Origin of the sequence: Pseudoalteromonas sp. TAE79, from assembly GCF_000498015.1 — a bacterium.
Classification (GTDB): domain Bacteria; phylum Pseudomonadota; class Gammaproteobacteria; order Enterobacterales; family Alteromonadaceae; genus Pseudoalteromonas.
Genome location: NZ_AUTL01000100.1, coordinates 1 through 40771, shown reverse-complemented (window position 1 = coordinate 40771; position 40771 = coordinate 1). Strand labels below are relative to the sequence as shown.

Here is a 40771-nt window from a genome sequence, read left to right as displayed (position 1 = left end):
CCGCCGGTGCCTAAATTTGTGCCACTGCCACCAGCAAGTTGGCGCAGTTCATCGTTTATATGTGTTACCTCGCCAATGAGGGTGGCATCGGCGTTTGTGCGCGGATCGCTGGTAAATAAGCCTTCTTGATCGGTAAGTAGCAATAGTTTATTAGCATTAGCCAAAATAGCGACAAGCGCCGATAAATTATCGTTGTCGCCTACTTTTATTTCACTGGTAGCTACTGCGTCATTTTCGTTAATGATGGGTACAACGTCGTAATTTAATAACGCATTGAGTGTATCGCGGGCATTAAGGTAGCGCTCTCTGTCGTCTACATCAGCGCGAGTAAGCAGCATTTGTCCTACATTTATCCCATATAAACCAAACAAGCTCTGCCAAATATGAATAAGTTGACCTTGTCCAATTGCAGCAAGCATTTGTTTATCAATTAAGCTTCTGCCACAGGGTTTTAATAGCTGTTCACGCCCAGCAGCTACCGCGCCGCTCGATACTAAAATAACGTGATGCCCCAGCTTTTTAAGCTCGCAGCATTGGCGTACTAATTCAACCATGTGCGCTTTATCTAGTTTATCGGTGCCGCCAGTAAGTACGCTTGTACCAAGCTTTACAACTATTACCTGTTCCCTTTGCATGTGCTTTTTACTAATCATTAATTAAAGATGAATTAATTTATACCAGCTCGGTATTTTTGAACAAGTTAAAAATATTCATGCTAGGATCTGATTTTATTAAATTATATAAATTACTCTCTATGCCTGCCAGTTTGTGTTTAATTATTGCCACCTTTTTATGGGGCAGCTCTTTTATAGCGCTTAAATATGCCATTGCCATTTACGACCCTGCCTTGGTAATATTTTTACGCATGCTCACCACGTTAGTTTTATCGCTTTGCTTATGGCGCTACGTTATTCGCTTTGAGTATTTAAAAGGTGATTGGAAGTATTTAGTGGGTATGTCGCTTGCTGAGCCTTGCTTGTACTTTTTATTTGAAGGCCATGCAATGGAATATACATCAGCCTCGCAGGCGGGTGTTATTGTGTCGTGCTTGCCTATAATTATTGCGCTGCTTGCCTTTTTATTACTTAAAGAATACATAAGCAAAGCCATTGTTGTTGGCTTTACGCTGTGTATTGGCGGCAGTATTTTACTTACGCTTCTTTCACCCAATTCTGAGCAAGCACCTAATCCGTTACTAGGTAACTTTTTAGAGCTGATGGCTATGGTGTGCGCTGCATTTTATACCGTAAGTATTAAACACTTAGCTAATCGCTACTCCCCCCTTACTTTAATTGCACTTCAAGGTATTAGCGGCAGCTTGTTTTTTGCACCGTTTTTGTTTTTTATCGACCTACCAAGCGAAAACCAACACGACTTAACCGCACTTATGAGTATTTTATACTTAGGTTCGTGTGTAACCCTTGGCGGCTACGGCATGTACAATTATGCTATTAGCAAAGTATCGGTATTAACCGCGGCTGCGTACTCTAATTTAATTCCTATTTTTACACTTATTTTGTCAGCCATTATTTTGGGCGAAGTGCTCAACGTGTGGCAATGGCTGAGCATATTTGTGGTATTTATTGGTGTAATGGTAAGCCAGCGCCATCAAGAACTTGTAGTTGATATACCTCTTAGTGAATCGGGTGAAGATATTTGCGCAGATACAAGCAATCTCAAATCAGTACCTGAGGCAAGCGAATCAAAAGGATAACAGGTCAGCAAGTACAATCCAGGTGTTTGTAAAAAGTCATGTTGAGATTGATGAATAACCTCAATCCCTGTTACTTTATAATTTTGTATCACCCCACTTTGCAGTTGCAAAGTAAACGCCTCTCCCACTTTTGCGTTTTGTAAAAATGCAAAGTGGGTGTCGTTATGCCCTGCTATTAGCGCGCCTTTTTCGTTTCCAAATTCTTTTCCGCCAAGCTCCCCTGCGGGTAAAAACTGGCTANCCAGCCAATACACTTAATGTTTTATTATGACTTGGCCAATCAAGCTTTGCAGTAACGTAGCTGTCGGCGTAATACCACGGCTTTACTTTAGTGCCGGGTGATTTAAGCGCCTCTTGCCATGCTTGTTCAATTAATACTTGAGCAAGCCACGCTTTTGCCTGCATATAAGCACCGTGGCCAAATAATCCAAGCCCAGCTATTAGTAAGCCCGCGCTTAGCCACTTTTTCATTTACGTGCCCTGCTTAATTTAAATGATTGGTTTATTTTAAGAGCGCCATAGCCGAGTAATAAAATACATCCTAGCAATATATGTAACCTGCTTTGCCCATCGGTTTGCGGTAAACGCATTGCCATACCTTGTGGTACTGCATTAGTAGCTTGCGCCGTTTGCTTTGCCACTTCTTTTATTTGAGTTTGTTCAATCGCTATAAAAGCAGTAAACGGGCTAAGTAATTGATGAGTAAGCGCAAGCCCCTGTACTTCATCTTTAACGGTACTTTGCTCGTTGTATAAAAGTAATGACTTAATTTTTTGGCGTGCCCACAGTTTTGCTATACCTTTTGCATCTGAGCTATTTTGTGTACTTAATCTAATACTTAAGGGCCCTTGTGCAGTTTGCCCAGCAAGTACCACTCTTTTAACATTATTAAGTTTTATAGCGACCATGATAGGCTCGCCAAAATATAAATCAGGTAGTGGTGACGGCCAAAAATCTAAGCTGTTACCGCTTTCATCGCTTAGCGCCAAATTAGTAATCGCTGGATGTGCAAGCTTGTCAAACAATTGCTGCATTTTAGGTTGCACCTCGCTTGTGCTGCCTATAAACGTAAATGAGCCTTTGCCTATATCTGCCGCTCGGCGCATAAAAAAGCTGTTAGGTGCGCTGCCAATACCCACTGTAAATAAACGGCTATCACCTAATTTACTTTGAATGTTTTTAAACAATGCGTCTTCATTACTTACGCTGCCATCGGTTAAAAATACAACTTGGCGTACAAAACCATCAAACTGGCTGCCATCAAGTACGGCATTAAGCGCACCTTGTATTTCTGTGCCGCCGTCGGCTTCTAGGCTATAAATAAATCGCTCTGCACGGCGTAAATTAAAGTCGCTGGCTATAAGTGGTTTATCGCTCATTGGAGTCACTATGTTATCAAAACCAATAATATTAAAACTGTCGTCGCTATCAAGTAATGACAGCGCATAAAACAAGGCTTTTTTAGCTTGCTCCATAGATTGCCCGTGCATAGAGCCTGACGTATCAACTACAAATACCATTTCGCGAGGTAATCGCTGAGTTTGTGTAAAGTGATCCCCTGGTGGCATTAGCATAGCAAGCCCGTATCGGTCACCATTTTCAAACTGCTGAGTAAAAAATGCGGCTTGAGCTTGCTCTTTTTGCAATGGTTTAAACTCCAGTACAAAGTCGCGATTAACTGCATTTTTCTCATTTAACGCTATTTTATATTGCCCAAACGCGGTGTTTTGCACATTAACATTATGAAATTTAGAATTGATATCCACCAGCTCTAAGCCCACGTCTATATCAATGTTTAAGCTAAATTGGCTACTTGGTGTGTTATCAGTTTGAGTACTATTTTGAGTGATGTTTTGAGTGCTGTAAACAGGGCTCAACCATCCCGTTGGGAGCGGATTAACATGCGTTTGGTTTTGAGTATTAACTTCAACTTCACCACTAATCGCGTGATAACGCGGTGTAATGGTAGTAGGAAACCTAATAGCAAATGTGCCGCTGCTGTAATCAATTATTTCTTGGTACTCAAGATCAATAATTACTTGCTCACCAGGGCCAATGTTTGCCACATTCGTAATAAACATATTGGCGCGTTGCTGGCGTACGAGGGCCGCTTGCTTACCTGCTTTTTTAGCCTCCTCGTATTTTTTTTCAGCTTCCACTTTTTTATCAATTTGGCCTTTAATGACTCGCTCACCTATACGCATCGTCATGGCATGTACGGCGCTTTCATCTGGCAGTGGAAAAACATAGCGCGCATTAACCGCAAACGGGTTTTCGTTTTGATAGGTCTGCGTTACTACAACATGATTAATCAGGCCGGTTAAGGTCATATTAGCGTCGCTTTTTAATATTATTGCTGGCCCTGCTGGCGCACCATTGCTATCAAAAAGCTCTAACTTGGGTGATTGCGCATGGCTTTTAAAGCTCGCTAACAGCACAATCACTATGAATATAAAAATGCTTACTTTAGTAAGCATTTTGGTTGGTTTACTCAATTTAAACATAAATCACTCCATCGAACGCTTAGCTTTACTTAGATTCAGTTAGTTTTAGTTACTCGCCGTTTGGCCATTTACACTATTCATTGAGCGAGTGGTAAGCGTTACGCGTCTATCAAAAAAGTTGTCTTCCACCGTGTTGCTGTTAGCCAACGTTTGCTGCTCGCCAAATGCCTGCGTGCTTAAGCGCTTATGGCTCACACCGTGTTTTATTAAATAGCTTTGCACGGCATTTACACGCGCTTTAGAAAGTAAAAGATTTGCTTGCTCATCGCCGCGCTGATCGGCAAAGCCACTTAAATCAAGTGCGAGTTGTGGTTGGTTGTTTAACAAGGTAATGAGTTGATCTAACTGCAGCGCAAAATGCGGGGCAATAACACTTGAACCTGTTTTAAATTGTACTGTCATCGCCAATAAGTTATTAATTTGAACTTGAGTTAACTGCTCATTTTGATTGGCAAGCACTTCTACCTGTTGCTCTAACATATTGTTGTGGTTAAGCACGTGTTGGTAATCGCTGGTTTTTTCTTTCATAACCGTAATGGCACGCTCTTGCTCTGCAATTTTGTTATCAGCTACTTTTGAATCACCTATTAAGCCACCGGCAAATGCCCCAATAAACGCACCAATTGGCCCGCCCACTACGCCGCCAATAATAGCGCCTGCACCTAGCCCAATAGCCGTTTCTTTATGGGCTTCTTTTGATGGCGAGTTAGATGTTGAGGCAATTGCTGGAGTACAAAAACTAGCAACCAGTGTTAATGCAATTAATGTCTTCTTCATGATTTGATCCTTAAACTTACTTTTTAATTTGTGACGTTTTGTTTTGATGGCTGTATTAAAACAAGCTCAAGTGGCAATAAAGGGGATCAAAAATGGCAAACTGCTGAGCAATTGTGGCAAAAAAATGGCAATTGCCTTTTTAAGCGTACTTAGCTTAAAAACTTCGATATAGTGCACAGCAGAGCCGATAGGATAATGATTAAGATGAAAAAAATAGCCATCGTTGAAGATGAACCCGCAATCCGCGAAAACTACATAGAAATGCTGAGCGCACAGGGCTACCAAGTAAGTGGCTTTGCCGATCGCGCTTGCGCAGAAGCTGAATTTAAAAATGCCCTGCCCGATTTAGCCATTGTTGATATTGGCCTAGGCCATGAAATAGATGGTGGTTTTTTACTGTGCCAAACATTGCGATCGCTTTCTAAAACACTGCCTATTATTTTTTTAACCGCCCGCGATAGCGAAATAGATACCGTATGCGGCCTGCGCATGGGCGCCGACGACTACCTAACAAAAGACATAAGCTTGGCTCACTTGGCTGCACGTATTGGTGCGCTGTTTCGCCGAATGGAAGCACTTGAGCAACCCGCTGATGCAAACGCACTCATAACACGCGGGCAATTAACGCTCGACACACAACGTATGCAGGTATTTTGGCAACAACAATTAGTTGACTTAACCGTAACCGAATTTTGGATGCTGCATTCACTCGCCCAGCGACCAGGCCATGTTAAAAGCCGTAACGAATTAATGAGCGATGCTAAAATTTATGTAGACGACAGCACCATTACTTCACACGTAAAACGTATCCGTAAAAAGTTTATAGCACTCGACAGCGCCTTTGATTGCATAGATACCGTGTATGGCATGGGCTATCGGTGGGAACAACACTAATGCTACGATTTGGTCTGCGCAGTAAATTTATATTACTTTCATGTTTTTTGTTTTTGCTGCCGTGGCTTGGCTACGAGTACGTATGGGAAATGGAAAAGTTTTTACGCCAAGGCCAAGAAAAAACCCTCGTAGGCACTACTCGCGCACTTGCTACTGCACTACATGAGCGCCCCGCATTATTTGACGAGCAAACCAACTTTTTAGACCAAGTAGTAAAAGGCCGCGATTTATACGCTTATAATCTTAAAAATCCTATTCAGCTCGACGGTAAACTTAACGATTGGGACAGCTATCAACCGCTATTTTGGCATTACGATAAGCGCTACTTACAAAAAACAGATAACAAACATCAAGCCAGTGACTTATCGTTTGATCATATGGTGGGAAAATTTGATAACTACTTATACGCCGTATTTAAAGTCACCGACAATACCCTTATTTATCGCGCTAAAAATAGCTTAAGTATTACCAATAACGATTATTTACAAATTGGCTTAAAAACACCTGACGGCCAATTTAATACCTATATAATTGCGCCACGCCAAGATGGCTGGGTTAATGCGTTTGATGCAAATACCAAAGCCCCTTTTACAAAAATTCAGGGCTATTTTGAAAGTACCGAATCAGGTTATAACGTAGAGCTGCGCTTTCCAATTAGCATGCTGGGCAACAAACTTGGCTTTGCTATTGTTGACGTTGATAATAAAGAGGCATTATTAGAGCCTAAAATAATGTCGACCTCAAACTTAAATAACCCAAACGATTTGGGCTCGGTATTAGTCCCTTCTCCAGAAATTAGCCGTATTTTAAAAGGTATGGGCCACAGTGGTAGCCGCATTTGGGTGGTCGATAACCATCATCGCGTACTTGCGCAGTCGGGTACTATTCAAAATGCAGATGGCGTTTGGGCTGATGGACTTGCTAACCAAGCACCTGAAACTTGGTGGCAGCGCTTTGAGCAAAATTACTTACACCCAATTTACTATAAAATTTTAACGCGTCCCGAAAATGAGTTTTTAGATACTCTGCACGATGTAGCTTCTATGCAGGGCACACATTTAGCGAAAGCATTAAAAGGACAACCAGCATCGTCTTGGCGCTTAACCCCCGACAGCAAAGCCGTTATTTTATCGGCCGCTTATCCTATTTGGATCCAAGACCAAGTAATTGGCGCGGTAATAGCAGAGGAAACCACAAACGGCGTACGTACGCTGCGTAACAAATCACTCGAAAAACTGTTTAACGTTATTTTAGCTGTGATGCTAATTGGTACTGTGACTTTATTCTTTTTTGCCTCACGTATATCGAACCGAATTAGGCGGCTGCGCGATACAGCTGAACAAGCAATTGATGCGCAAGGGCGTGTTACTGGCAGTATTAATTACAGCGACGCTAACGATGAAATTGGCGACCTGTCTCGTAGTTTTTCAAACATTGTGAGCCGACTTGGTGGCTATACCGATTACTTAGAGAATATGTCGTCGCGGTTATCCCACGAACTGCGCACGCCGGTTGCCGTAGTGCGCTCATCACTCGAAAACTTACAAAGCTTGCCACAAAACGAGCTGAGTCAAAAATACCTCGATCGCGCCAGCGAAGGCGTTGAACGCTTAGGTAAAATAATAACCACCATGAGTGAAGCAACTCGCCTTGAGCAAAGTATTCAAAGCAACGAGCCTGAGCCTTTTGATTTACAAAAAGTAATAAATGGTTGCATGCAAGGCTATCAGCTTACTTACCCAAACCAGTTATTTACGCTTGATGTATGCCAAAACAAATTACCTATGCAAGGTGCACCGGAGTTTATAGCTCAGCTGCTTGATAAACTTATTAATAACGCGCTGGAGTTTAGTGAGGCCAATACGGCTATTAATGTAAGCCTTAAGCAGAGCGAAAATAAAGCAACATTAACAGTGAGTAACACAGGCCCCGCGTTACCCGAAGGATTAACTGAACATATTTTTGACTCTATGGTGTCGGTACGTAGCCAGCAAATGCAGCAACAGCCACATTTGGGGTTAGGTCTTTATATTGTAAGGCTGGTGTGCGACTACCATAAAGGCAGTGTAACAGCGCAAAACAACGAGCAAGGTAATGGTGTCGTGTTTACCGTAACACTGCCGTTAGCTAATGGTTAGGGCTGTATTTATACCGTTATATTTGTAGCCACAGCATTATATGTAAATAGTAAGTACGTAATAAATTCAGCTGTATATTTTTAGTTAAAAAGAGTTACTTTAATTTACCTTAACTCCATATAAATTAACAAACAAATTCCCCTCATCCCTTAAAACCCGCCGGTTACAATTTAGTACAACTTCAAATGTAACTATTCACTTTTAATTCAGTCGAATGACCATACCCTACATCATATTAAAGTATTAAATTGAAGGAATACTCATGAAACCATCACTAGAGCGTGAAGAACTAGACTTTATTTTTGACTTATACAGGCCCTCTAAAAAACCTGAGCCTGAAAATGTAAAACCAAAAAGTACAAACTACAAAGAGCTAAGAAAGCACGACGCGACCAAAAACCAAGGCGTATCGCACTACTTAGTCTAATTTTATTACGCTTGGGACTTCTCATGTTCTAAAAATGCTTTAATGCAGTTTATTTCTGCAAGTTTTACTTCTTCGCCTATTTCAGGGCCTTTTTTGCCATTTTTAAGTGCATTTTGCACTACCAGCTTCTTATCCATTTTTTGCAGTTCAGTATGAATTGCTCGCAGCTTAGCTGATTGCGGGTATGGCTTATCAACAAGTGTTTCACCACGCCCTTGTGCATCGCATTGGCATGCTTGGGTAAACGCTATAAAACGTTCTGGGTGCACCAACGCATTTAAGTTAGTCACTATTAGCTTGTGAATGGTTTGCGGCCTTAACTGATCAATCGTGTGGCAAAGGGTGTGATTATCACTGGTGAGTACGCCAATATCGCGAAAACGGTTAGGCACTTTTAAGCGCTCACAAAACGCCTCAATAACTGCAACACCTTCGCGTTCGTGCCCACGTAGGTTTCCATATTTTTTAAAACTAAGCGCTTTTCCAAAATCATGGGTTAGTGCAGCAAAACGTGTTTCTAAATTAAAATTTAAATCGGCTGCACGCCTAAGTACCAGCATAGTATGTACAAATACATCTCCTTCAGGATGATGGTTTGCCGGTTGCGGTACATTAACCATGCGCTCAAGTTCTGGAAAAATACCTAAGCCTTGCAGTGCTTCAAAATAAAGCTCAGGGTACTTTTCACCCAGTGCTTTTTCAGTTTCAAGCCACACGCGCTCAGGTACTAAATGATTTAGCTCACCTTTATTTTTAAGCTCGCGCATTAATGCATACGTACTTGGGTGAATACGCCAATCGCTGCCATAACGCGCTAAAAAACGGGCAATACGCAGCACTCGAACAGGGTCTTCTACAAATGCCTCAGTGGTGTGGCGCAGTGTTTTATTTTGTAAGTCAGCTTGGCCATTAAACGGGTCAATAATATTACCGCGTTCATCAAGCGCCATTGAATTTATGGTTAAATCGCGTCTTGCTAAATCTTCTTCGAGCGTTACCGTTGGGCTGGCATCAACCACAAAGCCAGTATAGCCTTTGCCGCTTTTACGCTCTGTGCGCCCAAGTGCATATTCTTCTTTTGTTTTTGGGTGTAAGTAAACCGGAAAGTCACTACCTATTGGCACAAAACCAAGCGATTCCATCGTTTTTGGTGTTTCCCCAATCACTACATAGTCGTTATCTTTTGATTTTATATTTAGCAGTTTGTCGCGCACTGCACCGCCAACGAGGTAAACTTGTTTTAAGTTACTTTTCACTTTATTCCCAATAACACTTGCCCAATTGTTTGACGCTAATCATATCATTAATTAAAAAATTCTGCGGTATTTGCCAAGCTTAAGTAAGCTCATTACAATGGCGCATTATTTTTAGCTATAGCCTCATAATTAATGAAAAACCATTCATCAAAAAAAGAACTCATGTTACTACCCATTTTATTAGTGGTTATTTTGATGTGTGTGGCGGGTCACTTTTTATTACAAGCAAATTTTCAAGACAGTAATGTGGTTGAATACATGTTGGCAGCACTGCCATTTGCTATGTTTGGGTTGGTTATTGTGGCGTTTAAAATGGCGGCTAAAAGCGAAAAAGATGAGCAAAACGAGCAGGATTCTTAATCCTGCTTTATCTTTTTAGAGCGCTCTATTTATTTAAAGTACGTGGTACCCAAACCAATCTGGTTTAATTGCTTGAGCTTGCCCACTAGGCGTGAGCTTAATGTTTAGCTGGCTGTCGAGTAAATCAATGGCAAAGCAATCGTCCACATCATGTAAATCATCTTTATGAATATGACTAAGCCCTGCGAGCAAATCGTTTTTAGCGCGCTCTTTAGCTTCATGGCTACTGCTTGCAACATACAGCGCAAAGTCATGTTGCTCAGCCATGGAATCACTTCTGTAAGCGCCTAAATTTACAAAATAGAGTTGTTTATTTTGCTCCACATAGCTATCAACAACTTCTACTTTAAAGCCATCAATATGATTAATTGCCATGTAGCTATCCATGTGAACACTACTTCTGTCGCCTACCCATTGGCTTTTTAACTTTGAGTAGGTTTGCTCTATATTCTCCCCTACTACAAAGCGAATATCGTGCATTTCAATGTGGCAACCTTGAATCCGGCCACCTAAATACACCATAAATAACTGCATGCTTTTCCTTAACCTAAATTATCAACATCAATATTATGCTTTTTAATCAACTTATAAAAATCTGAGCGATTGCGCTTGGCAAGCTTAGCGCCTTCAGCTACGTTACCACCTGCCATTTTTAAAGTGTTAATTACATAGTCGCGCTCAAACTCTTTTTTAGCGTCGTTTAGTGATAATGGTTCTACGTTTGTTTCGTTACTATTTAGCGCAGCTAACACCAAGTGCTCTGAAATAACATCGCTTGGCGTTAATGCTACAACCTGCTCTACTACGTTTTGTAATTGGCGGATATTACCTGGCCAGTCGTAACGTACAAGCGCATGCATAGCATCGCTTGCAAAGTGTTTTTCAGTTTGGTTCATGCGCTTAGCAATGCTTGCACTAAAGTGCTGTGCTAATAAGCTTATATCTTCGCGGCGCTCACACAGTGGCGGTAATTTTAAATTAACTACGTTTAAGCGATAGTATAAATCTTCTCTAAATTGCTGGTTTAAAATAGCTTCAGGAAGATTTTTATGTGTTGCCGACACTATGCGTACATCAATTGCTATCTCTTCTTGAAAACCTACTGGGCGAATTGTTTTTTCTTGTAATACGCGCAGTAACTTAACCTGTAAGTTAAGCGGCATATCGCCAATTTCGTCTAAAAATAACGTGCCACCCTGTGCTTGTTGAAACAAACCTTGGTGATCTTTAATTGCACCCGTAAACGAGCCTTTTTTATGACCAAATAATTCGGACTCTAAAAGCTCCCCTGGTACAGCACCGCAGTTAATTGCAACAAAAGGGCCACCGCTTACATGGCTATGCTGATGAATCGCCTGTGCGAGTAATTCTTTACCAGTACCACTAGCCCCCGAAATAAGTACATTAACTTGCGTTGGCCCAAGTAGTTTTACTTGCTCTAACAAGTGCAGCATTGCACCACTGCGCGTAACTATATTACTTTTAGGTGCAGCTTCATCGGCGTTAACACCATGAATTTCTATCGCTTTTGCAAGGCTGTCAAATAGCTCATCTTTATCCACTGGTTTAGTTATGAATGCAAAAATGCCCTGCTTAGTTGCCTCTACTGCATCAGGAATTGAGCCGTGCGCTGTCATCATAATGACAGGTAATGCAGGGTAGCGGCTTTGCAACTGACGATGCAGCGCCATGCCATCCATTTCATCCATACGCAAGTCGGTTATTACGGCGTCAAACACTTGGCTTTTAAGTATTTGTAGTGCGGTTAAGCCGCTTTCACAGGTCGTTACTTCGTACCCTTTTGATTCGATACGAATAGCGAGCAGTTTTAATAAGCTAGCGTCGTCGTCAACGAGTAATACTTTTGCACCTTGCACTTTAGTTGCTGCCATAGTTACTGCTCCTTAGTTTCTTCTCGTAGTAAAAGCTGCTGCTCAATTGTTGCTAACGATGAGAGGGTTTCTTGCATTTTATTGTTAAGTGCTTGTTGCTCTTTTTTAGCATTTATTTGCATAGTCACTTGTTGCTTTTGAAGCCATAAATATTGCTTTATATCATCTGGCCAAAAGTAAGCAAGATCGAGTTTTAGCAACTTAGTCATTACTGTATTTGGATCATCATTTATGTTTAAGCACATAAATTTAAAAAAGCGTTTAAGATCGTTTTCGCCTGTAAAAATATCTTTTTTTGGCACCAATTTAAATCCGCCACACTGATTAGCGTGCCATGCAATAACTTGCTCTGCTGGAGGGTAGCTAGGTTCTATTTTTGGTCTGGGTTTTGGGCTTGGTTTGCTGTTTTTGTCGTTTTTTATTTTAGTATCGACCACAGGTGCTGGTGTAATTGACACACGCTCTTCTTGCCCATTATTAATTTCACAACCAGATATAACCATGCTGCTACTGAGCACACATAAAATAGCGATTAAACGCAAGCGCATGTTAATTAACTCCTAGATTTTTTGTTATGGGAATTTTAATTGAAAACCGGCAACCATGTGGCTCATTATGTTCAACAGTAAGTGTACCTCTTAGCTGTTCAACAGACTCTTTTACAATAGTTAAGCCCAGCCCACTGCCTTGCAGCGTAACATTTTTACTGTGTTTACCTTGATAAAATGCGCTGAAAATTTGAGTTTTTTCTTGCTCTTTAATACCGCACCCTCTATCGAGCACAGCGATACAAAGTTGATTTTGCTCAAGCGCTAAATTAATAGTAACGCTTTGCTTATCTTCTGAAAATTTTAAGCCATTTGAGATAAGCTGAATTAAAATCATCTCAATAAGCTCACTAGGTAAAGCAAGCGGTTTATTTGGTAAGTCATTTTTCCATTGCAGAGCCTGCTCACGCGCACTTAAGCGATGCTCAAAATGGCTATTTATTTTATTAATAAGGAGGCTAAATTCAACTTCGCTTAGACTGTCTTTACTGGTACGAATCGCATTATAACTCAATAAACTGTCAATCATTGTACGAAGGCGCACCATAGATTGGCTAATAAGCTCAAGTACCGCTTTTTGCTCACCTGTAATTGGGCCTACTATTTCATCAGTTAGTAAGTCAGTACCTTCGACCATTGAAGCTAACGGCGTTTTTAGCTCATGGGTGACATGGCGTAAAAAAGTATCTTTTTGCTGCTCAAGCATATGTAGTTGCTCTTGCACCCACTGAAGCTTCTCTCCTAGCTCAACTAGCTCGGCTGAACCTTTAACTGATATTTTTTGCTGCCAATGTCCCTGTCCTAACTTATCAATAACCGTGGTTAACCCTTTTAGTCGCCCACTTATGCGCCATAAAAAACCACCACCTACAATTAAAGTAAGTGGAATAAGTGCCACCAGCCAGTTTATAAATGAGGCTTGCAAGCTTGTCAGCTCATTTTGGTTATTGGTAATTTGCGCTTCGTTTTTATCACGTAACCATAAAGTAAGTTCAGCAATTAAATCGCTCACTGGCACAAATAGCTCAGCTTGTTGTTGTTTTTGCTCAACGAGTTTTACATGCGCGGTTTGTAAGGTGGTATATAAGCGTTGCCATTGGTTGATATACTCTTTATTCGTGTTTACAAATTTGAGTTCATCAATGCTTTGTATGGATGATTGCCATTTATCGACAATAAGCTTATCTAGCGATTCACTTTTTAATACCCAGTTTTGCCTAGTGGCGCGTTCAAGACTGTTGAGTTCTTGCTTTAAAGTGTTAAACGATTTAGTAACTTGGTAGTTGTTACTCACAATACTTTGAGTAACCGCTAATTGCTTATTAAGCGAATTTAAAAATACGATCACCACTATAGAAAGCGGAAGTAGCGAAAGCAGCATACTCATTGCAAATTGCCCAATTAAATTAGGCCGCCAGTTAAGCATTGCTTGGTATTTTTTAGCTATGGTTGCTGGCATTTCGTTTAGTCCTTTTAAGTTAAGCGCTCTATTATTAAGTGCTTACCTTATACACTAGCTGAACCAGCAATTATATTTAATACGATTAACAGCCAGCACTATAAAACAATGTGTCGCCAAATAGAGACAACGTAAACCATTGATTTTTTAAACCCTACCTTTAATCTCACTGCATAATGTTGCAAAAGGCGCACAAAAATTACAATAAACCCAGTAAAAAATTCTCACTCCCCTCAAGTTAAAACGCTAAGCATTTGAAAATTAATAACAATTATTATTGGCATCATTTTTGTAATGCTGTTACTAACTTTAATCAATAAGGAAATAATTATGAACAAACGCATTTTAGTAATTTCATCATTACTGGCTTTAGGCTTTTTAGGCGCTAATGCACACGCAATGGACGTTCACGCGACTTTTAACGAACTTGATAAAGACAGTAACGGCACATTAAGTGAAGCCGAAGCAGGTGAAGATGCTGTGTTACACGAGAATTTTTCTCAAATTGATACTAATCAAGATGGGCAATTGTCGCTAGATGAATTCAAAAAATTTATTCAATAAACTCATTTAATAAGGAACGTGATTATGAAACAACTTATAGCCGCTTTTTCATTAATGTTTTTAGCAATTAGTGCCACTGTAATTGCATCGCCAACAAATGTGCGTTTTGCCCACTTAGATAAAGACATGGACGGACAAATATCAATTGCAGAAGCAAAGGAAGACAAGGAAGTAATGAGACAATTTGCCGACTTAGATGAAGACGGTGATGAAAAAATCTCAAAAAAAGAATTTGAAAGCTTTAAACCTTAATCAGTAATTACTGATTAAGGTTTACTTAAGCTTGTTACAGGTAAACTGAGCTTAAAAGCATTTGCCATAATCCCTGAGGGAGTGTGTAAAAGGATTTAATGTTGGGAGTTAAATTACGGCAAGTGCTTTTTCCTTTTCACTTTATTTTAGCCACAAACTTTAAATACATCTTTTGGAAGGAACACCATGAAGATACTTCCCCTTATTGTAAGCATCTTAATGCTATTAAGCTTTGATGCCGCTGCACTTGATGTAAAGCAACGCTTTGATCACCTCGATAGCGACAAAAGTGGCTATTTAACGCATGACGAACTTGATCCCCAACCACAACTATTAAACACATTTGTAAAATGGGACAAAAACCAAGATAACCAAATTTCGTTAATCGAATTTAAAAATTACCTTACCAATAACCTCTACTGAGTATTTTTCATGAAAAAAACAAGCTATATAGCGCTTTTTGCGTTTAGTATTTTTAGCACATTAGGCTTTGCTGCAAGCAACAATGTTGCAGAGCAATTTGAAAAACTTGATAGAAACCAGGATGGTTTTTTAACACGTTCAGAAACCGCTGTAGACCCCGCTTTGTGGTCTCGGTTTTCAAGCTACGATCAAGACAAAGACGGCAAGCTAACGCTAAGTGAATACAGTTTATACGCTAGTAAATAAACCCTTTCAAAAGCTAGATATTTTATGTTCTAGCTTTACTGCTTTTTTCTTCATCATAATTTGTCTCACATATTGGTATTATAAAGTTGGGTTTGCTAGTGTTAACGCACTAACAATAAAAAATAATGCCTTATGTCGCTCAAAAAAATAATCAAACCACTCATACTAGCCAGCCTTTGCGCTAGTTCTAGTTACACTCTCGCACAAACAAAAGTAATTTATAACGCCAATGGTTATACCCCTTTATACAAAGGTGAAGTACAGCAGTTTTCTACCCTCGTTATTAAAAATGGCAAGGTAGTAAAACTAGGTAGCGAAACACTTAAAGATAGCTACCCAGATGCTAAGCTAATTGACGCGCACGGTAATACCTTATTACCTGGCTTAATTGATGCTCATGGGCACGTTATTGGCCTAGGAGATAATTTATCGCAACTTGACGTACGCGGCGCAAAATCGGTTGATGAAGTAACAAATAAACTAAAAGTATTTGCCGATAATAAACAAGGTTGGATTATAGGGCGAGGTTGGAACCAAGAGCTTTGGGCTGATACACGCTTTCCTACAGCTAAAGATTTAGACAAAATAGTTAGCGATCGACCTGTGGTTCTTTCGCGGGTTGACAGCCACGCCATTTTGGTTAATTCAAAAGCGCTCGAACTTGCTGGTATTACAGCCAAAACAAAAGCGCCTGAAGGCGGTGAAATAATTAAAGACGAATTTGGTAATCCTACAGGTATTTTTGTAGATAAAGCAGAATCGCTAATTACCCAGCATATGCCAGCCCCCTCAAAACAAGATATAAGTGACTCACTTGATGCAGCAGGTAAGCATTTATTAAGTTTAGGCATTACCTCTACTCACGATGCAGGTATTGATAAAACCACATGGGAGGTTTACAAAGAGCGCGGCGACCTTGGTAATTTACCATTACGTATTGTGGCAATGCTAAGTGGTGCAAGTCCTGATTTAGGCACAATGTTAAAGGCAGGCCGATACCACGACAAAAATGACTTTATGGAAATTCGCAGTGTTAAAGTTTACGCCGATGGCGCACTTGGCTCTCGCGGAGCCGCTCTGATTGAAGAATACGCAGACAGACCTGGTCACCATGGTTTAATGCTTGAAACACAAGAAAAACTCGAAGCGCTCTTTACACAAAGCTTTAAAAGCGGCTTTAGCGCAAATACCCACGCAATTGGCGATAAAGCAAATAAAGTAGTACTTGATGCTTATCAAAATGTGTTTAAAAAAACGGGCGGTATATTACTACGTAACCGAATAGAGCACGCACAAATTGTAACGCCTGAGGATATCCCTCGCTTTAAAGCGTTAAAAATAATCCCTTCAATGCAGCCAGTACATGCCACTTCTGATATGCATATGGCAGAGCAACGCTTAACTGAAAAACAATTAAGCGGTGCCTATGCTTGGCAAACATTTTTAAAGCAAGGATCGGTGGTTGCAGCAGGCTCTGATTACCCTGTAGAGCTTGCAAATCCATTTGATGGTTTGTATTCAGCCATTACACGCATGGATCATAACAAACTACCTGAAAACGGCTGGCGCGCAAGTGAAGTACTAAGCCGCGAAGATGCATTACGTGCATTTACTCTCGGTGGCGCTTATTCAGCCCATCAAGAATTTAAGGTGGGTAGTTTAGAAAAAGGTAAATGGGCAGACTTTATTTTACTTGATAAAGACTACTTTAAAGTACCTGTTGACGAGATATACAAGACGAACGTACTACAAACCTGGGTTGCAGGTAAACTTCGCTATAAAAAAGAAGAGATTAAAAAAACACCATAATCAAAAATAAACAAAGTAATTATTAAATTTAGTTAAAGTAATCAAAAAGTGTGTCGATAAAGAGGGGTATTTATAAAATTCCCTTATGTTTCAGGAAGAAAACATGTTATCAAAAAAGATATCTCTTACTTTATCGGCACTTTTTACACTATCACTATCCGCTTGTTCTACTCACCCTGTTTATAATGGACATGCACCACATAACAATATTGGCTATAATAACGCCCATAATCGCTATGCTGAGAATAATCAGCCTCGCGTGAGTAACTGGCAATTTCCTGAAAATAATTACCGCCCAATTAACAGCAGTAAGTTACTAAGTAATTATACAGAGCAATTAGCAATGAAGCTGATTGAAAATATGAATTACATAAATAGTAGTACGCCTATCGCTATCACTTCGTTTGTAAATTTAGACGATAACCTGCAAACCACTAATATTTTTGGTAATCATTTAGCTGAAAGCTTTATTACTGAATTACAAGAGTTTGGTTTGTCTGTTGTTGATTACAAACATACAGGTACAGTGCACGTGACGCCTTTGGGTGATTTTTCGTTTAGCCGAAATGGTAAAGACATTAAAGGCTATCCACATATTGAATACACTTTAACTGGCACACTTACGTACACTAATCGTGGCGTTATTGTTAATGCACGTATTATTGGTGCTAAATCTAAAGTAGTGGTGTCATCAGCTAAAGGCTTTATACCAAGCTTTGTAGTTGAATCGCTATACCCAACTCGTAGAACCGATGGGATAGTACTAGACGCTATCCAATAAAAACAAAAAGGGTTAACGCAAGTTAACCCTTTTTGTTTGTGTAATAAAAAATGTTTAGCTAAACATGTTTTTCACATCAGTTAGCATATCGTTGTATTCATCACTTGTGAATAATTGCATAGATGGTATTACACCTTTATCTATATATGTTTGCAGCGCTGCCGATTTATCAGAAACTTGTAACGTCCCCTCTAAAATAGCGCCTACTCGAATAAAGTCGACGTAACTAACTTTATCAGGTTTGTAACTTGGATCTGCCCAGCTTAGAGCTACATCAACAAACTCTTTAGGAAACTCCCACGCTTGCATGATGGATGAGCCAATTTTTCCACTCAGTTTTTGAATTGCGTGAGCTAAAAAGCTTGGATTAGCAAACACTTCAGGGTGGCGCTCAGCTTCAGTTAAAATTGGTAATACACCAATATTATAAACAAGTGCTGCTAATGTAATTGAATCACGATTTAATGAAGTGTGTTTATTGTTTTTTAAGTAAAACTCCATGAGTGTTATTGAATGGCTAGCAACGGTTAATGTTTTTTGCCAAGCCTTACCCATGTAGCCTTTAATCAGCTCATTGTTTGATACAAATAATTGCTCCATCGCCATAGCCGTTGCAATATTTTTAATTTGGCGCAACCCAATGCGAGTCACCGCTTGTTGTAAATTAGATACTTTTACAGAGCGTCCCATAATTGCACTATTAGCTACTTTTATCATACGAGCTGAAAGCGCTGGATCTTGTGAGATTACATCTGACATTTGCATTAAATTAACATCAGGGTTATCTGCAGCTTGGCGAACCTTAATCGCTACTTCAGGTAGCGTTGGTAAAACCAACGTATCGTTATTTATTCTATCGACTAGAATCGTTAATAAAGCGTTTTCTGTAGACATAAAGCTGCCGTCCTTTTGTGTTCAGCCTGTAAAGTAACTGCGAACTCAGGCAGTTAATTTTTGTATTAGTAATATAATTAGTATTGTCTAACTTACCGATAAAGTTAAGAAAATTATAGAAGTTTATTTTATTTATAATGTTTTACCGCTCATGCTTGCCTTACAACGCCAAATACTTGCTATTTACCATTTAGTTTTGCTTTAATGCACTCACAATAAGGAAGCGTTTGTACGTATTTAGCCTTTTAACTAAAACAGTACAATTATTAAACTTACTTTTTAACAGGCAATATAATGATCTTAAATAAAATTAGCCAAGCAATTATGCTCTCTGGTGTTGTTTTTCTTAGTGCATGTTCTGAACAAGCACCGTCTTCTACCGACAACACAGCCGTAGAGCTTGCTCAAAAAAGCAGTGCACAATCAGGTCCTAAGCTTATTAATGCAGATAAACAACGTTTAGATATTTACACCGACTTTAGCTTGAAAAGTGATTTATCACACTTGAGCGACAACCAAAGAGCGATGGTTGGAAAGCTTATTGATGCCTCAAAAATAATGGACGAATTATTTTGGAAGCAATCTTTTGGTGAGAATAAAGATGCTTTTTTAACAAAGTTAGGTGACGAAAAAGTACGTAAATTTGCCGATATTAACTACGGTCCATGGGATCGTTTAAATGGCGATGAAGCGTTTTTATCTAGCTATAAAGAAAAGCCTCTTGGCGCACAGTTTTACCCTGCAGATATAACCAAAGAAGAGTTAAACAACGCAGACGTTGAAGACAAAACAGGGCTTTACTCTGTAATTAAGCGTGATGAGCAAGGTAAGCTTTATAGCGTGCCATATTCAAAAGAGTATGCTGCTGAGCTTGCACAAGCCGCTGACCTTTTACGCGAAGCAAGTAAACTTGCTGATGATAAAGAGTTTGCTAATTACCTAAACCTGCGTGCTGACGCTCTACAAAAAGATGACTTCCAAGTTTCTGACTTTGCTTGGATGGACATGAAAAACAACCCCGTAGATGTGGTTATTGGCCCAATTGAAACTTATGAAGACCAATTATTTGGTTACCGTGCTGCTTATGAATCTTACGTACTTATTAAAGATTTAAAATGGAGCGAACGTTTAGCTAAATTTGCAGCATTTTTACCTGAACTTCAAAAAGACTTACCTGTTGATGCCAAGTACAAACAAGAAGTACCAGGCTCTGACGCCGATCTAAATGCCTATGATGTTGTTTACTACGCAGGGCATTCAAACGCTGGCAGCAAAACAATTGCAATTAACTTACCAAACGATGAGCAAGTACAGTTAGAAAAAGGCACACGTCGTCTGCAACTTAAAAATGCGATGCGCGCTAAGTTTGATAAAATTTTAGTGCCAATTTCAGAGCAGTTAATTGTACCTGAGCAGCGTAAACACATTACTTTTGATGCCTTTTTTGCCAATACGATGTTCCATGAAGTCGCTCACGGTTTAGGTATTAAAAATACAATCACTGGTAAAGGAACTGTTCGTCAATCATTACAAGAGCACGCGAGTGCACTTGAAGAAGGTAAAGCCGATATTTTAGGTTTGTACATGGTTGAGCAATTGCTTAAAAAAGGCGAAATTACTGAAGGTACGCTTGAAGATTACTACACGACGTTTATGGCTGGCATATTCCGCTCAGTACGTTTTGGTGCATCAAGTGCGCATGGTCAAGCGAATATGATCCGCTTTAACTTTTTTGCACAAGAAGGCGCGTTTTCTAAAAATGAAGCGGGCTTATATAGTATAAACATGGAAAAAATGAGCACTGCTATTGCAGACCTATCTCGCTTAATTTTAACCTTACAAGGTGATGGCGATTACGAAAAAGTAGATCAACTAATCGCAACGCATGGCGATATTAAAGAAGAACTAGCTAAAGACTTAGAAAAACTAAGTAAAGCAAATATCCCTGTAGATGTAACGTTTAAACAAGGTAAAGAAGTACTAGGTTTAAAATAACCTAGCACGGTGATAATTTAAGGGCGCTGTAGTTTATAATTGCAGCGCTTTTTTATTATTTATCGTTTACCACTTCACGCACTACAGGCTCTAGACTTTTCATACCCCAGCGTTTTCCTTTATCAAGCGCGGCCTCTAAATCAAGACCCTGCACATGTGCAGAAATTGCAATCAACGCTCCAACTCGATTGCTACTTGCACAATGCACTAAAATCGATTCTCCCTCAAACTCATTAAGTAAGTTTGTTAAATTACGCGCATTTTCAACAGTAACATCCTTCGCACCTGCAATAGGTAATGCGTGATAGCTCATCCCTAAAGATCGCACAAACTCACCTTCATCCCACGTTTGTTCACTGAAAGCGCGCAGGTTTATGACATGCTTTACACCCGCTTGTGATAATAACTTGATCTGCTCAGCATTGGGCTGTGCGCCCGAGTAAACATGATTACTATGTTCAACTAAATTTTCTATATCTGTCTTTTTAATAATTTCAGTGTTAACTGCCCGCTCAGCTGCAACAGCAAAGTGCCCACCTGATAATGCGACAATAAATAAACCCGTACAAAGTTGATTGATTAGTTTCATTTTATTCCTTATTGATTAGAGTCTGTTGACCTTCAGTATTAAAATTTTTTCTACCTAAGGCAGCGTATATTTGGCATTTATACTACGTTATCGCCTATTTATGCGAAGCAGACGCACAATATAAGCATAAACTCGGCCTTACCTAAAAACTAAACAGGCTACTAAAAATTTAACCCCGAAAGATAAATAAACCCGAATAGCTATTAAAAATGGGTTTTTAATTTTACTATTTGCTCATCACTATAAGGGACTGCAGGAAATTTACCCCAAATTGGCGCAGGCCAAGCAGCATCACTCGTAAAGCGCGCAATATGATGAATATGTAATTGTGGTACCATATTACCTAAAGCCGCTACGTTTAACTTATCCGGACTAAACACATCCATTAATAACTTACTTAACTTGGCTGACTCTTTTAAATAAACTATTTGATCATCCTCAGATAAATCAATTATTTCTCTTAAGTTAACCTGCCTTGGCACTAATACAAACCACGGATACTGACTATCGTTTAATAAAAGTACTTTACACAGCGGCCAATCGGCAAGTTCTATACAGTCGCGTTTAAGCTCTGGTGCAAGTTCAAATTTAAGGTTCGTCATTGTTATGTCCTACTTTGTCTTTAATAATCGCCACTTTATAGCATTTAGTTGCAGTTGCACACGCTTGGCTTTACCATCAAAGCAATATTTATAATAAGCTAAGGCAACCTTGTGCTAAAAAAAATAAAACACCTCTCACTAGCCCTACCATTAATGGTTGGCGCTATTAGTGTTCAAGCAAAACCTTTATCGTTGGAGCGTATTTTTGACGATCCGAGCCTTTCAGGTAAATCACCTGTACAACTTAAATTTTCGCCTGACGGCAGCCGTGTAACTTATTTACAAGGTAAAAGCGATGACTACAACCGCTACGATTTATGGGAATATAATTTAAAAGATAACACCAATCGTGTGCTAGTTGATTCGGCAAAATTATTTTCAGGCCCAGAAAACCTATCAGATGAAGAAAAAGCCCGCCGCGAACGCCAACGTATTTTTGGTAAAGGCATACTTGAGTACAAATGGTCGAAAGACGGTAAAGCACTTTTATTCCCACTTAACGGCGACCTTTACTATTACGATTTAGCCTCAGGTAAAAGTAAAAAGCTAACCAATACTGAAACATTTGAAACCGATGCACGCTTTTCACCTAAAGGTAATTATGTATCATTCATTCGTGAACAAAATCTTTATGCTTTAGAGCTTGATTCAGGAAAAGAAATTCAGCTTAGTAAAGATGGCGGTGGCGTAATTAAAAATGGTATGGCTGAGTTTGTTGCTCAAGAAGAGATGAGCCGCATGACGGGTTACTGGTGGTCAGGTGATGAAACTAAAATTGCTTATACCCGCGTTGACGAAACTCCAGTAAAAGAAGCTATCCGTAACGAAATTTACGCTGATGAAGTTAAATTATTTAACCAACGCTACCCGTTTACAGGTACCGACAATGTTAAAATTCAACTCGGTGTGGTTAAACTAAACGACCAAAAAGTAGATTGGATTGATTTAGGTAAAAATGAAGACATTTATATCGCGCGTGCTAAGTGGCTAAAAGACGGCAATACACTTTCTTACCAATGGCAAAATCGCTCGCAACATAAATTAGAGCTTCGTTTTTATAACAGCGAAACTAAAGTCCAAAAAGTAGCATTAACCGAAGACAGCGAAACGTGGATTAACTTACATTTTGATCTTGAGTTTTTAAAAGACAAAAAACATTTTGTATGGGCATCTGAGCGCGACGGTTTTAAACACTTATATCTGTATCGCACAAACGGTCAACTTGTACGTCAAATCACCTCTGGTGATTGGGCTGTTGATAGCTTAAAAGGTATTGATGAGAAAAAAGGCATTGTTTACTTTGCCGGTCGAAAAGATACACCGCTTGAAAGCCATTTATACAGCGCGCCTTTATTTAAAAAAGGCGATGCCAAACGTATCACCGAAAAAGGTCAGTACCATAATGTTGTGCTAGCAAAAGACAGCAAAACCTTTATCGATAATAGCTCGTCTGATAATAAACCAAACTCAGCAGCGCTTCGTAAAGTAAACGGCGAATTTATTACATGGCTTGAAGAAAATAAGCTTGATAGTAACCATCCGCTTACTCCTTATTTAAGCGACTTAACAAAACCAGAATACGGCATAATTAAAGCCGAAGATGGCCAAGTTATGCATTACCGTTTATTTAAGCCTAGCAACATTACTGATGGCAAAAAGCACCCTGTTATTGTTAACGTATACGGCGGCCCGCATGCTCAACGAGTGACGAATAGCTGGCGCAGTAAAAACTTGTACTTTCAGTACATGGCACAACAAGGTTACGTCATTTTTCAACTAGATAACCGTGGTTCGTACAACCGTGGTAAAAAGTTTGAAGATGCTATTTATAAAAACCTAGGCGTGGTTGAAGTTGCCGATCAAATTAAAGGCGTAGAGTTTTTACGTACACTTGATTACGTAGACCCACAACGCATCGGTGTTTATGGCCACAGCTACGGCGGNCAAGCCGGCGTATCGGGTGCTCCTGTAACCGATTGGGCTCTATACGATACGCATTACACAGAACGTTATTTAGGTCACCCTGATACGAATGCTAAAGGGTATGAAGACAGCGCAGTATTTCCATATGCTGATGGCTTAAAAGGCCCATTAATGATTTATCATGGAATGGCTGATGACAACGTGTTGTTTACGCATTCAACTAAATTATTTAAGCAACTACAAGATAACGAAAAACAGTTTGAAATGATGACCTACCCAGGCTCTAAGCACAGCCTACGTGGTAAACAGGTGCAAACACACTTACATCAAACAATTACAAACTTTTTTAATCGTCATTTTGATGTTAAATAATTAAACTATTTTAAAAATAGACAAAGGCTGATTGATAAATCAGCCTTTTTTTTGCATTATTACTCGTCGGACCTAGATTAAACTTTCTTTTTAGCTACGCTTATCCTATGCGCTAAAGCGCACACTTTTTGAGGATAAATGTATGCCTAGTCTACGTAGTTTCAGTATATTCCAACGTTTCTCGCTACTTATAGCAATTGTGGTGTTTGGGCTTATAGCGCTTAGTATAGCCAGCTTAACTCACCAATATAGCTCTCTTAAAAACGAGCAGTACCTTAAAACACAAAATGTAGTAGAAACTGCGTACAGTATAATCGAGCACTTTTATGACCTTGAGCAAAATAATACTCTCACTCAACAACAAGCTCAATCGCAAGCACTTAATGCAATAGGAGCTCTGCGCTACGACAAAACCAATTACTTTTGGATTAACAATTACCAGCCAAAAATGGTTATGCATCCTATAAAACCTGCGCTTGAAGGAAAAGATTTAACCAATAATAAAGACCCTGACGGCAAAGCACTGTTTGTTGATATGGTTAATATAGTTAAACGCTCTGGCGAGGGATTTATTCCTTATAAATGGCCAAAACCAGGTAAAGAAAAACCGGTTGAAAAAATCGCATTTGTTAAAGGTTTTAATCAATGGCAATGGATTATTGGCTCAGGTGTTTATCTTGATTCAATTGACGAAGCATTTAGCGAGCAACGAAACCTTATAGTCGTCAGTGCAACAATTATGATTATTGCTGTTATTTTACTTAGTTACTTTATAGGCAAAAGCATTTTAATACCTACTCGTTTAGCAGCCGATATGATGAAAGACATTTCACAAGGCGAAGGCGATTTAACTCGTACATTAAATGAATCCGGTAACGATGAAATATCTGAACTATCACACTCATTTAATTTATTTGTTTTAAAAATGCGAGAGTCTCTTGTTCATGTATCACAAAGTGCAAACGACGTAAGCGAACATGCGCATACAGTTGATGATTCAAGTAGAACAAGCCACTCGTTTATTGAGCTTCAAAACGACAGCTCAACCCAAGTTGCAGCTGCCATGGAGCAAATGACTCACCAAATACATGATGTAAGCCGTAACGCCGAAGCCGCAGAGCAAGCAGCTAAGGATGCAGCACAAAACGCATCAACGGGTAAAAATGTAGTTGCGCAAACAATTACAGCAATAGAAACACTCTCAAGCAACATAGAAACAGTCAGCCGCGTAACAGAAGATTTAGCCAACGAGAGCCATAATATAGGCTCTGTACTTGATGTAATAAGAAGCATATCGGAGCAAACAAACTTACTGGCATTAAATGCTGCCATTGAGGCTGCTCGCGCAGGAGAGCATGGCCGAGGATTTGCTGTTGTTGCAGATGAAGTAAGAACACTGGCCAGTCGTACAGGGCAAAGTACCGACGAAATTCAAACCATGATCACTAAACTTCAAGAAGGTGCAAAAGCAGCAGTAGAAGCAGTTAAATCAAGCCAAGCACTTTCAGTTTCTACCGTAGATCAGGCGTCATCAGCCAATACTTCACTTAATGAAATAGAACGACTTGTTTCAATTATTACCGAAATGAACAGCCAAATCGCACGCGCCACAGAGCAGCAAACTCAAGCTGCCGACGAGGTTAATTTGCGTATTAATGAGCTATCTCAATCAACTGAGCAATCATTAAATAATACTAAACAGCTTACCGATGCCAGTGATAATCTTAAACAAAGTAGCCAAGAGCTTTCGAGCGTAGTTAATCGTTTTAAATTAGATTAATCGATACCGTTCTCATAAAATGCAAAAAGCCCTGAATTAACAGGGCTTTTTTATTGCATGTAAGTTTTTAGCTTACAAACAGTAACGTGCAAACAAGCTCGTTACTGATGCAGCCGTTGGCTTGCCATGCTGCCAATCACCGCCTTCAACACCGCTTCCTGCAATGTCCATATGCACATAAGGCAAAGGTTGCGCAGAGTCGTTACCGTGCTTATCAAGCCCACCAACAATAGCCATAAACGCCATAGGGAACTGATGTCCACGAGCAGTAACTGCAGATGCCGCATTATTACTAGAGAGTACATCGTCAGCTAGCGTGCGTGGTTTAATAAAGTCGTAATCTTCACGGCGAGAACGCGATACTTCTGCGCCATCGGCCCACAAATCTCCAAGGTCAGCTATTTGACGTGAAACACCTGCGCTACGAGCTGGACCGTTTTCAACATACGCACCGTAAGGACCCATTGCACGTGCCGCGTGACCCGTTAATGTAGCAACAGTAAACAACGTTGGGTTTATTTCGCCTTTAGCTAAATCTTTCATTTCGCTAAGCAGGTCGCCCATTGCTAAGCGCCCTTCTGCATCGGTATTACCAATGCGTACACGGATACCTTCGCGGCTAGTAATAATTTCATCTGGCACAAAACAATCCGAGCCAATAGAGTTACGAACAACAGCCAAGTACGATACTACTTTAACGCCTTTAGGCTGATAATCCGCAACAGCTTTCATAAAGCCCGCAACAGAAGCTGCGCCACCTTTATCACGGCTCATGCCTGCCATATGGCCACCTACTTTTAAATCGGCGCCGCCTGTATCGTATACAAGACCCTTACCTACAAACATAAGTGTACGAGTAATTTCGCCCTCTGGTACATATTCAAGCTTAACAACACGTGGGTGATGGCGCTCAACTGCATACGATGCACGAGCAACAGTGCTTAGCATTGGGTAGTTTTTATCAATAGCTGCAATATCATCAATTACGTCAACTGCAATGTTTGAGCCTTTAAATAAATCAACGCAGTAATCAGCAAAACGTGGTGGAGCCATACGCTCAGGTTCGGTGCCACATAAGTCACGCGCGGCATATTGGCCCGCAGCAATTGCATTAACTGCTTTAATTGTTTGCTCGCTTGCGCCAACTAAACCAATTTGAGTAATAGGTTCAATACTTTCACCGTGATATTCACGCGCTTCTAATGGCTGCCATNCATAAGGCTTGGCAAGCGCCTAAATAAGCAACTTCTAAAGCATGCTGATAACGGCTATCGCCATTTAAATTTGGTAAAAATAATGCAGGGTTAACACTACCCGACGCTTTTGCTTCGTTAATTGCTAATTTAGCAGCATCAAAATAACGGCGTACATCGTCGTAATCTCTATTTATCGGACCCGTTGGCGCAAGTACAACGCGTTTGTTTTCAATCACTAATAAAGTAACTTGTTTACCAATACGAGAATCAACTTTTGCTTGGTCTAAAATAGCATTACGTAATGAGTTATTTGGTAATAGAGAAAAGTCATCACTAATAATAATAAGCGCATCATGAGATGTGCATTCAAGGCTTGCACTAACCGCTTGAGGGTATGCCATAAATAAAGTCCTGTTAGAAAACATAAGCCCCTATTATCGTCGATTTAAATATTGAAGACCAGCAAGGTGAGATCAGCTAATTATACAAGTTGCCAATAAATGGCAACTTGGGGTTACAGGCTTTACAGCTTAATCGAGAATACTCAGTTGAAAGTTTTGCTCTGGCTCGCTTTTAATGCCAACGCCTATGCCAAGTAATCTTACAGGTTGTTGTAGCCCTCGTTGATAGGCCTTAGTAAGGAGTTGAATAAATATTTCTGTGTTTAGCTCGTGGTATGCCTGATCGGCTGAGGTCACTACAAAATTTGCAAACTTCACTTTAACACTCAGCTTATTAATACGGTTTTGTAATTGCTGTTTATTAAGTCTTAAAACTAATTCGTCTAACAATTTTGGCAGCTCATCTAAGCACTCTTGCAAACTTGTTTTGTTGTATTCGTAGGTATGCTCAACACTCAGCGACTTTCTGATGCGATCTGTTGATACTTTACCAACATATTCACCTGCACATTTTTGATAAAGCGACACACCAAAGTTACCCACATGTTGCTGCATCCAGTTAACGCCTTTTTCGCGTACATCCTTGCCGGTATATAAGCCTTTTAAATTTAGCTTTTCGAGCGTTACTTTACCCACCCCCGGGATTTTCCCCAGCGGTAATTGCGCTAAAAAGTCATCGATCTCATGAGGCAAAACGACAAATTGACCATTCGGTTTTTTTTCGTCGCTGGCTATTTTGGCAATAAATTTAATCGGTGCAATGCCTGCTGATGCAGTGAGCCCGGTGGCATTGTAAATATCGGCTCTTATTTGCTGTGCAATAAGTGTGGCACTGCCTTTACAAGCGGTGCTGTCTGTTACATCTAGGTAGGCTTCGTCTAAAGAAAGAGGTTCAACTAAATCTGTGTAGCGGCTAAATACTTCACGTATTTGATTTGAAGCTTCTTTGTATACAGCCATGCGCCCAGGGACAATAACTAAATCGGGGCATAATTGTTTAGCATGATAGTTCGACATAGCCGATCGCACGCCATATTCTCTAGCTATATAGTTAGCGGTTGAGAGCACGCCTCGTCGGCTATTGCCTCCAATAGCAAGCGGTACACATGCAAGTTTTGGATTATCTCGCATTTCTACTGCTGCATAAAAGCAATCCATGTCTATGTGAATAAACTTCTTCATCACCACAACAACAACTGGTTATTTATACAGTTATTATTATATAATCAAATGTGATAAGCAAGCCTAGGGCCTGTTTATCTTTCGAGGTTAAATTTGCAGCAGTATGTTTGGTATTTAGGCAAGGCAGAGCCTATGTAGTGTGGTTATTCCCCATAAATAGGCGATAACGTAGCACAAATGCCAAACATACGCTGCCCGAAGGGTTCTGCCTAGGGGCAATTTACTCTTTGTTGCTCGGTTTTTACTTAGCCCACTAGGTCACAAACCTCGCGCCGCGATTAAATAGCCCTTAGATTGAACAAATTTTAATCCTGAAAGGTCAACAGGCCCTAGTTAGCGATTAAAAAAAGCGCTTATTACCTTCTTGCTCTTTATAACCGCGCAACCAAAACACAACCTCGAAAAAAAACCCCGCTAACATCAAAATAATAGCGCCTGATTCGTTACCCATTGCGTAACAGGTAAAAGAGGCTATAAAAACCAAACAAGCTAAGGACCAGTTAATTATGTTCTGCATATTTCTACCTCTGTGTGTTTTTGTGTTTGTCTGTGCAATTTAACTGTAGACCTAAAATTAAATAGGTACAATCATCTTATAAAAAAACTTGCCATTAATTACCTTGAGCTCGTAACCCCATGTTGATAATCTAAGTACTTTAAAATTAAGGGCCAATAAATAATGCAAACGTTTAAAGATCAGCACCCTATCCATACTGACATCACCGTAGCGTGGGCTGATATGGATGCACTACAACACGTAAATAATGTAGTGTATTTACGTTACTTTGAAATAGCCCGAATCGACTTCTTAAATAAAATAAATCTGTTCGATACAATAAGCCCTAATGGCGTGGGCCCGGTAATAAGCGAAAATAACATTCGTTATAAACGCCCAGTTACATTCCCAGATACGCTTACAGTCGGTGTTACTATTTCTGATATAAAAACAGACCGATTTGTTATGAATTACACCGTATTTAGTCACGCACAAAACGCTATAACAACAACAGGCACTTCAAAAGTGGTTATGTTTGATTTTGAAACAGGCCAAAAAGCCCTCATTGCAGAGCCTCTTTTATCGGCGTTAGTTAGCTACTCTCAAGACGAGCAATAAGGAATTCTCATGCAATACAGCCCACTTGGCAGCAGTGGTATTAAAGTTTCAAGAGTATGTTTAGGCAGTATGACTTGGGGTAAACAAAATACTCAAAGCGATGCTGATGAACAAATAGCCTACGCGCTAGAGCAAGGCGTAAACTTTATTGATACAGCCGAAATGTATGCAGTACCGCCCTCTCCAGAGACATATGGAAAAACTGAGGAAATTATTGGCGATTGGCTATCGCGTAATCAGCAAAAGCGCAGCGATGTGGTACTTGCTACAAAAATTGCAGGCAATGGATTATCGTGGGTACGTGATGGTGGCAATATTACGCGCCAAACGGTAATAGAAGCCGTAGACGATTCACTTAAGCGCCTTAAAACCGACTACATTGATTTATATCAGCTGCATTGGCCAAACCGCTCTACCCCGCACTTTGGCAGACAATGGCCCGGCACTCTTAAATTTACCGACGTAAATACACAAGAGCAGCAAGCTAGTATGCTTGATATTCTAGAGGGCCTTAATGAATGTGTTAAAGCAGGTAAAATTAAGCACTGCGGTTTATCTGACGATACGCCATGGGGTATAAGCCAGTTTTTAAGTTTGGCCAAAGAGCATAACTTACCGCGTATGGTATCTATTCAAAATGAGTTTAGTTTAGCGCACGCTAAAGACTGGCCGTATTTAATAGAACAATGTGTACACGAAGATATTGCCTACTTACCGTGGTCGCCCTTAGCAGCCGGTTTATTAACGGGTAAATACCTAAACGGTGCTCGCCCAGAAGGATCTCGTTGGACCTTCATGCAGCGCAACGGTATTTTTAGAGATACACCCAATGCAGAGCAAGCCACTAAGCAGTATGTTGAGCTGGCTCATGCAAACAATATTACTCCAGCACAACTAGCACTCGCATGGTGTAACCAAGTAGATGGCGTAACCTCTTCAATTATTGGTGCAACAAGCATAGCCCAATTAAAAGAAGATATTGATGCATTTAACATCACGTTAAGCGACGAAATTCTTAGTGAGATTAACACTATATTTAAAAACTATCCTATGCCTTATTAAGCATGTACCAGTTAAAAGCAGCCTTGAACAAGGCTGCTTTTAACTAAAATATTTGACCCTACTACAACCAACACTATACTTTAATTAAGTTTTCTTAATTCAACGAACACTTATCAATGCTGAGAAACGGATACTATGCATTTTGTCTATTAATTGTATTTAACGCGCATGCTGTTGAACAAAAATTACAGCCTCTAGAAGAAATTATTTGGCTGCAAAGTTACACGCCCCCTTTTCATATAGCTAAAAGCGAAAGTGCACCACAAGGCGGTATTTGCGACAACCTAACCGAGCAACTCATTAGAACAATAACAGGTGTAAAACATACCCGCTTAATTGTCCCTCAGCAGCGTATAAATAAATATTTAAGTGAAGGAAAAAACGTATGCTTCCCGTGTGTTATTTATAAAAAACATAATAACCAACTACTTAACTACTCAAATCCAACAACGGTATATCCCCCATTTTCAATTATCACGACTAAAGAGCTAAAGCCCAAATTAGAAGAAAAGCACGGCTCGCCTATTCACCTTATTAATTTATTAACCGACCCGCAATACGTATACGGGCAAGCTGCTGCACGTAAATTTACAACTAAAATTAATACAATTATTGAAAACACAAAACGAGATAAAGAGTCGTCGTTAAGTTGGAGTAGCGAAAATGAAAGTCAGGCTGTTATAGCACGCTTGAGTCACGGCTTTTTAGACTACTCAATTGATTACCCGTTTATGGCCGATTACTTTAATAAACAAGGAGAATATACGAATATAGAGAGTGTACCAATTGCAGAAAATGACATTCAATTTATACGAGGAGCAATAGGTTGTGCGGCTAACGCACCTAATAATTTTGCACAGCAAGCGCTTAAAAAAATTAACCGCGCGCTAAAAAATAATGTACTACAATCGCCTGAGTATCAACAAAGTCAGCATAATTGGCTTAAAACTACCTTTGCCGACTTTGATAAACACTACCAACAGCAAGTTATTAATTTTTACTTACTTGCCACTGATGCTCAAGCAAGCACTGATCATTAGCATAAAGTGCCACAGCAAAAATACTTTTAGGTGTTACCTCGCCTACGCCCGACGGTGTGCCTGTCATTACTACATCACCATCTTCTAAGCTCATAAATTCACTAATTTCTTGTAAAATTGAGTCCGGATTATGCAGCATAAAATGAGTATCGCCTCGCTGAATTACTTCATTATTAATTTTAAGTTCAAAAGTAAAGTGCTTCATTGTCTCTGTTAGCGCTACAAAATCAGTTAAAATAACAGAGCCGTCGAACGCTTTTGCGCGCTCCCATGGAAGTCCTTTATTTTTTAATTTACTTTGCACAGTACGCTTAGTTAAATCAAGGCCGAGTCCAACCCCTACAAATTTTTTATTTTTAACTACAAAACATAGCTCGGTTTCATAATGCAGCGTATCGCCGTTATGAGCCGCAAATAACGTATTAGTAATTGCACTATTTGGTTTGTTAAATAATACCATTTTGTCTGGCGTTTCGTTATTTAGCTCTGCAATGTGTGCGGTATAGTTACGGCCAACACACACTACTTTTGATGGTGTTAATTCTTCAGATACTAACTTTATTGAATGCATATAAATAATGTCTCAGTTATTGGACCTGTTGACCTTTCAGGATTAAAATTTGTTCAATCTAGGGGCTATTTAATCGCGGCGCGAGATTTGTAACCTAGTGGCTCGGTAACTGCTCCTGCGTTATTCTACTGACTTACATCCCTGTAAGAATAAGTAAAAACCGAGCAAAGCTTCCGCGTCCTGCTCACGCCCCTTACCTAAATCCATGTAGGCAACAAAGAGTATATAGCCCCTGGGCAGAACCCTTCGGGCAGCGCGTGTTTGGCATTTGTGCTACGTTATCGCCTATTTATGGGTAATAACCACACTACACAGGCTCTGCCTTGCCTAAATACCAAACATACTGGCAAATTTAACCTCGAAAGATAAACAGGCCCTAGCTAATAAGCGTTTCAAGTAAGCTCAAATTAATAGGTTTAAGTAAAACTCGGTCAATATTTAAATCTTTTATTTCTTTAGGATCTGGCTCTGCGCCACTTACAATCACCAAGCGTAGCTCTGGATATCGCTCATTAACTTGCTGGCCTAAATCAATGCCACGCCCATCAGGTAAATGCATGTCTAACAATACCTTATTAAATTGCTGGTCGTGATTAAGTATTTGCAAACATTGTGCGCAGCTAGACGCAATGACGGTTTCAACGCCTAGACTTTCTAAAAGTAGCTGCGTAATTTGCGCTGCATCGTGATCGTCTTCAACAAGTAAAAAGCGCTGCTTTTTCTCGGTTAAGCCCTTACTACAATTTATATCTTTAGCTTGCGGTGCATGCTCTGGCGCTACCAAATAATCTTGCAAACATTGATATAAAGCCGCGCTATCAACAGGTTTTGGTATTACATCGTTAAAGCCAAGTGCAGCAAGCTCCTCATGTATGCCTTTCATAGTAGCGGCAGTGAGCGCGATTATTGGGCCTTTGTAACCCATTTTTCTAAGCTCTATGGTAGCTTCCTTGCCGCCCATTACAGGCATATGAATATCAATAAAAATAATATCGTAAGGCGCTTTATACGCATCTGCAATACGCACTTTTTCAAGTGCTTGCTGCCCATGTTCGGCGTAATCTACGCGCGCACCACAGGTACTGATCATATGCCCTACTAACATGCGTAAATCACGTAAATCATCAACTACTAATACTCGCCCATGCACTTTGCATGGGGCCGATTTACTTTGTAGTTGTGGAACGCTGCTAAAATTAAGTACTTGTCGTTCTACTTCGCTAATATCACCTGGATACACCGAAATCGTAAATGTAGCACCCTTGCCAATTTCAGAGTGCAAACTAATATTACCGTGCATACGCGCTAACAACTCAGCACATATTGCCAAGCCAAGGCCTGCACCACCTACAGAGCGTGATTCCACATCGGCTATCTGCTCAAATGGCTTAAATATTAGTTCTTGTTTTTCAGGGGCAATGCCCATGCCTGAATCTTTAATGCTAAAAAATAGCATTTCACGATCATCAACCCACTGCGTCCACGCATTAACAACAATTTCGCCTTTATCGGTAAATTTAACCGCATTGTTTATTAAGTTTATTAAAATTTGGCGAACTCTTGTTGCATCCAGTCGTGCAACTAAGGGCAATGGCTGTTGAGATTCAAAACGCAGTGTAAGGCCTTTATCAAGCACCGATACACGCATTAAGGTGTATACATCGGCAAGCATGCTATCAAGGTTAACTTCGCTTAAGGTCAGTTCGAGTTTATCGGCCGCTATTTTAGATAAATCGAGCACGTCGTTTAACAAGCTCAATAAATGTTTACCATTTCGATAAATAACACCCAATTCATTTTCTGCTTGCTGACTAAAATCGCTCTGCATTAATAATTCGGTGTAACCTAAAATAGATGATAGAGGGGTTCTTAATTCATGGCTCAAATGGGCTAAAAAGCGGTCTTTTGAACGATTTTCAGCTTCGGCTTTTAAACGTTCAACTCGCTCGCCTTCAACATCTTTACGAGCAAGTGCATAACGAATAGCACGTGCAAAACGGCTCGAACTCATTTCTGTTTTTATTAAGTAATCTACTGCACCGGCGTCAAGCGCTGCCGAGTCTAACTCATCGTTTGACTGCCCGGTAAGCATAATAATTGGGCCGCTAAAGCCATTCGCAATGGCCTCTTTTAATACATCTAAACCATTAGATGCACCCAAGCGGTAATCAAGCAGGCAAATGTCGTGCTCATTTTTACTAAGCGTTGCAATTGCCTGCTCTGGGGAGCTTATCCATTGAATGTTAAACGTGTGTGAATCCAATTGGTCCAGATAGTCGCAGGTGAGTATATAATCATCTTCATCGTCTTCTACAAGCAGCAACTGAGTCACTTTATCTAACATACAATCTCCATTAATCGTTAAATGTTGTCGGTAGCTCTACAAACTCTACCCAGTATTTTCCTAGCGTTTTCATCAAATCAACCAAACCATCAAACGTCACTGGTTTTGTAATATAAGATGCAGCACCTAAGTTATACCCTTTAACCATATCTTCTTCTTGCTTAGATGTAGTTAAAATAACGACCGGAATTCCCTTTAAATTAGGGTTCCCTTTTATAGCTTCAAGCGCTTCACGGCCATCCATTCTTGGCATATTTAGATCAAGTAATATTAATCCTGGTCGCGGCGACACTGTTTTATCTTCAAACTTACCTTTACGTTCTAAATATTCAAGTAACTCAACGCCGTCTTCTACAAAATGAAGCTCGTTAAGTACACGGCTTTCGGCAAGGGCATCTTGTGTTAACAAACGATCATCTTCATCATCGTCTGCCATTAAAATAGTAATAGGTTTTACTTTTGAATAGGGCATTTAAGCCTCTCCTTGCAATGTGAAAAGCTCAGCTTCCACAGGTAGTTTTATAATGAAGGTTGCACCTTCACCGTCTTTACTTTGGGCTGTAATTGTTCCGCCGTGGCGCTCCACAATACGCCTACATACAGAAAGGCCAATACCTGTGCCTTTATATTGTGAGCGACCGTGCAAACGTTGAAACGGTACAAATATTTTATCGGCATAGTCTTGTGAAAAACCAATACCGTTATCTTCTATAGTAATAACTTGAAAGCTTAAATTAGCATTATGATCCTCGCTAAAAATGTCTTCATGCTGGTAACTGATTTTTATATGTGGACTTACATCTGGGCGTCTAAATTTAACAGCATTCGACAACAAGTTTAAAAACAACTGCTGCATTTGGCTCTTATCAGCCTGAATAACTGGTAAATCCTCTACATCAACTTGTGTATTAGACTCGCCTATGGCAATTTCTAAATCACTGAGTATATCGGTTACAACGTCGTTTAAATTTGTATCATCAAAATCTTTACCGCGGGTGGTAATACGTGAAAACTCTAGTAAGTCGTTTATTAAATTAGACATGCGTTGCGCCGCATTTTTCATGCGTCCAATATAATCAATCCCTTTTTCACCAAGCTCATCTTTAAACATGGTTTCGAGACGGTCACTAAAGGCTTGAATTTTTCTAAGAGGCTCTTGTAAATCATGACTTGCAACAAAAGCAAACTCCTCAAGCTCTCGGTTACTTCGGCTCAGTTCATCAGAATACAACGTTAGCTCTTGTGTACGCTCAGACACTTTAGTTGCTAATGTTTCGTTTTGTTTTTCAAGCTCAAAGCGATACCGTGCCGCATTTCTTAAATTAAGCCGCGTCATTACAAACATACCTATAATAAGTAATATGCTTGTGACTGCTGTAATAGCAAACGTGATTTTAGCTTCATTCTTAATTTGCGCTAACTTTGAAAAATGGCTCACTTTAAAGAGTAATTCACGGTCTTGAATTTCATTAACATACTCTCTAATTTGCTTATAAAGCTCCCTGCCTTTATGTGTATTTAACACATACAATGCACGCCTTTCTCTATCATCAAGTGCCAGGTTTACAGTTTGCTTCAGCTCTTTAATTTTGCTATCGACAAGTACAAGCAACTGAGCAATACGCTCAGCCTGACCGTCAATTTCAGAGTGCAACGACTTAACATGATCTGTCTGCGCCTCAATTTGTCCAATAGCATCGTAGTAAGGCGTTAAATAGTCAGTCTCTTCTGTTAATAAATAGCCACGCTGGCCTGATTCAGCCTGCACTATTGACAAATGTAGTTGCTCAATTGCTGTTGTCAGCATATTAGTGTTGTCTAAACTTTTTTGGGTTTGTGTTAAACCTTGAATCGTATTCAATGCTAAAAATGCGTTACCCACAATAATACTCAACACAACAACTATAAAAGCTGCCCAAGTAATATTCGCTTTCCCTTGATGTTCTTGTTTGCTCATTTAGCTTCCCGAATTAGCGTTTATACAACACTTAATATTTATTGAGAGTCAGTTATTTTTTGTAAACTTTCACTGCATTGTTGACAGTTGTTAATAATCTTATCAAGTGCATCTAGCGCTTTATCTTTTGGCATATCGTTTTCGAGTACCAACTTAATAAGCTCTGCATTCATCGATATACGATTAAGCGGCGCTCTTGCATCGTGAACTAACTTGTTTAGCTGCTCTGTTTGGTTATCGGATGTCATGCCCTTCCTCAAATCTATTTGTATTCGCCAATACCGCCATATGCATTAAGGCGGTTATAAAGTGTTTTAGTACTAATACCCAGCATTTGTGCAGCAAGCGTTTTATTACCTTGCACCTTGTCAAGCGTTGCATGAATAAGCTCTTTTTCAACTTCTTCAATAGTTTGCCCTGCTGATACTGGCTTATCTGCAGTTTGGTTATTAACACGTGAAAACGGCGACTCTAAGTTATCAGGTAAAATAATATCGCTAGTTTGCGGGTCACTCATAATGAATGCTCGGTGTATTGCGTGGCGAATTTCGCGCACATTACCTGGCCATTCATAACTTTGCAGTTCTTTAAGCTGTGCGGGTGTCCAACTAAATGCAGTGCCATTTTCATCATTAAGTTGATCTAAAAATGCTTTCGCTAATAACGGTACATCTTCTTTTCTGTCGCGTAGCGGCGGTATATCAATAGGGAAAACAGCCAACCTAAAGTAAATATCTTCACGAATAATATTATTTTGCGCTAAATCGGTAAGCGAGCGGTTAGTGGCCGAAATAACGCGACAATTGGTTGGTATTTCTCTGTTACCACCTACGCGTGTTACTTTTTTAGTTTCAAGCACTCGCAGTAAATTTGGCTGCATATCAATTGGCATTTCGGTCACTTCATCTAAAAACAAAGTACCGTTATTTGATTGCTCAAATACACCTTCTTTGCGGGCTATAGCACCGGTAAAGGCGCCTTTTTCATGGCCAAATAACTCACTACCTATTAATTCTTTTGAAAGCGCACCACAGTTGCTCGCCACTAACGGGCCTTCGCACTGGCTTGCGTTATGAATAGCCTGAGCTACAACTTCTTTACCTGCACCACTTTCACCCATCAACATTACATTGGCATTTGTTTTAGCAACGCGTTCAATCATATTGTAAAGCTTGTGCATTACTTCTGATTCGCCAATTAAACCACCAAAGTGACGCGTTATACCGCCCGACTTTGCTTTTTTAACTGCTTTTTTAGGGCCATTTAAAACCAGTTCTAAATCTTCGCGTTGTAATGGCTTTAATAAATGCCCTACATTTGGCTCACACATCTCAGCTAAAATGCCCTTAACTGAAGGATGACCCGATATAAGTGTAATTTTTGGAGATTGCCCAATCGTTTTTAGGTGATCAAGTAAGTGCAAACCGCTACCATCAGGTAACATAAAATCAAGCAACACATGGTCAAAGGTATTATTTTCAAACCATTGATGTGCTTCTTTTAAACTGGTTGCGGTGCTTATATTGTGGCCGAGGAATTCGACTATGTGGCATACAACGTCACTAAACTCGACGTCATCGTCTACTAAAAGTATGTCTAACATGATAAATCCCTATGCTTTTTTTCTTATTCTACGCATCCTAAATATTAATTTAAAGGCGCACCTAGAATCTAATTACTTAAATAGTTAAGTAATCCAATGCTATCTATTTTACCAACCTAATATTTACGTACGCTTAAAAAAAACGATCACAAATTACGAAAAATAATTAAAATCGTTTCTATTTATAGAATGGTAGCAACTGTTATCATTAAAAACCTAAAAAAGGAGACGAAATGCAGCAATTAAAAACCTTAATACATTCAGGTATTAATATTGACCAAGGCAGTCAATTTACCCGTTTAACGGCTCGCGCCATTGTTATTAAAAATAATAAAATACTTTTAATGTATACAAACCGCTATGAAGACTACAGTTTACCTGGTGGTGGAGTAGATGAAGGCGAAAGTATTGAGCAAGGTTTGATGCGTGAACTAAGCGAGGAAACCGGTGCACAAAAAATAAGTGTTGTTAAAGCCTTTGGACTCTATGAAGAGTATCGCCCTTGGTATAAAGACGACTTTGATATTATTCATATTAAATCGTATTGCTTTGTATGTAATATTGCCGACGAATTTGGCAAAGCACAGTTAGAGCATTATGAGCAGCAAAATGGCATGACCGCTAAATGGGTTAACATTAACGACGCAATTGCACATAACGAGCGCACCATTGCTAACAGTGAAAAACAAGGGCTTTCTATTTTACGAGAAACTTACTTATTAAAGCGCATTGCAAAGGAGCTAATATAAAGCTCTGTGTTTGCCCTAAAGTATCCCCAGAATTAGCCTTTACATATCAATGAACTAACAGTATTAAAAAATGTGGGTAGTGAGGGAACATTCATGGTGTTTTGTGATCTTATGAATCGCTTAAAAACAACAGAACTAAACACCATGAATGCGTCTACTATTTTGCACAATATGCTCCGCGCTGTCACCCCTAACTCTATTCATAAAGCCAGATTTAATACTCTAGTCGCTGCCGTTAAATCTCTTTTGCACTGTCAGCAATGCACCTTGACGTCTATCGGCCGCAATTTGGATTCAAAAACAACTGAAAAACATGATATTAAACGTATTGACCGACTACTCAGTAACAATGAGCTTTTGCGTGAATCGATATCGGTTTATGTTCGCTTAACCCGTTTTGTGGTCACTGAAAAGCATCCCGTCATTTTGGTCGATTGGAGCCATGCTGATACACAAACCAAATACTGTATTCTGCGTGCCAGCATTGTCAGTGAAGGTCGCTCTTTAACCCTGTATCAGGAAAGTGCATTCAGCTTTCAATATCATTGCCCAAAAGTGCAAAAACGGTTTTTAAAGATGCTCAAACTGATCTTGCCGAGTGATTGCCGCCCCGTGATTGTGACGGATGCGGGCTTTAAAGTCCCCTGGCTCAAAGCCGTGCGGAACAATGGCTGGCATTATATTAGTCGGGTTCGTGGTACGGCACATTTGAAAACGCAGGACAGCGATGAGTTTATTCCATGCCAGTCACTATTCAAGAACAATCAGCGTAAGAGCCAGTATCTTGGCGCGACCGAGCTGACCAAAAGTGCAAAATATCAAACTCATGCAGTGTTGGTTGGCAAGGGACATAAGTTATTAAAAAGAGATAAAAAACGCGGTTATAAGGAGCCTTGGCTACTCGTTTCTTCTCTTCCAAAAAGACACCACTTTCTCGAAAAGGTGCTCAAGCTATATGGAATGAGAATGCAGATAGAGGCAGGGTTTCGAGACCAAAAAAGTGTTAGGTTCGGCTTAGGCTCAGATCTGCACAGAACGAACAAACTCTATCGATTAGACATACTTTTACTGCTCGCAACATTGGCTCATTGGTTCTCAATGATGCTGGGTGCTGTGATAGACAAAGCAGGAAAGACAGGGGCTTTTCAAGCTAACTCAAGCAAAAACAGGCGAGTAGTGTCATGGGCATTTGTTGGGTTGCGATACTTCAAAAAACAGTCCATTAAGCTGCGGCGGCGAGATTACTTGGAAGGGCTAGCCTATTTCGTACAGGTGGTAGTGCAACTCGATTGGAAAAATATGGATGTGAGTGATGTGATTGAAATTTAATAATTATTTTTGGGGATCCCTTAG

39 protein-coding genes and 1 pseudogene are annotated in these 40771 nt (G+C 39.9%); 19 read left to right on the top strand and 21 right to left on the bottom strand.

Annotated elements, in window-relative coordinates:
- A partial coding sequence (gene proB / locus L655_RS0105525) for a glutamate 5-kinase (protein WP_024604369.1) occupies nucleotides 1-635 on the bottom strand: 635 nt, incomplete at its 3' end.
- 119 nt (nucleotides 636-754) lie between these two features.
- Here proB and L655_RS0105520 point away from each other — a divergent pair.
- Nucleotides 755-1714: a DMT family transporter gene (locus tag L655_RS0105520; RefSeq protein WP_024604368.1), complete on the top strand. Its 960-nt coding sequence runs from the start codon at nucleotides 755-757 to the stop codon at nucleotides 1712-1714.
- Here L655_RS0105520 and L655_RS1000000127860 read toward each other — a convergent pair.
- From L655_RS1000000127860 to pdsO, 3 genes are all read right to left on the bottom strand, one after another.
- A complete protein-coding gene (locus L655_RS1000000127860) occupies nucleotides 1609-1968 on the bottom strand; it encodes a sortase (protein ID WP_241764450.1) in 360 nt (119 codons plus the stop codon). The genes L655_RS0105520 and L655_RS1000000127860 overlap by 106 nt on opposite strands.
- 213 nt (nucleotides 1969-2181) lie before the next feature.
- Nucleotides 2182-4218: a marine proteobacterial sortase target protein gene (locus L655_RS0105510; RefSeq protein ID WP_029751613.1), complete on the bottom strand. Its 2037-nt coding sequence runs from the start codon at nucleotides 4216-4218 to the stop codon at nucleotides 2182-2184.
- A gap of 45 nt (nucleotides 4219-4263) precedes the next feature.
- Entirely contained in the window at nucleotides 4264-4995 is a 732-nt protein-coding gene (gene pdsO, locus L655_RS0105505; protein ID WP_024604365.1) for a sortase-associated OmpA-like protein PdsO, read from the bottom strand.
- A 204-nt stretch (nucleotides 4996-5199) separates the two neighbouring features.
- Here pdsO and pdsR point away from each other — a divergent pair, with 204 nt between their 5' ends.
- From pdsR to L655_RS1000000127535, 3 genes are all read left to right on the top strand, one after another.
- Complete coding sequence (pdsR, locus tag L655_RS0105495) at nucleotides 5200-5889, top strand: proteobacterial dedicated sortase system response regulator (RefSeq protein ID WP_024604364.1); 690 nt, start codon at nucleotides 5200-5202, stop codon at nucleotides 5887-5889.
- Entirely contained in the window at nucleotides 5889-8027 is a 2139-nt protein-coding gene (pdsS, locus tag L655_RS0105490) for a proteobacterial dedicated sortase system histidine kinase (protein WP_024604363.1), read from the top strand. Before pdsR ends, pdsS begins: the two co-directional genes overlap by 1 nt.
- Before the next feature lie 262 nt (nucleotides 8028-8289).
- Nucleotides 8290-8454 (top strand): hypothetical protein, encoded by a 165-nt coding sequence (locus L655_RS1000000127535; RefSeq protein ID WP_165743405.1) that lies wholly within the window; start codon nucleotides 8290-8292, stop codon nucleotides 8452-8454.
- Between the two features lie 5 nt (nucleotides 8455-8459).
- Here L655_RS1000000127535 and L655_RS0105480 read toward each other — a convergent pair whose 3' ends face one another.
- Nucleotides 8460-9710: a multifunctional CCA addition/repair protein gene (locus L655_RS0105480; protein WP_024604362.1), complete on the bottom strand. Its 1251-nt coding sequence runs from the start codon at nucleotides 9708-9710 to the stop codon at nucleotides 8460-8462.
- A 132-nt stretch (nucleotides 9711-9842) separates the two neighbouring features.
- Between L655_RS0105480 and L655_RS0105475 the strand changes: the two genes are divergently transcribed.
- Nucleotides 9843-10070: a hypothetical protein gene (locus L655_RS0105475; protein ID WP_007581571.1), complete on the top strand. Its 228-nt coding sequence runs from the start codon at nucleotides 9843-9845 to the stop codon at nucleotides 10068-10070.
- Nucleotides 10071-10103: 33 nt separating this feature from the next.
- On the opposite strand, the gene L655_RS0105470 is transcribed toward L655_RS0105475, so the two are convergent.
- From L655_RS0105470 to L655_RS0105455, 4 genes are read right to left on the bottom strand one after another with little or no spacing between them, the layout of a single operon-like run.
- Nucleotides 10104-10604: a DUF1543 domain-containing protein gene (locus L655_RS0105470; protein WP_024604361.1), complete on the bottom strand. Its 501-nt coding sequence runs from the start codon at nucleotides 10602-10604 to the stop codon at nucleotides 10104-10106.
- Between the two features lie 8 nt (nucleotides 10605-10612).
- Complete coding sequence (locus L655_RS0105465; RefSeq protein ID WP_024597600.1) at nucleotides 10613-11962, bottom strand: sigma 54-interacting transcriptional regulator; 1350 nt, start codon at nucleotides 11960-11962, stop codon at nucleotides 10613-10615.
- Between the two features lie 2 nt (nucleotides 11963-11964).
- Nucleotides 11965-12510 carry a hypothetical protein gene (locus tag L655_RS0105460; RefSeq protein WP_024598655.1) on the bottom strand — a complete coding sequence of 182 codons (546 nt, stop codon included), beginning with the start codon at nucleotides 12508-12510 and terminating at the stop codon, nucleotides 11965-11967.
- Nucleotide 12511: 1 nt separating this feature from the next.
- Nucleotides 12512-13969, bottom strand: coding sequence for a HAMP domain-containing sensor histidine kinase (locus L655_RS0105455; RefSeq protein WP_024604360.1), 1458 nt, complete (start codon nucleotides 13967-13969; stop codon nucleotides 12512-12514).
- A 330-nt stretch (nucleotides 13970-14299) separates the two neighbouring features.
- On the opposite strand from L655_RS0105455, the gene L655_RS0105450 reads away from it, so the two are divergent.
- The 6 genes from L655_RS0105450 to L655_RS0105425 all read left to right on the top strand — a co-directional run bounded on the left by L655_RS0105450 (nucleotide 14300) and on the right by L655_RS0105425 (nucleotide 18044).
- Entirely contained in the window at nucleotides 14300-14533 is a 234-nt protein-coding gene (locus L655_RS0105450; protein ID WP_002961641.1) for an EF-hand domain-containing protein, read from the top strand.
- Between the two features lie 24 nt (nucleotides 14534-14557).
- Nucleotides 14558-14785 (top strand): hypothetical protein, encoded by a 228-nt coding sequence (locus L655_RS0105445; protein ID WP_024604359.1) that lies wholly within the window; start codon nucleotides 14558-14560, stop codon nucleotides 14783-14785.
- Between the two features lie 186 nt (nucleotides 14786-14971).
- Nucleotides 14972-15208: a calcium dependent protein gene (locus L655_RS0105440; protein WP_024604358.1), complete on the top strand. Its 237-nt coding sequence runs from the start codon at nucleotides 14972-14974 to the stop codon at nucleotides 15206-15208.
- Nucleotides 15209-15217: 9 nt separating this feature from the next.
- On the top strand, nucleotides 15218-15454 hold the full coding sequence (locus tag L655_RS0105435; protein WP_002961647.1) for a calcium-binding protein: 237 nt from the start codon (nucleotides 15218-15220) through the stop codon (nucleotides 15452-15454).
- A gap of 132 nt (nucleotides 15455-15586) precedes the next feature.
- Nucleotides 15587-17263 carry an amidohydrolase gene (locus L655_RS0105430; protein WP_024604357.1) on the top strand — a complete coding sequence of 559 codons (1677 nt, stop codon included), beginning with the start codon at nucleotides 15587-15589 and terminating at the stop codon, nucleotides 17261-17263.
- Between the two features lie 103 nt (nucleotides 17264-17366).
- Nucleotides 17367-18044, top strand: coding sequence for a FlgO family outer membrane protein (locus L655_RS0105425; RefSeq protein WP_024604356.1), 678 nt, complete (start codon nucleotides 17367-17369; stop codon nucleotides 18042-18044).
- 54 nt (nucleotides 18045-18098) lie between these two features.
- Here the strand turns inward: L655_RS0105425 and L655_RS0105420 are convergent, their stop codons facing one another.
- Nucleotides 18099-18938 (bottom strand): HDOD domain-containing protein, encoded by an 840-nt coding sequence (locus L655_RS0105420; protein ID WP_024604355.1) that lies wholly within the window; start codon nucleotides 18936-18938, stop codon nucleotides 18099-18101.
- A gap of 294 nt (nucleotides 18939-19232) precedes the next feature.
- On the opposite strand from L655_RS0105420, the gene L655_RS0105415 reads away from it, so the two are divergent.
- On the top strand, nucleotides 19233-20933 hold the full coding sequence (locus tag L655_RS0105415) for a hypothetical protein (protein ID WP_024604354.1): 1701 nt from the start codon (nucleotides 19233-19235) through the stop codon (nucleotides 20931-20933).
- A gap of 55 nt (nucleotides 20934-20988) precedes the next feature.
- Here L655_RS0105415 and L655_RS0105410 read toward each other — a convergent pair whose 3' ends face one another.
- Both L655_RS0105410 and L655_RS0105405 read right to left on the bottom strand, forming a co-directional pair.
- Nucleotides 20989-21522, bottom strand: coding sequence for a hypothetical protein (locus tag L655_RS0105410; RefSeq protein ID WP_024604353.1), 534 nt, complete (start codon nucleotides 21520-21522; stop codon nucleotides 20989-20991).
- 203 nt (nucleotides 21523-21725) lie between these two features.
- Entirely contained in the window at nucleotides 21726-22124 is a 399-nt protein-coding gene (locus tag L655_RS0105405) for an HIT domain-containing protein (protein ID WP_024604352.1), read from the bottom strand.
- A 111-nt stretch (nucleotides 22125-22235) separates the two neighbouring features.
- On the opposite strand from L655_RS0105405, the gene L655_RS0105400 reads away from it, so the two are divergent.
- Nucleotides 22236-24419 carry a S9 family peptidase gene (locus tag L655_RS0105400; RefSeq protein WP_024604351.1) on the top strand — a complete coding sequence of 728 codons (2184 nt, stop codon included), beginning with the start codon at nucleotides 22236-22238 and terminating at the stop codon, nucleotides 24417-24419.
- A gap of 142 nt (nucleotides 24420-24561) precedes the next feature.
- Nucleotides 24562-26199 (top strand): methyl-accepting chemotaxis protein, encoded by a 1638-nt coding sequence (locus L655_RS0105395; protein ID WP_024604350.1) that lies wholly within the window; start codon nucleotides 24562-24564, stop codon nucleotides 26197-26199.
- A 72-nt stretch (nucleotides 26200-26271) separates the two neighbouring features.
- Here the strand turns inward: L655_RS0105395 and L655_RS01000000125145 are convergent.
- From L655_RS01000000125145 to L655_RS1000000127530, 3 genes and pseudogenes are all read right to left on the bottom strand, one after another.
- Nucleotides 26272-27796 (bottom strand): annotated as a pseudogene (locus L655_RS01000000125145) (leucyl aminopeptidase family protein).
- Between the two features lie 129 nt (nucleotides 27797-27925).
- Nucleotides 27926-28978 (bottom strand): DNA polymerase IV, encoded by a 1053-nt coding sequence (dinB, locus tag L655_RS0105385; protein WP_033011491.1) that lies wholly within the window; start codon nucleotides 28976-28978, stop codon nucleotides 27926-27928.
- Nucleotides 28979-29318: 340 nt separating this feature from the next.
- A complete protein-coding gene (locus tag L655_RS1000000127530) occupies nucleotides 29319-29495 on the bottom strand; it encodes a hypothetical protein (RefSeq protein WP_198925110.1) in 177 nt (58 codons plus the stop codon).
- A 162-nt stretch (nucleotides 29496-29657) separates the two neighbouring features.
- On the opposite strand from L655_RS1000000127530, the gene L655_RS0105375 reads away from it, so the two are divergent.
- From L655_RS0105375 to L655_RS0105365, 3 genes are all read left to right on the top strand, one after another.
- Nucleotides 29658-30092 carry a thioesterase family protein gene (locus L655_RS0105375; RefSeq protein WP_010553137.1) on the top strand — a complete coding sequence of 145 codons (435 nt, stop codon included), beginning with the start codon at nucleotides 29658-29660 and terminating at the stop codon, nucleotides 30090-30092.
- 9 nt (nucleotides 30093-30101) lie between these two features.
- Nucleotides 30102-31154, top strand: coding sequence for an aldo/keto reductase (locus L655_RS0105370; RefSeq protein ID WP_024604348.1), 1053 nt, complete (start codon nucleotides 30102-30104; stop codon nucleotides 31152-31154).
- Between the two features lie 116 nt (nucleotides 31155-31270).
- Nucleotides 31271-32194 carry an ABC transporter substrate-binding protein gene (locus tag L655_RS0105365; protein WP_024604347.1) on the top strand — a complete coding sequence of 308 codons (924 nt, stop codon included), beginning with the start codon at nucleotides 31271-31273 and terminating at the stop codon, nucleotides 32192-32194.
- Here L655_RS0105365 and L655_RS0105360 read toward each other — a convergent pair.
- From L655_RS0105360 to L655_RS0105335, 6 genes are all read right to left on the bottom strand, one after another.
- Complete coding sequence (locus L655_RS0105360; protein ID WP_002958091.1) at nucleotides 32145-32765, bottom strand: fumarylacetoacetate hydrolase family protein; 621 nt, start codon at nucleotides 32763-32765, stop codon at nucleotides 32145-32147. The two genes, L655_RS0105365 and L655_RS0105360, sit on opposite strands and share 50 nt — an antisense overlap.
- 376 nt (nucleotides 32766-33141) lie before the next feature.
- Nucleotides 33142-35109 carry a response regulator gene (locus tag L655_RS0105355; RefSeq protein WP_002958090.1) on the bottom strand — a complete coding sequence of 656 codons (1968 nt, stop codon included), beginning with the start codon at nucleotides 35107-35109 and terminating at the stop codon, nucleotides 33142-33144.
- Nucleotides 35110-35119: 10 nt separating this feature from the next.
- Nucleotides 35120-35581: a response regulator gene (locus tag L655_RS0105350; protein WP_002958089.1), complete on the bottom strand. Its 462-nt coding sequence runs from the start codon at nucleotides 35579-35581 to the stop codon at nucleotides 35120-35122.
- Nucleotides 35582-37066 carry a sensor histidine kinase gene (locus L655_RS0105345; protein WP_024604346.1) on the bottom strand — a complete coding sequence of 495 codons (1485 nt, stop codon included), beginning with the start codon at nucleotides 37064-37066 and terminating at the stop codon, nucleotides 35582-35584.
- A gap of 38 nt (nucleotides 37067-37104) precedes the next feature.
- The gene (locus tag L655_RS0105340) at nucleotides 37105-37314 is read right to left on the bottom strand and encodes a histidine kinase dimerization/phospho-acceptor domain-containing protein (RefSeq protein WP_002958087.1); all 210 of its coding nucleotides are present in this window, start codon (nucleotides 37312-37314) and stop codon (nucleotides 37105-37107) included.
- Between the two features lie 14 nt (nucleotides 37315-37328).
- Nucleotides 37329-38669, bottom strand: coding sequence for a sigma-54 dependent transcriptional regulator (locus L655_RS0105335; protein WP_024604345.1), 1341 nt, complete (start codon nucleotides 38667-38669; stop codon nucleotides 37329-37331).
- 233 nt (nucleotides 38670-38902) lie between these two features.
- On the opposite strand from L655_RS0105335, the gene L655_RS0105330 reads away from it, so the two are divergent.
- Both L655_RS0105330 and L655_RS0105325 read left to right on the top strand, forming a co-directional pair.
- Entirely contained in the window at nucleotides 38903-39418 is a 516-nt protein-coding gene (locus L655_RS0105330; RefSeq protein WP_024604344.1) for an NUDIX hydrolase, read from the top strand.
- Nucleotides 39419-39529: 111 nt separating this feature from the next.
- Nucleotides 39530-40747: an IS4 family transposase gene (locus L655_RS0105325; RefSeq protein ID WP_125825536.1), complete on the top strand. Its 1218-nt coding sequence runs from the start codon at nucleotides 39530-39532 to the stop codon at nucleotides 40745-40747.
- The last annotated feature ends 24 nt before the right edge of the window (nucleotides 40748-40771 follow it).

Bases quoted from the DNA above. Each gene is read 5' to 3' on its own strand.
- L655_RS0105520 (WP_024604368.1), top strand. From the start codon at position 755: ATGCCTGCCAGTTTGTGTTTAATTATTGCCACCTTTTTATGGGGCAGC.
- L655_RS0105510 (WP_029751613.1), bottom strand. From the start codon at position 4,218: ATGTTTAAATTGAGTAAACCAACCAAAATGCTTACTAAAGTAAGCATT.
- pdsO (WP_024604365.1), bottom strand. From the start codon at position 4,995: ATGAAGAAGACATTAATTGCATTAACACTGGTTGCTAGTTTTTGTACT.
- pdsR (WP_024604364.1), top strand. From the start codon at position 5,200: ATGAAAAAAATAGCCATCGTTGAAGATGAACCCGCAATCCGCGAAAAC.
- pdsS (WP_024604363.1), top strand. From the start codon at position 5,889: ATGCTACGATTTGGTCTGCGCAGTAAATTTATATTACTTTCATGTTTT.
- L655_RS1000000127535 (WP_165743405.1), top strand. From the start codon at position 8,290: ATGAAACCATCACTAGAGCGTGAAGAACTAGACTTTATTTTTGACTTA.
- L655_RS0105475 (WP_007581571.1), top strand. From the start codon at position 9,843: ATGAAAAACCATTCATCAAAAAAAGAACTCATGTTACTACCCATTTTA.
- L655_RS0105470 (WP_024604361.1), bottom strand. From the start codon at position 10,604: ATGCAGTTATTTATGGTGTATTTAGGTGGCCGGATTCAAGGTTGCCAC.
- L655_RS0105465 (WP_024597600.1), bottom strand. From the start codon at position 11,962: ATGGCAGCAACTAAAGTGCAAGGTGCAAAAGTATTACTCGTTGACGAC.
- L655_RS0105460 (WP_024598655.1), bottom strand. From the start codon at position 12,510: ATGCGCTTGCGTTTAATCGCTATTTTATGTGTGCTCAGTAGCAGCATG.
- L655_RS0105455 (WP_024604360.1), bottom strand. From the start codon at position 13,969: ATGCCAGCAACCATAGCTAAAAAATACCAAGCAATGCTTAACTGGCGG.
- L655_RS0105450 (WP_002961641.1), top strand. From the start codon at position 14,300: ATGAACAAACGCATTTTAGTAATTTCATCATTACTGGCTTTAGGCTTT.
- L655_RS0105445 (WP_024604359.1), top strand. From the start codon at position 14,558: ATGAAACAACTTATAGCCGCTTTTTCATTAATGTTTTTAGCAATTAGT.
- L655_RS0105440 (WP_024604358.1), top strand. From the start codon at position 14,972: ATGAAGATACTTCCCCTTATTGTAAGCATCTTAATGCTATTAAGCTTT.
- L655_RS0105435 (WP_002961647.1), top strand. From the start codon at position 15,218: ATGAAAAAAACAAGCTATATAGCGCTTTTTGCGTTTAGTATTTTTAGC.
- L655_RS0105430 (WP_024604357.1), top strand. From the start codon at position 15,587: ATGTCGCTCAAAAAAATAATCAAACCACTCATACTAGCCAGCCTTTGC.
- L655_RS0105425 (WP_024604356.1), top strand. From the start codon at position 17,367: ATGTTATCAAAAAAGATATCTCTTACTTTATCGGCACTTTTTACACTA.
- L655_RS0105420 (WP_024604355.1), bottom strand. From the start codon at position 18,938: ATGTCTACAGAAAACGCTTTATTAACGATTCTAGTCGATAGAATAAAT.
- L655_RS0105415 (WP_024604354.1), top strand. From the start codon at position 19,233: ATGATCTTAAATAAAATTAGCCAAGCAATTATGCTCTCTGGTGTTGTT.
- L655_RS0105410 (WP_024604353.1), bottom strand. From the start codon at position 21,522: ATGAAACTAATCAATCAACTTTGTACGGGTTTATTTATTGTCGCATTA.
- L655_RS0105405 (WP_024604352.1), bottom strand. From the start codon at position 22,124: ATGACGAACCTTAAATTTGAACTTGCACCAGAGCTTAAACGCGACTGT.
- L655_RS0105395 (WP_024604350.1), top strand. From the start codon at position 24,562: ATGCCTAGTCTACGTAGTTTCAGTATATTCCAACGTTTCTCGCTACTT.
- dinB (WP_033011491.1), bottom strand. From the start codon at position 28,978: ATGAAGAAGTTTATTCACATAGACATGGATTGCTTTTATGCAGCAGTA.
- L655_RS1000000127530 (WP_198925110.1), bottom strand. From the start codon at position 29,495: ATGCAGAACATAATTAACTGGTCCTTAGCTTGTTTGGTTTTTATAGCC.
- L655_RS0105375 (WP_010553137.1), top strand. From the start codon at position 29,658: ATGCAAACGTTTAAAGATCAGCACCCTATCCATACTGACATCACCGTA.
- L655_RS0105370 (WP_024604348.1), top strand. From the start codon at position 30,102: ATGCAATACAGCCCACTTGGCAGCAGTGGTATTAAAGTTTCAAGAGTA.
- L655_RS0105365 (WP_024604347.1), top strand. From the start codon at position 31,271: ATGCTGAGAAACGGATACTATGCATTTTGTCTATTAATTGTATTTAAC.
- L655_RS0105360 (WP_002958091.1), bottom strand. From the start codon at position 32,765: ATGCATTCAATAAAGTTAGTATCTGAAGAATTAACACCATCAAAAGTA.
- L655_RS0105355 (WP_002958090.1), bottom strand. From the start codon at position 35,109: ATGTTAGATAAAGTGACTCAGTTGCTGCTTGTAGAAGACGATGAAGAT.
- L655_RS0105350 (WP_002958089.1), bottom strand. From the start codon at position 35,581: ATGCCCTATTCAAAAGTAAAACCTATTACTATTTTAATGGCAGACGAT.
- L655_RS0105345 (WP_024604346.1), bottom strand. From the start codon at position 37,066: ATGAGCAAACAAGAACATCAAGGGAAAGCGAATATTACTTGGGCAGCT.
- L655_RS0105340 (WP_002958087.1), bottom strand. From the start codon at position 37,314: ATGACATCCGATAACCAAACAGAGCAGCTAAACAAGTTAGTTCACGAT.
- L655_RS0105335 (WP_024604345.1), bottom strand. From the start codon at position 38,669: ATGTTAGACATACTTTTAGTAGACGATGACGTCGAGTTTAGTGACGTT.
- L655_RS0105330 (WP_024604344.1), top strand. From the start codon at position 38,903: ATGCAGCAATTAAAAACCTTAATACATTCAGGTATTAATATTGACCAA.
- L655_RS0105325 (WP_125825536.1), top strand. From the start codon at position 39,530: ATGAATCGCTTAAAAACAACAGAACTAAACACCATGAATGCGTCTACT.